Below are 55,903 nucleotides of genomic sequence, written 5' to 3' on the forward strand. Positions count from 1 at the left end.
GAACGGGCCGTTCGAATTGCGAATCTGTCCGGCCTCCAGCGCGCATCGTGGGTCGTCCACCAGCTCGCGCCCGGTGTTCAGAAGCACGACGCGAGGACGGCGCGCCACGTCGACCGCCGCGATGCCGACCGCGGCGCACAGCATGCGCAGGGCGGGATCGATGGGCGTGCCTGCCGATGCGAGCGTCGCGCCAACCGTCACGTCCTCGCCCGCGCGGCGCAGGTGTTGCGCGGGCGCAACGTTTGCCTGCAAGCGGATGCGATCGGGCCGGCCGTCTGCGTTTCGGCCCAGCGCTTCGACCTGCTCGATCGGAACAATTGCGTCGAGACCGTCGGGCATGCGCGCGCCGGTCATGATTTCCCACGCACCGGACGTGGCGCGCGCGACGCCGTCGCCGGCTGCGCGGCCGCCCCGCACGTCGAATTCCGCACCGGCGGCAATCGGCGTTCCGCCGGTGCACAACGCGAAGCCGTCCATCGCTGAATTGTCGAACGGTGGCAACGACTCGGCACTGACCAGCGGCGACGCTAGGATCCGGCCGATGGCGTCCGCGGCTTCGATGCGCTCGCTCGGCAAAGGCTTCGCGACATCGAGGAGACGTCGCAGCGCGTCGTCGTAGTCGATCACGCGTGCCCTGCCCCGCCGATCATCGCGAGCGCATGCGCGAGTACGGGCGCCAGCACGTCCAGCCCCTGTCGCGCTGCGCGCGGACTGCCGGGCAGCGCGATCACGAGCATTCCCTTCAGACGGATCGCACGCGCGCGACTCAGCCACGCGAGCGGCGTGAAATGACGGCTCTCGCTGCGGAACATCTCGGCGAGGCCGTCGACCTCGACGCCACCGGCCTGCAGCAGCGCTTCGGGTGTAGCGTCGCGCGGACCAAGACCGGTGCCGCCCGTGCACATGCACAGCCGCACGCCGCCGTCTGCGAGTGCTAGCAGGCGCGAACGCAGCGGTTCGATGCCGTCGGGCAGCACTTCAGTCCGCACGTCGGCGCCGAGTCGCGCAAGTCCGTTCGCGAGTTCGGGGCCGGACGCGTCCTCGGCCTCGCCGGCGCTGACACGATCGCTCAGGGTGATCACGGCGCAGGCAACGCCGTCGAGGCGCGCAACGTCGCGCGGGGCGTAGTGCGCGATCTCTTCATCGCTCATGCCCATCGGGTGTCGCCATAGTCCCTTCTTGCCGCCTTCCTTGAACAGCAGGCGCACCGCTTCGATCGACAACGCCGGCTCGACCGGCTTGGTGAGGTCGTACAGAGTGAGCAATGCCGCGCTCGCGCCGGCAAGCGCTTCCATTTCGACGCCGGTGCGCGCTTCGGTCGCGACTTCGCAGTAGACGCGGATCGCGCTGCGCTCCGGTACCGGCACGCATCGAACACGCACCAATTCGAGCAGCAACGGGTGGCACAACGGCATCAGGTTCGACGCCTGTTTCGCGCCCTGAAGCCCCGCGATTTCCGCCATCACCATCGCGTCGCCCTTCGGCAGACGGCGTTCGACGATCGCGGCGTAGGCGTCCGCGCCTGGATGCAACTCACCGACCGCGACGGCGCGACGATGCGTCGGCCGCTTGCCGCGCACGTCGGCCATATGGAACGACTCAACGGACACTCAGCCTCCGATCGATGCAAGGTGCGGCGTGATGCCGCTGTTACCGTCGTGCAGGCCGTGGCCCGCCGCCTTCAAGCGCAACTGGCTCGCGATGAGGTCGACAAGCGTGTCCCGGTCTTCATCGCGTTGAAGCAGCGGACGCAGCGGCACGCCGAAATCGCCGAACAGGCACAGGCGCAGGTCGCCACGCGCGGTGACGCGAAGACGATTGCAACCGCTGCAGAAGTCACGCGCATACGGCGTGATCAGGCCGATGCGGCCGGCGTAGTCCGGATGCACGTATTCGTTCGCGGGACCGGCGTCGGATGCGCGCACCATCCGCACCCAACCACTCTCGACGAGTTCACGCTCCATTCCCTCCGCGCGCACGTGGTGGCGCTCGAAATAGGCGACGTTGTCGTTGGTGCGCATCAGTTCGATGAAGCGCACGCTGACGCGGCGGTCGCGCAGGTAATCGAGCCATGCGGGCAGGGTTGCATCGTTGACGCCCCGCAAAAGGACGGCGTTGAGCTTCACTGCGTCGAAGCCGAGCGTCAGCGCGTCGTCGATACCTTCGAGGATCTCGGGCAGACGATCGTGCGCGGTGACCGCGTGGAACACGTCGCGATCGAGGCTGTCGACGCTCACGTTGAGCGACGTCAGCCCGGCGTCGCGCCATTCGCGCACATGCGTCGGCAGCCGCGTGCCGTTTGTGGTCAGCGCGATCTTCGACACGCCGGGAACCGATGCGATGTCGCCGATGATGTCGACGAGATCCTTGCGCAGCGTCGGCTCGCCGCCGGTCAGGCGGACCTTGCGCATGCCCACGCTGGCGAACGCTTCGATGAGCCGCCGCACTTCATCGCGCGCGAGGAACGTCGGCCGACCGTCCGCGACGTAGCCGTCCGGCAGGCAGTAGCCGCACCGGAAGTTGCAGGCCTCGGTCAGCGAGAGCCGCAGATAGGGAAACGTGCGACCGAACGGGTCGGACAGGACGGACATCGGACTCCTTCCCGCCGTCGGCACGCGCCGCCGGCATGACAGGGAACGCAGCTTACCGCCTTGCGGATGCAGCGGCCGAGACGCCGTGTCATCGAAACTTCAGCGCAGTCACACACGGGTGTCATCGGCGTTTCGAAAAATGGCCCGCGACCGACCGGAGCGCCTCCGATGACCGCCACGCCACGCCCCCTACGTCGCCTTCGCCGCGGCCTCGCCCTGCTCGCCGTACTCACCGCGATGCTGATCGCCGCCGCATGCCGCTTCGAGGCGGCCGGCCGTGCCGTCGCCGCCGTTGCGGCGGTCGGGTGCCTGGCGGCGTGGCTCGCGCTGCTCGAATTCGAGGGTCGCGCTGCGGAGCGGCTCGAGGCGCGATCGCACCGGCGCGGAATCGCGCATCGACACGGCCGCTCGAGTTCGCGCGCACGCCCGGCCAACGGGCCGCGCCGTCGCATCGCCTGAGCCACAAAAGCAAACGGCGCGATCCGAAGATCACGCCGTTCGACCACGTATGTGGTGGGCGGTACAGGGTTCGAACCTGTGACCCCTACCATGTCAAGGTAGTGCTCTACCGCTGAGCTAACCGCCCGCTGCCGGTGAACTGCCCCGGCGAGGGGCGCACAGTGTAGCCAGCCCTGCTGCCGCCGGCAAGGCGTTCAGGTGCCGAAACCCGCTTCCTTCAGTTTGCGCAGCTGGTCGCGGACATTCGCCGCAGCCTCGAACTCCAGGTCGCGGGCGTGCTGGTACATCTGCTGCTCCAGCGCCTTGATCCGCGACGACAGCTGCGCGGGACTGAGTGCGGCGTAGTTGGTCTCCGGCTCGGCGACGCGCCGGGCCTTGCTGCCCTTGCCCTTCCCGTCGCCGGCATCGCGACGCGCGCCCTCCAGGATGTCCTTGACCGGCCGCACCACCGACTGCGGCGTGATGCCGTGCTCTGCGTTGTACTCGACCTGCTTCTGCCGGCGGCGGTCGGTCTCGTCGATCGCGATCTTCATCGACCGAGTGACCACGTCCGCATACAGGATCGCCTTGCCGCGCACGTTTCGCGCAGCGCGGCCGATCGTCTGGATCAGCGAGCCCGCCGAACGCAGGAAGCCTTCCTTGTCGGCGTCCAGGATCGCGACCAGCGACACCTCCGGCATATCCAGGCCTTCGCGGAGCAGGTTGATTCCCACCAGAACATCGAACTTGCCAAGGCGCAGGTCGCGGATGATCTCGACGCGCTCGACCGTGTCGATGTCCGAGTGCAGGTAGCGCACCTTGATGCCGTGCTCGGTGAGGTATTCGGTGAGGTTCTCGGCCATGCGCTTGGTGAGCGTAGTGATCAGCACGCGATCGCCCATCGCGACACGCTTGTTGATCTCGCCGAGCACGTCGTCGACCTGCGTCGATACCGGCCGCACCTCGACTTCGGGGTCGATCAGGCCGGTGGGACGGACCACGAGTTCGACCACCTCGCCTGCCGATTTCTCGAGTTCGTACTTGCCCGGCGTCGCCGACACGTAGATGGCGCGCGGCGCGCGGCCTTCCCACTCCTCGAACTTCAGAGGGCGATTGTCGAGCGCCGACGGCAGGCGGAAACCGAACTCGACCAGCGTTTCCTTGCGTGACCGGTCGCCCTTGTACATCGCCCCGACCTGCGGAACGGTGACGTGCGATTCGTCGACCACCATCAGCGCATCCGCCGGCACGTAGTCGAACAGGCAAGGCGGCGGCTCGCCGGGCGCGGTGCCGGTCATGTGCCGCGAGTAGTTCTCGATGCCGTTGCAGAAGCCGACCTCGGCCAGCATTTCCAGGTCGAACTGGGTGCGTTGCTGCAGCCGCTGCGCCTCGACCAGCTTGTTTGCGGCGTAAAGCTGCTCGAGGCGCTCGCGCAGCTCGTCCTTGATCGTGTCGACGGCCTCAAGCACCGTCTTGCGGGTCGTCACGTAATGCGATTTCGGATAGATCGTGTAGCGCGGCAGCTTGCGGAAGACCTCGCCTGTCAGCGGATCGAACGCCGACAGCTGCTCGATCTCGCCGTCGAACAGCTCGACGCGCAACGCCTCGTTCTCGCTTTCCGCCGGATGCACATCGATGACTTCACCGCGCACGCGATACGTACCGCGACGCAGCTCCGTGTCGTTGCGCGAGTACTGCATCTCGGTGAGTTTCCGGATCAGCTCGCGCTGGTCGATGCGCTCGCCACGTACCATGTGCAACACCATCCGGTGGTACTCACCGGGGTCGCCGAGGCCGTAAATCGCCGACACCGTGCAGACGATCAGCGTGTCGCGACGCTCCAGCAGCGCCTTCGTCGCCGACAAACGCATCTGCTCGATGTGTTCGTTCACCGAACTGTCCTTCTCGATGAAGGTGTCCGACGACGGCACGTAGGCCTCCGGCTGGTAGTAGTCGTAGTAGCTGACGAAATATTCGACCGCGTTGTGCGGGAAGAACGCCTTGAACTCGCCGTACAGCTGCGCGGCGAGCGTCTTGTTAGGCGCCATCACGATGGTCGGCTTCTGGATCCGCTGCACGACGTTCGCGATCGTGTACGTCTTGCCCGACCCGGTCACGCCCAGCAGCGTCTGCGACGCGATGCCCGCCTCGAAACCGTTCGAAAGGCGATCGATCGCGAGCGGCTGGTCGCCGGCGGGGGAATAGGGAGAAACGAGCTCGAAGCGGTCCAAATCGCGTCCCGGATTTGATGAACAGGGCACTGCCCAGTCTACGCGTGCAGCGTGGACGGTCTGTCGGCCGAAATGCCGCGCGCCAGGGTACCGGCGCTCCGACTCAGGGGCTGAGACGCGGATTAATCCGACACGCCGACAGTGCGGCACCCGACGGTTCGGACGCAGGCGGCCGGGCACGATTGCCGCCGAATCGCACGGAGGCGAGATGAACAACGAGAAAGGATTCACGCTGATCGAACTGATGATCGGACTCGCGATCGCCGCGATTCTTTTCGCGGCGGCGGGGCCTGCGTTCGGCCGACTCATCGACGGCACGCGTTGCACCACGGCAGTGAGCCAACTCACGGGCAGTCTGGCGACCGCACGCATCGAAGCGATTCGTCGCAACCGTCCCGTGTCGGTCTGCCCGAGTCTCGATGGCCGCTCCTGTCGCGCAGATCGCCGCTGGGAGGGCGGCTGGATAGTCTTCGAGGACAGCGGTGCTGGCGAGCCCGACAGTGACCAGGCGCTCATCGACCGCGTGGATGCGGTGGGCGACGGGTTGACGATTTCCTCGACAACGGGGCGCCGTGAGGTGCGCTACCTGCCAGACGGATGGGCGTCTGGCACGAACAGCACCCTCCGCATCTGCGTGGCCCGTCGCCGCGAACTGGTCGCCACGGTGGTCGTCAACAACTCGGGGCGGGCGCGCAGTGAGCGCGTGACGAACACCCCGTGTCCGTTCGATTGAAAAACGAAAAGGCCTGCATTTCTGCAGGCCTTTCCTAATCTGGCGCCCGAAGTTGGACTCGAACCAACGACCCCCTGATTAACAGTCAAGTGCTCTAACCGGCTGAGCTATTCGGGCGGGGACCCGCATTTTAATCAGTTGTAGCGCCGGGTCAACAGCATGTCCGCCTCGTCGGGCGAATCACCAACAGGCCTGTGGGTCCGTGACGGTACCGCCCGAGACAGATTTGAGTCCGGCCTGATTAAGGCCGAGCGTGCCGCATTTGTCGTTTGCCTGGGCGTTGATCGGCGTCGCCTGAAGGGTGTAGGCAGTGGACGACGACACCGTCGGGGCCGGGAACTGGTAGAACGCCGCCAGGTCCGTCGTGCAGGGAATGTTCGCCATCGTCAACGCCGCACCGGTGTACGAAAAATTGTGCGTGCTGCGATAGCGTTCCATCGTCTGGGCGATGCTTTGCAGGCACCCGCCCGCCTGCACACGTCGTGCTTTCGCAGTGTGTTGCATGTAGGCCGGGTACGCGATCGCCGTCAGCACGACGATGATCACGAGCACGATCATGAGCTCGATGAGAGTGAAACCCTTCAGATTGCGCTTGTGCACGATGATCAATCCCTGTTGAAGATTTCACGCCAGCCGACGCGCTTGGCCTGACCGGAGATACCCGAGACTGCGACGCCCGCGTGACCGCCGGTCGAACCACCGACGACGACGAAGTTGTCGATCTGTGCTGACTCGGTCGGCATGCCGACGCCAAGGTCGACCGAACCGATCGGGAACTGCTGGCCACCCGACGTGATCGTGTCGTCGTTGCCGGAACCGCTGCCATTGAGGTCGAAGAAGGAACTGGAGCCACCTTCCGACTGCGGGCTTGTACCGGTAAACAGATCGAGCACATTGACGTAGCCCGTGCCGCCCGGATCGCAACTGGAGCCGCCGGACGCCGGGATGACGCTCGAGTAGAAGGCCGCGCGTCCTTTGATTCGCGGGCCGCTGATCACCCGCTCACCGGGCGTCGGCGTGCCGAGGTTGAGGTACCAGCCCTTGGAGGCGGCAGGCAACGTCGAATACATCTCGAACGCACGAACGCTCTTTCCGCTCACCTGTCCCGTCGCGGCGATCGTCCGCTGCGTGAGGTCGCTGCGCTGCACAATCGTTCCGTCGTCGATGATCGCGTACAACGCCTGTGTGTAGGTGGTGGTGAGGTCACCCTGCGAAATCATGCGACCGGTGCCGAACGTGATGAAGATGCGGCGCGTCCCCGGTTCGCGAGCAATCGCGAGCCCGCCGGTGATCGGCTGGTTCGACGCTGTCTGGAACATAGGCTGGCCGCTAAATGCAACGTTCCAGGAGGCAACGGTCGCGCCCGACAGATCGAACTTCCAGAGCTTGCCCTTGAGGTCGCCCGCGTACACGTAATCGATGTCACCGTCACCGTCAGTGTCCGCGCCACGGGGTGCCGACAGGCCATTGCTGCCGGTGTCAACGACGAACTTCTTCAGCAGCGTGCCACTCGAAATGTCGTACACGTAGAGCGTCGCCGATCCGTTGGTCGAATCGATGCCGTTGCTCACGATCGCAACCGCCGAACCGTTGTTGGCCTTGACAACCAGCGGAACGCCGAGCACGTAGCCCATGTCGTTGTCGATGGCGGCGGTCTTGTCCCACAGCACCGTGGGCGACGTCGTATTGCCCACGTCGAGCGCGAACACTCCCTTGCCGCCCCGCCCCAGCGTGCCTACCAGATAATTGCCGCCGACCGCGCTTTGGGCACTGACCGCCACGGGCCCGTCGACGAAATACGCGTGCTCGTAGTTGGGATCGCTGAACGTCGCGAGCTTGCTGAAATCGATGCCTGCCGGCACGTACGAGTAGCGAACATCGCCCGTCAGCGCATTGATGGCGTGCAGCATGCCGTCGTTGGCGCCAACGAAGATGGTCTCGTTGTCCTTCAGGTAGAAGGGCGAGGAATCAACAATGTCGCCGAGCAGATTGGTGCGGTTGCGCAGGCTACCGTTGTTCGAAATCTCGTTGGCGCGACTGCCCTTGATGTACGCAGCATTGACGGCGCCCGTGACGGCATCGGTGCCGGTACCGCGCGCAAGCGCAGCTGCCTGGGCGGTCGTCGGGAAGCTCGCCGATCGGTTGCCCGAGACGTCCCACGTAAGCACGGTGCGCGCGGTGAAGTCGTTGCTCGTATCGCCGTCGGTCAGGCTGGCGTTGATGCGTGCCGCGGTCTTCCAGGCCGCGTTCGCGGCGATGCCGCCGGCGGCCGTGACATCGTAGGCCTCGAGATCGCCCGTCCACTGACCGGACGTGAACTTCGCCTGGTACATGCGCGTGTCGGATTGGAACGACGTGCTGTTCGTCGCCACGTTCGAGCCGGATGCGAGGCGCTCCTGGATCTTCCCGAGCACATCGGACAACGCGTCCGCGAACATCGACGAGTTCGTCGCCGCGATGAATTCGCCGTGGCCATTGACCGACGCGTGCAACAGGTCGTCGATGTTCTCGCTGGTCTTGCCGCTACCGGCCACGGGCCACGGCACGTTGACGCCATTGATGCGCGGCGAGCCGTCGCGGATCACGTCCGCAACCGAGTCCTGGTCAAGTCCGCCCTTGTTGCCGATGGAGATGCCGAACGTGACCATGTGCTGCCAGAATGCAGGATCGGTCGTTGCCGTCGGCACCTTGTTCGCGAGATCGGTGCGGAGATCGTTCTTCCAGTACTTCATCGCGATGTCGCCCAGCGTATTGCTCGTCGGGGCGCTGTACGGGATACGCGCGGTGTAGCGAACGCTCGTAGTGTTATCGAGCGGGTTAAAAATCGCGCTGCCGTCGTTGCTGTCCTGCTCCCCCATCGTCCCCGAACTGAAGTTCGACGTATCGTTCCAGTAGCCGTCTGTGGTCAGGATCGTGAAGTTCTGCCGGCATTGGAACTGCGCAGTGCTCGCTTCCGGACCATAAGGACCCGACGCCGCTGTCTGCATGTAATAGTCGCCTGCCTTCTGCAGGGCACCCTGCAAAGGCGTGCCGTTGCTCGAGTCGGCGCCCGTTACGCGCGCGAACCATGTTGAACGCGAAGTCGTCGTTACGGGCGTGCGCGCGTCCTCGAACAGGCCGGAATTGCCGTCCTGCACGGGGATGTCGAAGTTGTTGCGGTTCCAGATCGTGCGGAAGCCGACTCGGACGTTGGAACCCAGCGTCGAGAACGCTTCCGTCGCGCCGGACTTCGCCATCTTCATGCGCGAACGCGAGTAGGAAAACCACGTCGCGAAGTTCGTGATTTCGTCGGCCTCGCTACGCCCGGGCGTCGCGAACGTGCAATTGCGCCAGCCGTTCTTGTTGTTGCCCGGGTCGGGGCATCCCATCGAACTGCTGGTGGTGCCGGTCTTGAGCCAGTCGCTGCGCACAACGCGGACCTGCCCGCTGACGGTCAGGATCTGGTAGCGGTAATAGCGCGTATTGTCGCTCGTGCTGGAGGTCTGCCCGCTCTTCAGTACGTAATAGGTCGCCTGCGTCGGCCCGCCGCAGACGCTGATGTTCGAACCGTTCTGCGAATAGCTCCGGCAGCTGCCCGAGTCCGCAAGATCGATCGTGTTGCCCGACGCTTGATCGTAGTCGCCGTAGACGGCGTTGAACGACGTGCCGCCAGTCATGCGCGCGCCGGTTGCCGTCATCCAAGGGCGGTAGGTCACCGCGGGATCGTAGTAAACGGTGTTGTTGTCGCTCGCCTTGGTCGCAAGCGAGTCCGACATCTCGCCGGAGGTGTCGGTCGGCATTCGAAGGAAGCCCATCGAGCCCGAGTCATCGAGGATGAACAGGATGTTCGGTGGTAGCGGCGAGCCCGTCTGCAGCGGATACGACGGGAAGCTGACGGCGCCCACCGATGCGGGCACAACCGCTAGGCCGGCGATCGCGGTCGCGAAAACCACACGACGTGCGGCGGCGAGTCCATTGAGACGAGTCGTGGCCATGAAGGTCACTCCACCTGATAGTTCGTTTGCAGGACCACTTCCGTTCCGTTGTTCATGTGGACGCGGGAAGTGATGCGATAACGCTTGATATTCGTCGCGCAGCCACCGCTCGACGGATCGATGGCCGTGGTGCAGCTGGATGACACATCCGAGCCGATGCCCATGTCTTCAATCACGAAGCCGGCATCCATCTCGCTGGTGTCCAGCGACGACGTGCGGTAATTCGCTGGTGTCTGCCACGCGCCGTCCGATGCGGCGCCGGGATTCGCGCACAGGCCATTCGAGCACCCGGTGCCCGTTATGGTCGGCGCACCGGCCGCGACCGATTCGCCCTCACGCAGCACTGCTTCGGCCAGCTGGAAGGCGCTGCCTCGCGCCACGGTATTGCCCGCCATCTGTTCCTGCAGCAGCGTGCCGCGCATCGCGGCAAGTCCGATCAGCGTGACGATGAGCAACAGCAGGAGCACGACGACCAGCGCGATACCTTCCTGGCGCCGGGGGTTGCTGGGTCCGGAACGCTTCATCACATCAGGCCCTCGCGGTTACGCAGCGTTACCACGTTGGTCATCGTGTTGCTGATCGCTGCGCCCGTCGTGCCGTTCGCGTTGGTTTCGCGCAGATAGTCACCGGTGACCGCACCAGTGACGCCACCGAAGGTCACGCTCACGCGGGCAGCAATCACCTGCCCCCATGCGTTGGCTGCAGTGATCGCCGCAGGTGCCTCGAAAGTGGCCTGCCCACGACGAAGGTAGGTAATCGTCATTGCCGTCGCGCCCTCCGCGATTTCTGTAGGCGTAGGCGTATTGGGCGTGGTCGTACCGGTGTTGTTCATGACAACGGCCCGATACAGAGACGTGCCACCGCGCGCATTGTTGCCGATGTACCACCGCGCCAGCGTCACCCGAGTGACGCGCGCGGGCGAGTTCCCGAAGTCGGAGCACGAACCCGGTGTGCCGCTGACGGCAAAGCAGTAGCTGGGTGCCCCGGGGCTGGGGACCGTGGCGCAGTTCCCCAACGCATCGAAGATCGCGAATCGCGCGTTGCAGTTCTCGGCGATACCGGCCGATGCGGTGTGCGCGATGCTCGATCCGGTGATGCCCGTGGCCTTGAAGATGATGCGCACGTCCATGTCGCAAACCATCAGGATCTGGCCAGCGGCGAATCCTGTGGCCGAGCTGACCTGCAGGGGTGCGCTCGAATCGTTGTGCGACGTCACCCGGACGTCGCCACCCTCGTTAGCCAGCGCGAGGTCGATCGCTTCCGTACCTGCAACTCGGCTAGTACTCGTCGTACCTGTGGACGTGCCCGTCGTCGTATCGGTCCCGGCGTAACCGTGGATGCCGTCGGTATAGCTCGACCACCACGCGTTGCCACTGGCGTTCAACATGTTCACGGGCTTCGCAGACGTCGAGCACGGGTTGCCTCCAGCCTCACGTACATCGCGCGACATGATCTCGAACGAGGCGCGCTCGTTCTCCTGAATACGGTTCAGCGTCTCGCTAGCGCCGAACGTGCGCTTGTTTGAGAGGAACACGGCGCCGGCCCCTGCAACGACCAGGACTCCGAGCACCAACGCGATCATCAGCTCGATCAGCGACACACCGCGCTGGCGTCGAGCTGCACCCTGATGGATGAGGAAATTCGTCATGTCAGAGCCTGCTCGTCGTCACAACCGGGTCGGGCGCGGGCTCGCCAGCGCTGCGGCTTTCGTCCCACTTCACGCTCACTTGGCACGACGTGGAACCGCATGCGATGCGCCCGCATGCCGTGTCACCCATCGATCCCTGCAGCTGCGTAATCCACGTCGAGATGTCGTTGGTAATGCGCGTGCCCCCGGCCGGCGCCTGGCAGAGCCACCCCTGGTTGTACTGACCGGCGCGCGCCGCAGCCGAGTTCGCGCGCATCAGGTCGAACATGGCGTACGACTGCATGATCGCGGCTGAGCGTTGCGCCGCGCTGCCGGTGTTTCGAAGGGTCACGACCTGCAAAGCCGCCATGCCCAGCATGCCAACCGCAAGAATGACTACCGCGATCAACACCTCGAGAAGGCTGCTGCCACGTTGCTCCCGATAACCCGTCATGTCGGCTCCCCGGGCTGCGCACATGCGGGGCGCGTATTGCGCTGCACTGCAACGCCACTGGTATTTATGATCACGTCGCGCGTGTTGGTGGTAGTGATCACGGTCGTGCAGATCCCGATCGTGCCCGCCCGGTTGGCCGTGGAGCCGACACGTGCATAGCCATCGGCCGCGAACCAGATGCGGTTACTGCTGACGACGTTTGGGCTACCGCCAATATTGAGATTGACTGCCGGTAGGTTCACGTCACGCACCACGTCGTTCGCAGAAGCAGGCACCACCGACGCGGGCGTCGCCGTGCTCACCGTCGGCGCGAGCCTGAAGACGATGAAGTGACTCCAATTCGTGCCGGAGCATGTGAGGCCATCGGTGCTCGGGCACAGCATCGTGCGTCCGTTCTGGCGCACCGCCTCGATTCGAGCGACCTGGAGGGCGGCGACTACGTCGTTCGCCGCCGCCGACATCCGGTTGGACGTCGTCAGCTGCCGGAACTTCGGCACGCCAATTCCGACGATGATCGCGAGGATGACCAGGGTCACCATCAGTTCGACCAACGTGAAGCCGCGCGATCGACATGGCGCCCCCGACGCGACGCGCTGACTTGGACTTTGCAGATCCAGCATTGGATTCCCCAAACTACCGTGATGGCAGGTTAAATACGGTTCCCGTCCCGTAGCCAGCAGGGACCGACGGACGGCCGCTGGGTCTGTCCGGACGGCCCGGCGACAGGGACACGGCGTCCGGAAGGGCCATGTCTTCGACTCGCAAGCTTGCGACACCAGCGACGCTGACGTTGCTGTGGCAACCCGAAACCTTGATCCGCATCACTCTCGTAGGCGAGGCCTTGGCGGCCGTGCTCGCGCTGGCGTGGAGCGGCGGGACGCCACGATGGACAGCTTTCGCGATCGCATCTCTCGCAACGCAATGGGTGCTGCTGCTCTCGCTCGGCGGCGTCTACCTGCTGCGAAGCGCGTTGTCGGGACGCAGTCACCGCGAGATCGCGTGGGCGCTTCTCGCGCTGATCGTCGCCAACAGCCTCGTCGTGCTGCTGCTCGCCCGGGCGACCCTCGGCGAAGGATGGCTCGGGTCCGGAATGACCTGGTCGTCGCTCGCAATCCGCGTGACGCTGATCGTGTCGATCGTCGGGTTGCTTGGGCTGTCCGTCTACGACGCCCACTGGAAGGCGCGTCTGGCCGCCGTGCGCGCCCAGGAAGCGGAACTCGAATCGCTGAAAGCCCGGGTCCATCCGCACTTCCTTTTCAATACGCTCAACACGGCGATCGCACTCGTTCACGAACATCCTGACCAGGCTGAGTCGGTGTTGCTCGGCCTGGCCGAACTCGTTCGCATGGCACTGGCAAAGCCGCAGGTGGTCGAACTGCGCGACGAGATCGAGGTGACACGCGCGTACCTGGACATCGAGTCGCTGCGCTTCGGCGATCGACTCCGTGTGCAGTGGACGCTTCCGCCCGATCTCCCAAGGGTGAAGGTTCCGGCGCTGTCGCTCCAACCGCTCGTTGAAAACGCGATCCACCACAGCATCGAACGCGTCGAGCGTGGCGGAACCGTCGACATCGCGCTCGAATCCGATCCGGACTGGATCGTCATCCGCGTGCGTAGCCCACTGGTCCTCGGGAAGGAGCGCGCGGCGCCAGGGCACGGCGTGGGCATGCGTGCGGCCCAGGCGCGCGTGGAGGCGCTCACGAATGGAACGGGCCGCATCGAGACGCAGACGGTCGGCGAGCATTACGTCGCGACCGTCCGCCTTCCCCGCCCCCGCCCCGCTAGCGCACGCTGATCAGGTCACCACGCGATAGCACGGGCGGTAATCCCCCGCGATCTTCATGCGGTGCTGCTGCACGAAGCCACGAAGCAGCTCGTCGAGCGCCTGCATGATGTCGACGTCGCCGTGGATCTCGAACGGGCCGTGCGCTTCCACGCGGCGGATGCCGTCTTCCTTGACGTTGCCGGCGACGATGCCGGAGAACGCGCGGCGCAGGTCCGCTGCGAGTTCGTGCGGCTTGCGGCCGTGGTGCAGGTCGAGCGCGGCCATCGCCTCGTGCGTCGGCACGAACGGCTGCTGGAACGCGAGCGGAATGCCGATCGACCAGTTGAAGAAGAACGAATCGCGATGGGCGATGCGGTGTTCGCGCACCTTGCGCAGCGCCTTGCTCATGCGCTTGCCGACTTCCGCGGGCTCGCCGACGATGATCTCGTAGCGCGACGTGGCCGCTTCGCCCAGCGTGAGCCGCAGGAACTGGTCGATCTGCTCGAAATACGGTGCGGATGCGGTCGGGCCGGTGAGGATCAGCGGGAACGGAACATCCTGGTTTTCCTCGCGCAGCAGGATGCCGAGGATGTACAGGATCTCTTCCGCGGTGCCCACGCCGCCCGGGAACACGATGATGCCGTGCGCCATGCGGACGAACGCCTCGAGGCGCTTCTCGATGTCCGGCATGATCACGAGGTGGTTGACGATCGGGTTCGGCGATTCGGCCGCGATGATGCCGGGCTCGGTGATCCCGATGTAGCGCATGCGACGACGACGCTGCTTCGCGTGCGCGATCGTCGCGCCCTTCATCGGTCCCTTCATCGCACCCGGGCCGCAGCCCGTGCAGATGTCGATGCCGCGCAGGCCAAGCTCGTAGCCGACCTGCTTGGTGTACAGGTACTCGTCGCGATTGATCGAGTGACCGCCCCAACACACGACGAGGTTCGGGTCGCCCGGGTGCAGTACGCGCGCGTTGCGCAGCAGCCCGAACACGGCATCGGTGATGCCTTCGCTGCTGTCGAGATCGCGATTGCAGTCCGGACCGAGCTCGATCGCGGTGTATGCGAGATCGCGGATCACCGCCGCGAGGAGTTCGGCGACGCCCTGGATGAGTTCGCCTTCCACGAACGCCATCGCTGGCGCCTTGATCAGGTCGATGCGGACGCCACGATCCTGTTGCTGCACCTGGATATCGAAATCCGGATAAAGCTCGCGCGCTGCGCGCGGATCATCGCTGGTACTGCCGCTCGTAAGCACCGCGAGAGCGCAGCGACGCAGCAGTTCGTGCATGCCGCCGCTGGAGGCGTCGCGAAGGCGCGCCACTTCGGCGCGGGAGAGGATGTCGAGACCGTTGCGCGGGTAGATCCGCGCGTCGACGGTCGGAAGGATGATGCTGGAAGGTACTTCGGTCACTGCGCTCATTCCGCTTGCTTTCTTTTCGTCTGATATGTGTCTGGCGACTCTAGCGCACGCGCGCTCCCCGCAAAAGAAAACGGCCGGGCAAGCCCGGCCGTTTCCAGGTGACGCGGGTGTCGCTTAGAACTTGTAACGCAGGGTCAGCAGGACCGACCAGCGCTGCGACGGGGTGATGCTCTCGTTCGGCTGGAGCGCGGCCGGCGCGTAGTTGCCGTTGGCGTCCTTGTACTTCGAGATGTCGTAGACGTACTTGCCGTTCCGCACACCCTGCTCGTCCGCAAGCACACGTTCCAGCGGGAAGGCAGCGCGGTACTCGACGCCCCACTTGTTGTTGAGCATGTTGAGGAAATTGAAGATGTCGAGGCGAACCTCGCCTTTGTGACCCTTCATGAAGCCCGGGACTTCCTGCGAGAACGACAGGTCGAGCTGATTCACCCACGGGGCGCGGGCTTCATTGCGCTGGAAGATCTGGCCTTGGTAGCGCGCCAGTTCCGGGTGCGAAGCGATGTACGCATAGAACGACTGGATGAGCTGCGGCGTCGTCGTGTTGGCCCAGACGATGTCATTGTTGCCCGTCGGGATGTACGCCAGGTCACGGAAGTACGAGTCGCCGTTGACGTCGTTGCCAAAGATCCAGGAGTACGGTGCACCGTTGTGGCCGTCATACAACGCCGAGAAGCTGGTGTTGTATTCGCCGAAGAAGCGGTGCTGCCAGGTCACCTGCCCAAGGACGCGGTTCGGGATCTCGTAGTTCGAGGTCGCGAGGTAGTCGTCGTTCGGGTTGATCCAGTCGCGATTCTGGAAGCTGCTGTTGGCAACGCTCGACGCGCCTGGGTTGACGTCCTTCGCCTGCGTATACGTGTAGGCGATCGACGCCGACCAGTCGTTCGCCATCGGCTTACGCAGCGAGAACGTCATGCTGTTCGAGAAGCCCTTGTCCGTGTTGGTCAGCAGGATCATCTGCTGGCCGAACGACGGGTTCGCGTTCACGCGGTTGGTATTGGTACCGCCGGGCGTCCCGATCGGGTTGAGGGCGTAGCTGAGGCGACCGTCCGGAAGCACGCCGGTCGGCGTACCGAGGTTGATGTTCTGGTACAGGATGCCCTTCATCGTATCGATGCGCTGGAACTCAGCCGTACCGACCGTGCCACCGAACCACGGGAAGGTGTGGTCCATGCCGATCGTGTACTTGGCGACCGTCGGGATCTGGAAGTCCGGATCGACGACCGAGAGGTTCATCTGCGACGTGCCATTGCCCGGCAGCGTGCGCACGCCGCCCGGGATCGGCTGGTTGTTGCCGTCCGGGCTGAACGCCGGGTCGGTCGGCAGAAGAACGGCACGGTTGACATCGTAGCCCGCCACAGCAACGCCGTTGTTCGAGTACGGATTCGCAACCCACACTGCCGGCGTGTTCGACACGAATACACCCGCGCCGCCACGCAGCTGCGTGTTGTCATCGATCTGGTAGTTGAACGATGCGCGCGGCTGGAACACGGCATTGCCGTCGATCGTGCCCTGATTGGAATAACCGTATCCGCCCTGCGCACCGCCCTGAGTGGCCGCGCGCGGGTTGGGGCGCAGACCACATACAGCCGGGTTGCCCTGGTTACCGAGCGTGTTCGGCGGGGCCGCAAAGCACGGGTTGAAGGTCGGATCGGGATCAATGTACGGAACGTCGTAGCGCACGCCGTACTGGACGGAAAGCTTGTCGGTCGCCTGCCACGTGTCCTGCAGGAACAGACCGTACTGCTTCATCTTGAACTCGGCGGCAACGTTGCTCAGGGTGTAACCCGGCGCCGGCTGATTCAACTGATAGCGACGGTAGACGCCGTTCTGGAACTTGCTGATCGAATTGAACGCGTACGAACCGTTGTAACCCTGCAGGAACAGGTTGTAGAAATCGTCCTGCTGGAAGTCCAAGCCGCCCTTGACCGTGTGGTCACCCGCGTACCAAGTGCCGGCGAAATACCCATTCCACGTCTTGACGGAAAGCTTGTTGGCCTGCGTCGAGAACTCGGTGCCGATTCGCACGGCCGGGCCAGTGTCGGCATCGTTGACGCGGATAGTGACTTCCGGCTGGTGGCCACCCACGAGCGGGTCACGATCCTGCGTGAACTCGTTGTAGCCGATCGACGCTTCCGTCGAGAAATTGCTGGTCCAGTCGTCATAGAGGCTGAGCGCGTAGCTCGTCGCCTTCTTGTCGAGAACGTACCAGTTGCTGGACAACGGCAGCAGGCCATTCGAGGACGTCGTCGCCGTCGTGATGATCGGCTCAACTTCCTTGGTCTGGCTGAGGCGCAGGCTGGCGCGGTGCTGCTCGTTGATGTTCCAGTCGAACTTGACGAGCGCGCGCTTGCTGTCAGTGTCGACATTCGACGCCGTGAGGTCGCCCGGCGTCATGCCCTTGGCCTTGGCCGCGGCGATGATCTGGTCGACCTGGGCCTGCGTGATGCCCGGAACCTTCAGCGTGGCGTTCGAGTCCGACGGGCCGTACGGCGCACCCGGGCTCGTTTTCTTGCCTTCTTCGTAGCTCGCGAAGAAGAACAGGGTGTCCTTGATGATCGGGCCGCCGAGGGTGGCGCCGATTGTCGTGTCCTTAGTAAAGCCCGTCCACTTCGCGCCCGACTGGTTCTCACCAATCATGTTGTCGGCGTTCTGGTAGACGTAATAGACCGAACCGTGGAAGTCGTTGGTGCCGCTCTTGGTGACGGCATTGACCCACGCGCCGACGCCGCGACGCGTCGCCACGTCGAAGTTGGCCGTCGAGATGTTGTAGCTCTCGATCGCGTCCTGCGAGATCGGCGTGCCCTTGGTCGGCAGGCCGTTGTCGTTCAGGCCGAACGGGTCGCCCGCCTGGATGGTGTCGATCGTGATGCTGTTGTAGCGGAAGTTCTGGCCGGCGGCCGAGAACGCGCCGCGGTCGCGGTCGGTGACGACGATGCGGGGATCGGCACGGACGACGTTCTGGATCGAACGGTCCGGCGCCGGCATGCGGTCGAGGTCGCGACGCGACAGGTTGGTGCTGATGCCCTTCATGTCGGCGCCGAAGTAGGCGGCCGTGGCCTTGCCCTTGACGACGACGGAACCGAGCTGGACGTCGCTCGAGGTCAGGTGCACGTCGACATCGGCCACCTGGTCGAGGCCGAGGTAGACGCCTTCCTGGTGGCCCGTGCCCGCGCCGTTGTTGATCGTGATCGTGTACGGACCGCCGACGCGCAGGCCGCGCGCGTTGTAGCGACCGTTCGCGTCCGTCGTGGTGTGGCTGACGGTGCCCGACTCGACGTGCACGATGGTGACGTCAGCGCCCTGGACGGGCTTGCCACCCGCATCGGTGACGACGCCGCCGACACCGGCGGACGTGCTCTGCGCGAACGCGTTGGCGGCGGCAAGGGCGGTGAACAGGCCAAGCGTCAGCTTGGACAGCCGGAGGCGGCTGGCATGGGTCATACGTGAAACCTCGATGGACACGGCAGACGGGAATGGCACGGCGCGGGACTCCCCGTCCCGACCGTGGTTAACAACAGGTTAACACGCTAGGCGCCTTTCGTGACAGGCACGTGACGAGACGCGGTGCTCAATGCCGACAGACGGCAAAACGTTGTTAACGGAGGTAAGCGGACAGGCCGTCGAGGAACATCTGCACCGAAATCGCGACCAGCAGCATGCCCATCAGCCGCTCGATCGCCATGAGCACCCGCTTGCCGAGGAAGCGGTAGAGCACGGTCGCGCAGAACAGGATGGCAGCGGTACCCGCCCAGGCGATCAGCAGGGCGATGCTCCAGTCGCTCAGGCGCCCCGGCTCGTTGCTGCCCATCAGCATCACGGCCGCCATGCCCGACGGACCCGCGATCAGCGGGATCGCCATGGGGACGATGAAGGGCTCGCCATCAGGGATCTCCCCCATGAGCCCTTCCGGCGGCGGGAAGATCATCCGGATGCCGATCAGGAACAGCACGATGCCACCGGCGATCGACACCGACTCCTGCCGCAGGTGCATGAGCTCGAGGCCGTACTTGCCGCCCCACAGGAATGCGAACAGCACGCCCAGCGCGATGACCAGCTCGCGCACCAGAACGATGCGCTGGCGGCGCGGCGGCAGTGCGCGCAGCAGGCTCAGGAACACCGGGATGTTCCCGAGCGGGTCGAGGATCAGGAACAGCAGCAGCGCGGCGGACGCGATCGTCATGCGGTCGCCAGCTCGCCGGGCGTCGGCGCCCAGATGGTGCCGCGATGCGCGCGACCGGCCGCGGACAACAGCTCGACCGCCGCCGGCGCATACGCGGACGGATCGACAGCCTGGCGATCGGTCTCCTCGACCCAGGCGCGCGCCCGCAGCGTCGTCCGCATCGGTCCGGGCATCAGGCCGGCCACGCGTACCGCACTGTTCGCCAGCTCGGCATGGAGGATGCGCACGGCACCCTGCAAGCCGAACTGCGACACGCCATAGCCGCCCCAGTACGCGGCGCCCACGCGGTCGGGCGAGTCGAGAGTGAAGACGACTGACGCGTCAGCGGATTTCGCGAGCAGCGGGAGCAGCGCCTGCGTCAGCCACCACGGGGCGGTCAGGCCGACGTGGACCGAGCGCGCGAAATCGGCAGGGTCGGCATGGACGACCGGCGTCAGGCCACGGAACTCGGCGGCGCAATGGACGATGCCATCCAGTCGACCGAAGCCGGACTCGAGGCGCTCGGCGAGCTGCGCATAGTCGTCGGGCGACGCGCCTTCGAGATCGAGCGGATAGATCGCGGGTTCGACGCCGAGTGCAGCAATACGGTCATAAAGCCGGTTGAGCCGCGGCACCTTGTGGCCGAGCAGCACGACCGTCGCTCCGGCCTGCGCGCAGGCGACGGCCACCGCGCTTCCGAAGCCGCCGTGCGCACCGGTGACGAGGACGACGCGCCCGTCCAGCGCGCGGGACGCCGCCTCGCTCACGAAACCTGCGTCTCGCTGACGATGCGCGCGAGTTCGCCGGATTCCAGCAGCTCGAGCGTGATGTCGCAGCCGCCGATCAATTCGCCGTTGATGAAGAGTTGCGGGAACGTCGGCCAGTTGGAAATACGCGGCAGGTTCGCGCGCACTTCGGGGTCTTCGAGCACGTTGACGGTGTGCAGTTCGTTCGCGCCGGCGGCGCGCAACGCCTGCACGGCCTGGCTGGAAAAACCGCACATCGGGAATTGCGGCGTGCCCTTCATGAAGAGGACGACGGGATGGCGGTCGATCTCCGCCTGGATGCGCTCCATGATCGTCATGGGCCGGCTCCTGTGCATTGCACCGCTGCGACGGATCGCAACGGCATCGTGGGGATAGAATGGGAAATTGTACGCCTCCCGTCCCCACAAGGAGTTGCCGAATGGCCATTGAACTGCCTCCCCTGCCCTACGACCGCGCCGCGCTCGAGCCGCACATGTCGGCCGAAACGCTCGACTTCCATTACGGCAAGCACCACAAGGCGTACGTCGACAACGCCAACAAGATGATCGAGGGCACCGAGTTCGCCGACATGCCGCTGGTGGACATCATCCGCAAGGCGCAGGGCGGACTGTTCAACAACGTCGCGCAGGTGTGGAACCACACGTTCTTCTGGAACTGCATGAAGCCCAACGGCGGCGGCGAGCCGACCGGCAAGCTGGCCGACGCGATCAACCTCGCGTTCGGCGACTTCGCGACCTTCAAGGAAGAATTCGCCAAGACCTGCGTGACCACGTTCGGTTCCGGCTGGGGCTGGCTGGTGCAGCGTCCGGACGGCTCGCTCGCGCTCGTCAGCACGTCGAACGCGAACACCCCGATCACCGGCGAAGACACCCCGCTGCTGACCTGCGACGTGTGGGAACACGCGTACTACATCGACTACCGCAACGCGCGTCCGAAGTTCGTCGAGGCGTTCTGGAACCTCGTCAACTGGGACTTCGTGGCATCGAACATGAAGTGATCCGTCGTACGACGGATGTGCACGAACGGCCGGGGCGACCCGGCCGTTCGCGTTTTCGCGACCTGCGCTAGGCTTGGCGGCAACAGGGGAGATTTTCGAATGACCGCGACCGCCATGCCGGGGTACGTGCCGTACCTCATCGCCGCCACCGTCGGCTTCAGCATCTATCGCCGCATCCGCAGCCACTTCGGCCGACAGCCGTGGCGCCCGAAGCGCACCATCGCGCGCGTCGTTCTGCTGTCCGTATTCCTGGCGCTGCTGGCGCTGCTCGCGGTATTTCGACCCGGGGAAAACTGGGGCATCGCCGCGGGCGCAGTGGTCGGCGCCGGGCTCGGGCTTCTCGCGCTGCGACTGATGCGGATCGACATGCAGGGCGGCCAGCCGGGATACACGCCCAATCCCTGGATCGGCGCCGCGCTGACCGGCCTGCTGATCGGTCGCATGGCGTGGCGCTTCGCATCCGGCGGCTTCGTCACCCCGCAGTCGTCCAGCCCGCTGACACTCGCGATCGCGGCGACCGTGCTGACGTTCTACGTCGTGCAGGGGCTCGGACTGATGCAGCGGATGAAACGACTGGCCGCGACCCCGGGAACCGTCGCGGCCGTCAGCTGACCGGACGGCTCAGCCGCCCGAAAGCCGTTCCACGACCGGCGCGACCTGCGCGTCGCGGCCGAGTCTGCGGCCCACGCGCGTCAGTGCATCCGCGAGCGACGCCGGGTCATCCGCACGCAGCGTCGCGTGTCCGACCTTGCGACCGGCGCGCGATTCCTTGCCGTAGTCGTGCCAGTGGCCACCGGCTTCGTCGAGCACCGCGGTCGCGTCGGGCATCTCGCCGATCCAGTTGAGCATGCAGGCGACGCCGACCATTCGCGTGTCGCCGAGCGGCAGCCCGAGCACAGCACGCAGATGGTTCTGGAATTGCGACGTCTCGCTGCCTTCGATCGTCCAGTGGCCGGAGTTGTGCACCCGCGGCGCGAGTTCGTTGGCGAGTAACGTTCCGCCCTGCGCGAACAGCTCGAGCGCGAACACGCCGACGTAGTCGAGCGCTTCGGCGAGGCGACGCGCGTGATCGCAGGCAAGCGCGTGCGTCGCGTCGTCGGCCATTGCTGGCGCGAGGCTCGCAGACAGCACGCCGTCGACGTGCCAGTTCTCGGTGAGCGGCCACGCGCGGAATTCGCCATCGCGACCGCGCGCGGCGACCACCGACAACTCGCGCTCGAAATGCACGAAGCCTTCGAGGATCAGCCCGACCTTGGACGCCTGCGCACCGAGCGCATTCCACGCGGCGTCGATGTCGTCGACGCTGCGGATGCGGAACTGGCCCTTGCCGTCGTAGCCCAGGCGACGCGTCTTGAGGATGCAGGGCGTACCAATGTCGGAGATCGCGGTGCGCAGCTCGTCGAGCGTGTCGATCGCGGCGAACGGCGGCACCGGGATGCCGAGTTCGCGGAACAGCGTCTTCTCGGCGAGTCGATCCTGCGCAATCGCGAGTGCTCGCGGGTTCGGGAATACATCGACGCGCTCGGCCAGCCAACGCGCCGATTCCGCCGGCACGTTCTCGAAGTCGAACGTCGCGACGTCCACGCGCGACGCGAATTCGGCGAGCGCCGCGTCGTCGCGATAATCGCCCACCACCATCGGCGCGAATTGCCCCGCGCAGGCGTCGGCCACATTGTCCATCACCAGGAAACGCAGGCCGAGCGGCGCGCCCGCGAGCGCGAGCATGCGCGCGAGCTGGCCACCACCGAGGATGCCGACGGTCGTCACTTGCGCGGATCGTCGTTGTGCATGACGTCGGCGGTCTGCTTCGCGCGGAACGCATCGAGCCTCGCGCCGACTTCGGGCAGTTCCGATGCGAGCATTGCGGCGGCGAACAGTGCAGCGTTCGAAGCGCCTGCATTGCCGATCGCGAATGTCGCGACTGGAATGCCCGCCGGCATCTGCACGATCGACAGCAGCGAATCCATCCCGTTCAACGCCTTCGACTGCACCGGCACCCCGAGCACCGGAACGGCCGTCTTCGACGCGAGCATGCCCGGCAGGTGCGCCGCACCACCGGCGCCGGCGATGATCGCGCGCAGGCCGCGGTCTCGCGCCGTCGCGGCGTAGTCGAACAGGACGTCCGGGGTGCGATGCGCGGACACGACGCGCACTTCGTGCGGCACGCCAAGCTCTTCGAGCTTCGCGGCCGCGTGCTGCATCGTCTCCCAGTCCGAACGCGACCCCATCACGATGCCGACCACGGCGGCGGGCGATTGCACGGCAGCCATACGTTCCCTTCCGGTCAAAGACGTATTCTAAACGGCCCACCCCGCGATTCCCCGCCATGGACCGCAAGCTGCTCGACCTGCTGGCCTGCCCGACCACCCGACAGCCGCTGCGCCCGGCGGACGCCCGCGTGCTGCACGACCTCAACGCCGCGATCGCCGGCGGCGGCGTGAAGCGCGGCGACGGCAGCCCGCAGTCGGCCGCGGTCGATGCCGCGCTGGTCACCGCCGATGGGCGCCTGGCCTATCGCATCGACGACGGCATCCCGGTGCTGCTCGCCGAGGAAGCGCTCGACCTCACGACCTGCGGCATCACCACCGCATGACTGCGGCGTTCGCGCCGCCCGGCGCGGCGATCGACGCCGATGTCCGCCGGGCACTTGAAGAGGACATCGGCAGCGGCGACGTCACCTCGGCCCTGCTTCCCGACATCGCGGATACCGCCTACCTCCTGTGCAAGGAGGACGCAGTCGTCTGCGGCCGGCCGTGGTTCGATGCCTGCCACCTTGCGATCGATCCGGGCGGCGCGATCGAGTGGCATGTCGCCGAAGGCGATCGCGTTCGCGCCGGCACGCTGCTCGCCACGCTGCAGGGTCGCGCACGCGCGCTGGTGACCGCGGAGCGCGCGTCGCTCAACTTCATGCAGACGCTGTCGGCGACCGCGACGGTCACCGCGACGTATGTCCACGCCGTCGCCGGCACGCGGGCGAAGATCCTCGACACGCGCAAGACGATTCCCGGGCTGCGGCTCGCGCAGAAATACGCCGTGCGCGTAGGAGGCGGCGTCAACCACCGCATGGGGCTCTACGACGCGGTGATGCTCAAGGAAAACCACATCCGCGCTGCGGGTTCGATCGACGGGGCGGTGCGCAACGCACGCGAGCGCTGGCCGGCACTGCCGGTGATCGTCGAAGTGGAATCACTCGACCAGTTGCATGAAGCGCTCGACAGCGCCTGCGACCGCATCCTCATCGACGACTTCGACGCGACGATGCGCCGCGAGGCCGTGCGCATCGCGAACGGCCGCATTCCGCTGGAAGTGTCGGGCGGCGTGGATCTCGCCGGCGTACGCGCGATCGCCGAGGACGGCGTCGACTGCATTTCGATCGGCGGACTGACCAAGCACGTCCGCGCGATCGACCTCTCGCTCAAGCTCGGCCGCAAGCCGGGCTGAGCGTTACGCGGTAAGGGCGACCACGATCGCCGCGGCAAGGAGCGCCATCCCGATCGCGAGGCCCCACAACAGGCGCGGGTCCAGGCGAGACGGCGCGTCGGCCTCGTGCGTTTCGTTCTCCGACGGTACCGTCGACAGCACGCGGAACCGCAGCGTGTCGAAGCCGATCTCGTCGCCGACCTTCGCTTCGCCGGTGAGGATGCGCTTGCCGTTGATGAACGTGCCGTTGGTCGAGCCGAGGTCTTCGATCTGGATGCTGTTGTCCGTCGGGACCAGGCGCGCATGCGAGCGCGAGATCCCGTTCTCGTCGAAGCGCAGCGTCGATTCCGGTGCGCGTCCGACGGTGTTGGTCGTCGCCAGCGCGAAGCTGCGGCCGAACAGGTGGCCCGACATGCCGCGCAGCACGAACTTCGGCAGCGCCGCACGCACGGTGGTGGCGAACAGATCGTCGTTCGCCGACGGCGCGCTCGCACCCGGGCGCGCGGCGGCCACGTTCTCCATGCCTGTCAGGCGCGCCTCGAAGCGATCGAACGAGACGCGGTCGCCATCGCGCAGGGCGATCAGCCCGCGCACCGGCGAGCCGTTGACCGTGACCGATGCATCGGTCGGCACATCGAGCATCACGCCGTTCGCCGTCACGTGGAGCTGGCAATGCCGCGGCTGCACGCCCGGCCGGTCGAGCACGATGTTGGCGTCCGGGGCCGAACCGACGCTGTTGACGCCCGGTTGCAGGACGACCTGCGGGTGTTCGCCACCCGGGAATACGAGTTTCATTGGTGATCGCCCCCTCGATCCATGGCGGCTCTTGCTCAGATCCGCTGCCGTCGCCACAGTAACAAAATGCCTTCACTTATCGTGATGATGATCTTCACGGCAGCCGCCGTCGCGTTCTGGAACGCGGGCCGCGCCGCCGCCGAGCGAGCGCGCGACCTCGGGCGCGACGCCTGCCGCTCCGCGCGCGTGCAATGGCTCGACGACTCCGTGCATGTCATCGGCCTGCGCCCGCGCCGGCTTGAGAGCGGAAAGCTCGGATGGGAACGCACGTTCCGTTTCGACTACTCGATCGACGGCGCCGACCGCCATCAGGGCCGACTGGTGCTTCGCGGCGATCGCCTGGTCAGCTTTGTCGGGCCGCCTACGCCTGAACCGATCGCGTTCCCGCAACGCACGCCGACGAACTGATCGATCGCCCTACTTGACGATGCGCAGGTGGCCCCGGCGGGGCGGCGTCGGCGGCTCGTGGTCACCGTCATCGCCCGGATCGTTCTGGTCGGCGTCGCCGCTGTCGGGCACTAGCTCCAGTGTCGGGCCGTTCTCGCCGAGCGAGCCGGCCGGAAGTCCGGTCGCAGCGCCTTCTTCGGTCTCGGGCGGAAGCGCCATGCCCTGCCCGTTCTCACGTGCATAGATCGCGAGTACCGCGCCGACCGGCACCGACACCGCGTGGCTGACGCCGCCGAAGCGCGCGCTGAAGCGGATGATCTCGTTGGTCATTTCGAGGCCCGCCACCGCGCGCTGCGCGACGTTGAGCACGATGCGGCCATCGTTGATCGCGTGCTTCGGGACCTGCACGCCCGGACGCGTCGCGTCCACCAGAAGATGCGGTGTCAGGCCGTTGTCGCCGATCCACTCGTACAACGCCCGCAGCAGGTACGGGCGATGGCTGGTCATCTCGAATTCGTCGCTCATGTGCGCAGTGTAAGCGAGGGCGCGCGACACCCGCCCGTGACTCGGTGACCTCCGAAACGACGAAGCCCGCCGGTGGGCGGGCTTCGTTTCGAACGGGATCGCGGATCAGGCCGGCATGTCGCGGAGCTTGCGCTCCTGCTCGGTAAGGCTTCGCGTAAAGCCCGGGTTGCGGAAGATGCGATTGCCGTAATCCTCGATCACCTTGCCGTCCTTCGGCAATGGAACGCCGAGCGCCGGCAGGCGCCAGATGATCGGCGCCATCGCGCAGTCGGCGAGGCTCATCTCCGGATTCAGGAAGAACTTGCTCGCCTTGAACAGCGGCACCGATGCGGTCAGCAATTCCTTAAGGCGCTTGCGACCGGCTTCCTGCTGCGCCTTATTGCCGAGCTGGATGGCCTGCACCTGCGGCACCCAGTCGTGCTCGAGACGCAGCATCGCCAAGCGCAGGCGTGCACGCGACAGCGGGTCGACCGGCATCAACGGCGGATGCGGATAACGCTCGTCGAGGTATTCGCTGACGACGCTCGCCGCGTACAGCACGAGGTCGCGCTCGACCAGCGTCGGAACGGACTGGTACGGGTTCAGGTCGACCAGATCCTCGGGAGGATTCTGCGGATCGACCGGAATCAGGTCGTACGTCACGCCCTTGGCCGCGAGCACAAGGCGCACGCGATGGCAGAGGACGCAATCGGTAGAGGAAAACAGGGTCAGGGTATTACGCATGCGTGGACTCGCCGCCATCGTCGACCTCGATCGACCGGAAACCGCCGGCCGTACGGCGCCGCCCACCCCGTGCGGGCGGTCGCCAACGGTCCCGAGTCACGGCGATGCAGTGTCTTGATCCCCGACACCGCAGCCGCGATCAGTGCTCGACGTCGCGCCAGTATTCCTTCTTCAACAACCAGGCGAGGAACGTCAGCATGGCCAGGAACAGGACCACCCAGACGCCCAGTGACTGGCGCTTGATGGCCGCAGGCTCGCCGGCGTACTCGAGAAAAGCTGTGATGTCGCGCGCCGCGCGGTCGAAGCCCTGGGCGTCGAGCGTACCCGGCTCGGTCACCTTCAGGCCGAGGACCGGGCGCTCGCCCGTCGCGTCGGGCTTGCCGAAGTCGGCGTGCTGCAGACCCTGCAGCTGCCAGAGCGGATTCGGCATCGACACGTTCGGGAACACGGTGTTGTTCCAACCCACCGGGCGCGACTCGTCCAGATAGAAGGACTTGAGGTACGTGTAGACCCAGTTCGGGCCGCGCACGCGCGCGATCAGCGAAAGATCCGGCGGCTGCTTGCCGAACCAGTCCTTCGACTCCGGCGGCATCGCGACGTCGATGGTCTCGCCGACCTTGGCGCCGGTGAAGTTGAGGTTCTTCTGGACCTCGTCCTCGGTCAGCCCGAGGTCTTCGGCCATGCGCGAGTAACGCAAGTACTTCAGCGAATGGCAGCCCGAGCAGTAGTTCATGAACAACTGGGCGCCGCGCTGCAGGGACGCGCGGTCGGTGATGTCCGTGCCCGCCGGCTTGAGGTTGCCCTCCTCTTCGGCGAACAGTGGCATCGACACCGCGAGGCCCAGCACGAGCGTCGCAAGCGATCGCAGAACTCGCATCTTCTTGGATCCGGGAGGCTGGAAGGAGGTGGACGGGCGGACGGACGTCTTAGTCATGCATCGTCACCCGCTCAGGCACCGGCTTCGTCTTGTCGATCCGGGTCCAGATCGGCATCGTGATGAAGAACATGAAGTAGAAGAACGTCAGCACTCGACCCATGTAGGTCTCGTTGATGTCCGTGCCGGGGCCGGAACCGATCTTGCCGAGCCAGAGGAAGCTGAAGGCGAACAGGCCCAGCATCACCTTGGCAAGCACGCCGCGGTAGCGGATCGACTTGACGCGGCTCTTGTCCAGCCACGGCACGAGGAACAGCATCACGATCGCGCCGAACATCACCATCACGCCCGCCAGCTTGTTGGGCACCACGCGGAGCATCGCGTAGTACGGCGTGAAGTACCACGTCGGCTTGATGTGGCTCGGCGTCACCAGGCGGTTCGCCTCGGTGAAGTTGTCATGTTCGAGGAACAGGCCGCCCACGGTCGGCTCGAAGAAGATGATGAACGCGGCGATCATCAGGAAGAACCCGACGCCGACCATGTCCTTGACCGTGTAGTACGGATGGAACGGGATACCGTCGGCCGGCGCCGTCGGCGACCAGCGATTGCCCTTCGGGCCGTACTTGATGTCGACGCCGTCCGGGTTGTTCGAGCCGACTTCATGCAGCGCGCCGAGGTGCAGCGCGACGAGCAGGAGCAGCACCAGCGGAAGCGCGATGACGTGCAGCGCGAAGAAGCGGTTGAGCGTGGCGTCGGACGGCAGGTAGTCGCCCATGATCCATTCGGTCAGGCCGTTGCCGATGACCGGGATCGCACCGAACAGCGAAATGATGACCTTCGCGCCCCAGAACGACATCTGGCCCCACGGCAGCACGTAGCCCATGAAGGCTTCGGCCATGAGCACGAGGTAGATCACCATGCCGAGCACCCACACCAGCTCGCGCGGCTTCTTGTACGAGCCGTACATGAGGCCGCGGAACATGTGGAGGTAGACGACGATGAAGAACAACGAGGCGCCGGTGCTGTGCATGTACCGGATCAGCCAACCCCACTCGACGTCGCGCATGATGTACTCGACCGACGCGAACGCCTGCGTGGCGTCTGTCTTGAAGTGCATCGTCAGGAAGATGCCGGTAACGATCTGGTTGACCAGCACCAGCATCGCCAGCGAACCGAAGTAGTACCAGACGTTGAAGTTCTTCGGAGCGTAGTACTCCGTCATGTGCTTCTTGTACGCCTCGCCCGCGCCCGGGGCGCGGTCGTGGAACCAGTTCATCAGGCCGGCGATCAGGCCGGTCGCCAGATCGTTCGGCGCCTGCTTGGTGTCGTTATTCGTCGCCATGTCAGGCGGCTCCCTTCGGATCGACGCCGATCACGATGCTGTTGTCGTTCTCGAAATAGTGCGGCGGCACCGCCAGGTTCTTCGGCGCCGGAACGCCCTGGAACACGCGGCCGGACATGTCGAAACGCGACTTGTGGCAAGGGCAGAAGTAGCCGCCCTTCCATTCCGGATCGAACGGCTCGGGCCGGATCTCCGCCTTCATCTCCGGCGAGCAGCCCAGGTGCGTGCAGAGGCCGACGAGCACGGAAATCTCCGGCTTGATCGAGCGGTAATGCACGTCGCCCTTGAGCACGTACTTCGGCTGCTGGTCGACGTCCTCGGACTTCGGGTCGCGCAGGCGGTTGTCGAGCGTCGGCAGCGCCTTGAGGATGTCCTGCGAGCGACGGACGATCCAGATCGGCTGGCCGCGCCACTCGATGATCATGCGCTGGCCCAACGGCAGGCCGCTGATATCTGCGGTGACCGGCGCGCCGGCGAGCTTCGCCCGCGCGCTCGGATTCCACGACTTGATGAACGGCACTGCGGCGAAGCCGGCACCGACCGCGCCGACGACTGCGGTCGTCGCGGTGAGGAACCGACGGCGGCCGAGGTTGACCGGCTCGTTCATGGGCTCGTTGACCCCTTCGTTGGCCATCCGGCACTCCGAAAACTGATTCGACGTGGGTCGACCCGCCAAGGATGCGGGACGACTGATAAAGACGCGGAAGTGTAACGGAACGGTGAACGGGCCGACAATCGGCTACGCGCGCTTCAGCCACCAGGGCTGACGGAGTTCGCAGTCCGCGAACGCCGGATACGAAAAAGGCCAGCCGGGTGACCGGCTGGCCTTCGTGTTGTCTGAACCGCCTCGACTCAGCGCAGGATCGGCGAGCTGCGATAACGGTCGGCCAGCAGGGCCACGCGCTGAACGTAGCGCTGGGTCTCGCTGTAGGGCGGCACGCCGCCGTACTTGTCGACCGCGCCCTCGCCCGCGTTGTAGCCGGCGGCCGCGAGGCGGACGTCGCCATTGAAGCGCTTGAGCAGGAACGCCAGGTACTGCACGCCGCCACGGATGTTCTGCGCCGGGTCGAAGGCGTTGCCGACGCCGAAGCGGCGGGCCGTGGCCGGCATCAGCTGCATCAGGCCCTGCGCGCCGACGCGGGACAGCGCGTTCGGGTTGAACGCCGACTCCGCGTGGATGATCGCGCGCACCACCGACTCCTCGACGCCGTACTGCAGGGCCGCCGCGGCGATCTCGCTGCGATAGGCATCCGGCTTCAGGCGCAGCGTGGAGAAGTTGACGCCGGGCTGCGCGCCGCAGGCGTAGCAGGTCTCCATGTAGCTGTAGCGGATCGTGCGGATCGCACCGGCATTGGCGACGCCGACCGGGCGGCGGCTGGAGTAATGCCGCACGCCGTCCTGCATGTAGGAGTAGACCTGACCCTGCACGAGGCGCGACGGCGCGGACGCCGGCATCGACGCGGCCGGCGCGGGAACGGTCAGTGTGGCCGGCGTCGAAGTGGCCGGAAGCGAGCCCGACGCAGGCGAACCGGCGACGAGGTTGACCGGCGTCACCGCGCCCTGCGCGGACGCGGGCGGCGTGTACGCGCGCTGCGTCTTGCGGCTCGTGTAGCGGCTCACGACCTGGCAATTGGCGCCGGAAAGTCGCTTGCTCGAGTAGCTACGGACACCGTCGACGTCGCAGCGGTAGACCGTGCCAGCCATGGCCGGGGCGGCGCCGACGAGGCCGGCGACGAGCAGAAGTGCGGTGAGCTTCTTCATGGGGCCATCATTCCGTGTTCCCGGAATTTTCACAAGCCTTTGATCGGATTGGAATTGTTGATCTGCGGATGCGGTCACTCGGCCTGTTGCGGCGCGGTAAACTACAGCGGCCGGCGCGGATTAACCGCCGCCTTTCCCGGACTGAAATGACCGACCTGACGCTCCCCCTCGCCGATCCGGCGACGCCCTCCGCTGCCCCGTCGCGCGGAAAGCTTTTCATCGAAACGCACGGTTGCCAGATGAACGAATACGATTCGGCGAAGATGGCCGACGTTCTCGCGGCGTCCGACGGTCTCGAAATCACTACCGACCCGGCCGAAGCGGACGTCATCCTGGTCAACACCTGCTCGATCCGCGAGAAGGCGCAGGAGAAGGTCTTCAGCCAGCTCGGCCGCTGGCGCGCGCTCAAGCAGGGTGGCAAGCCGGTGCTGATCGGCGTCGGCGGCTGCGTGGCGAGCCAGGAGGGCGAGGCGATCGTCAAGCGCGCGCCGTACGTCGACCTGGTGTTTGGCCCGCAGACCCTGCATCGCCTGCCCCAGCTGATCGAGGCGCGCCGCGAGTCCGGCAAGCCGCAGGTCGACATCAGCTTTCCCGAGATCGAGAAGTTCGACCGCCTGCCCGAGCCGCGCGCAGACGGGCCGAGCGCGTTCGTGTCGATCATGGAGGGCTGTTCGAAGTACTGCTCGTTCTGCGTGGTGCCGTACACCCGCGGCGAGGAAGTCAGCCGCCCGTTCGAAGACGTGCTGGTCGAGGTCGCGCAGCTGGCCGCGCAGGGCGTTCGCGAGATCAACCTCCTCGGGCAGAACGTCAACGCCTACCGCGGGCCGATGGGCGACGGCGACGTTGCCGACCTCGGCCTGCTGATCCGCACGATCGCCCAGATCGACGGCGTCGACCGCATTCGCTTCACGACCTCGCACCCGCTCGAGTTCTCGGACTCGCTGGTCGAGGCCTACCGCGACGTTCCGCAGCTGGCGAATTACCTGCACCTGCCGGTGCAATCCGGTTCCGACCGGATCCTCGCGGCGATGAAGCGCGGCTACATGGCGCTCGAGTTCAAGCAGAAGCTGCGCAAGCTGCGCGCGGTGCGCCCGGACATCTCGATCTCGTCCGACTTTATCGTCGGCTTCCCCGGCGAGACCGATGCGGACTTCGAGAAGACGATGAAGCTGATCGAGGACGTCGGCTTCGACCAGTCGTTCTCCTTCATCTACTCGCGTCGTCCCGGTACGCCAGCGGCGAACCTCGAGGACGACGTGTCGAGCGAGGTCAAGCACGCGCGACTATCCCGCCTGCAGGCGACGATCAATGCGAACGCAAAGCGGATTTCCGATTCGATGGTCGGCAGCGTGCAGCGCATCCTCGTCGAAGGCCCGTCGCGCAAGGATCCGAACGAACTGACCGGCAAGACCGAGAACATGCGCTCGGTGAATTTCGCCGCGCCACCGCGCCTGGTTGGCCAGTTCGTCGACGTGCTGATCACCGAAGCGCTCAGCAATTCGCTGCGCGGACGCGTGGTGACGCAGGACGAAGCCGTTCCCGCGTAAGCGGCGACGTTACTGAGACGCGCGCATCGCCGCGTCGGGGAAGCGCTCCGACCATCGCTCCAGCGTGCGGGCGCAGTGCGAAGCAATGATCCACGCGGCGGGCTGTTCGTCGCGGAAACGACGCAGTCGCGAAAGCGTGGTGGCGTAGTCCATCGAATGGTGCGTCGCCAAGCGGCGCGCCAGCCACGACAGCGGTGACGAGGTGTCGAGCTGCGCGTGCTGCCAGAACGCGTCGGCGACGAGCAGCACGCGCGTTCCCTCGTGATGTGTCGCCAGGCCGATCTGGCCGCGCGCATGGCCGGGCAGATCGACGAGCGCGATGCTGCCGTCGTCGAACAGGTCGACACCAGTTCCGAGCGACGCGAGGTCACCGTCGAGCGCGGCGAACCGGCCCGCGTCGACGAGCTGCAAGCGTGACTCGAAATCGTCCGGCAGAAGCTCGCGCCAGACCTGCGCGTGCAGGCGCGCGAGCGGGCCGGCCTGCATGGTCGCCCATGCGTCCGCGTGCGCGACGAAACGCGCCGAGGGAAACGCGCGCAGGCCGCCGATGTGGTCGGGATGGAAATGGCTGATGACGATCCAGCGCACGTCGTCCGGCGCGATGCCGCGTCGTGCGAGCAACGTCGCGGCATCGCCCTCGGCCGGGCAGCAGACGCCCAGCACGTTCCGGTAGACGCGACGCAGGCCACGCTGCATCGCGGTGCGCGCGGGCTCGCCGTAGCCGCAGTCGAACAGCACGGGGCCATGTCGCGGGTGTTCGACCAGCGCCCAGCCAGCGGGAAACGCATGGCGTCCCGCGCGTCGCTCGGGCAACGCAGCCAGGCGCGGATCGACATGGCTGTGCCCGGAGACGCCGAGCAGGACGCGCGTTTCGGCGCTCATGCGCGTGGTTCCGCGGACAGCGCGTCGAACGTGCGGGCGAGCCCTTCGTCGATACCGATGCGCGCCGCATAACCGAGCTCGTCGCGGGCGCGCGAAATGTCGAGCGTCATGTCGACGCTGAGCAGTTCCACGCCGTAGCGCAGCAATTTCGGTTCGCGATGCGGCATCGATGCGCGATGCACGAACTCGAGCGCGGCGGCGATGGCGCGCAACGCGGTAGCCGAAACGTGGCGGCGCGGTGCGGGTGCGCCGATGGCGACAGCCAGCCGATCAATCACATCCCAGATGCGCACCGGCTCGCCGTTGCTGATGTTGTAGGCGCGGCTGTCCAGCGTCGGGGACGCATCCAGCGCCAGCAGCACGGCGTCGACGGCGTTGTCGATGTAGGTGAGGTCCACCACGCAGCGGCCGTCGCCGATGCGCGGCAGGCGACGGCGTCGCAATGCGTCCGCAATGCGCGGCAGCAGCGATGTATCGCCGGGACCGAAGATCGCGCGCGGCCGGAGGATGAGCACCGACACATCACTGTCGCGCGTCAGCTCGCGCACGCGTTGCTCGGCCACCAGCTTCGTCGCGGCGTAGTCGTTCACTGCGCGCGCGGGCAGCGCGTCGTCCTCGCGGATGCGGTGGTGCGGGCGACCGTCGTGATAGATGCCGGGCGTGGAGATGTGGACGAGCCGTCGCACGCCGTTGTCGACGCAACTGCGGGCGACGTTCGCGGTCGCGTCGACATTCGCGGCGACGAACGCTGCGCGCGGACCCCATGGGCTCGACAGCGCGGCGGCATGGACAACGGCGTCCGCACCTTCGAGCGCGTGTCGGACTGCGCTCGCATCGCACAGGTCCGTCGGCACGAAATCGATGCCGTCGCGGGCGAGCAGCGCGCCGCGCGCTTGATCGCGCCCGAGCGCGCGTACGCGCACATCCGGCCGCGCCTCGTGCAGGCGTCGCGCGACGGCGCCACCGAGGAAGCCGGTCGCGCCGGTGACGACGATGCGTTGTGCGCGCGCTGCCATCAGTACGTCAGCACGATGCCGGCCGCCGACAACCCCGCGCCGGTGCCGATCAACATGCCGCGATCGCCGCGGCGGATGCGACCGTCGTCGATACCGCGCGCGAGCGCCATCGGAATGGACGCGGCGATGCAGTTGCCCGTCTGTTCGAGAATGTCGATGACTGCGGCGTCGCCGAAACCCATCGCCGCCACGTATTCCATGCCTGCGCGACTGGTCTGGTGCGGCACGACCCAGCGCAGCGCGCGGCGTGCATCGCGGTCGAGACGCAGGCGTTCGAGCAGTTCGGGCGCGAGTCGCGCGGCGCGACGCAACGTCGCCCTGCCCTGCATCTGGAACAGCGCGTCGAGTGGATCGGCGTCGGGCGCGTTCGGGTGGCGATGCGTGCCGCAGCCGCGCACGGTCGTCAGTTCGTGGTCGGCGCCGTGCGTGATCCATTCGACGCGATGCACGCGCCCGGTGTCGTCGCCGACGCTGCGTTCGAGCACGCAGGCCGCGGCGCCGTCGCCGAACAGCGTGCAGGCTTCCGGCGCCGCGAAATCCAGCGCAACCGACGCGATCTCGCTGCTCACGATCAACGCGCGATCGATCCGTCCGCCATGGATGCGTTCGGCGGCCACTTCGAATGCTGCGAGAAAGCTCAGGCACGTGGCGTGGACGGAAAAACTCGGGATGCCCGAACGCCCGAGCCCCATGGCGTGCTGCAGCAACGGGCCGCCGTCGGGAATCGCGCGTTCCACCGAACCCGACGCGCCAAGAATCAGGTCGATCGACTGCGGGTCGACACCAGCCGCCTCACATGCACGCAGCGCGGCCTGCGCGCCCATCCAGCTCGCGCGCTCGTCCGGTGCGGACCAGTGACGCGCGGCGACGCCGCTGTTCTCCCGCGCCCAGCCCGACGGCAGCCCGACGCGCGCTTCGATCTCGGCACTCTCCACGCGACGTCGCGGCAGATAGGTTCCGGTGCCGGCGATGCGCACCCGCCAGTCGAGGTCGGTGGACGGCCGCTGCAATCCGGCGGCCGCGGGGTCGTGCAACGGCTGGCTCATGGTCGAGGCCGGTTGAAGTCGCGGCCAGTATGCGCGACCGGCTGCTGGCAGACTGGCCCGGTGACCGCCTTTTCCGCGCCTTCGTCGTTCATCAAGTTCAGCCGTCGTGCCGGCATCGTGGCGACCGCCGTGGCCGTGAACGGCGCCGTCTATCTCGCCATCAACAACCGGCAACCGCCGGACAGCGTGGTCGTGACACCGTCGACGCTCGATTCCGCGTTGGGCCTGCACGCATGGACGATCTGGCCGTACTGGCTCCTGCTGGCACTCGCGCCGGCGATGGCGCTTTCGATCCGCGATCGCCGGATCTTCGTCGCGACGATGCGTTCGTACGTCGTCGCGCTCGCACTCAACGTCGCGCTGTGGCTCGCGATTCCGACGCGACTGCCGCGCGCGGCGCTGCCGGATGGACTCGACGCCGCCACCGCCGCGGCATGGCGATTGCTGCTGGCGCTCGACGCACCCGGCAACTGCTTCCCCTCGGGCCACGTCACGCTGCCGATCGTCATCGCCGCCGGTTTCGCGACGCAGTACCCACGCCTCGCACCTTTCGCATGGTTCGCAATCGCCGCGCTTGTGCCCACGGTGATCACGACCGGCCAGCATGTCGCCATCGACATCCTCGGTGGCATTGCGACTGCGCTGATCGGCCTGGTGCTGACGCGTCATCCGTTCCTGCGTCGCGGGGGCGTCGACGCCGCATTGCTCGCGAATCAACGCAACGCGACCGACGCGCGGCCACAGGCGCCGTAAACATGGCGTTGCCGTCGGCGTGGCGAAACGCGCGGCGTCCCGGTCATGCCCCTCGTCCCACCACAACTCCCACAACGCGCCGGCCGACCACGGGGCTGCGACAATGCGCGGCACCACTACCGGTGCACCTCCGCCGACCCACGCAGAATCACGCGCCGCTGCGGGCGACCGGTGCATCGTCCGCCCGACTCCACGAGCCCTCCCCCGCATGGCTGAGCTGATCCACCGCGACTTCGTCCTCGACCCGCCGGACCCCGAGCGCCTGGCGAATCTTTCCGGCCCGTTCGACGCGCACCTGCGCCTCGTCGAACTGCGGCTCGGCGTGCAGGTCGCCAACCGCGGCAACGTGTTCCGCGTGACCGGCACGCCGGCCGCCGCCCAGCAGGCCGACCGCCTGATCCACGAGCTGTGGGACGACACCGCCAGCGAGACGCTGAGCGAGCATGCAATCCACCTGCGCCTGTCCGACGCCGGCATGCAGCAACGCATGGCGGACGACATCGAGCCGCAGGAAGTGGTGATCCGCGTCAAGCGCGGCACGCTGCGCGCACGCGGCGAAAACCAGGCGCGTTACCTGCATGCGATCGCCACGCACGACATCAACTTCGGCATCGGCCCTGCCGGTACCGGCAAGACGTTCCTTGCGGTGGCGAGCGCGGTGGAAGCGCTGAACTCGTCGCGCGTGCAGCGCATCATCCTCGTGCGACCCGCGGTGGAAGCCGGCGAGAAACTCGGCTTCCTGCCGGGCGATCTCACCCAGAAGGTCGATCCCTACCTGCGCCCCCTGTACGACGCGCTATACGAGATGCTCGGCGTCGAGAAGGTCGCGAAGCTGCTGGAACGCAATGTCATCGAGATCGCGCCACTGGCCTACATGCGCGGCCGCACGCTGAACGACGCCTACGTGATCCTCGACGAAGCGCAGAACACCACCGTCGAGCAGATGAAGATGTTCCTGACGCGCATCGGTTTCGGCAGCACCGCGGTGGTGACGGGCGACATGACCCAGATCGACCTGCCGAAATCGCAGAAGTCCGGGCTGAAGGATGCGATCGAGGTGCTGCGCGGCGTCGACGGCATCAGCTTCACCTTCTTCGAATCGCGCGACGTGGTGCGGCATCCGCTGGTCGCCAAGATCGTCAATGCGTACGACGCGCGGGATGCGGCGGACACCGCCACCGGGCGGTCGTAAGCTCGCACTTATGACCTCGAAGACAACCCAGCGCTTCCGCGCGTGCGTGCAGGCCGGTCACAAGGAACACGCGGTCGCCGTGCCCTTCGATCCAGCGGCGCGGTTCGGCCCCGCGGTCGCGTTGTGGCCGGGCCGTCGCGGCCAGCGCGTGCGGGCCACGGTGGCCGGCGAAGCATTCGACACCGCCATCGTCGCCCGCCGCGGCCAGCACTGGCTGCTGCTCGACGACGCGCTACGCGAGCGCCACGGCTGGAAGGCGGACGACATGCTCGAGGTGTCGGTCGACGCGCCACCGGCTGCCGCGCCGGTCGATGTCCACGTGAGCTACGCGACGGCGCGCAAGGGCGTGCCGTCGTCCGCCAGCTTCGTGAAGTGGGCGTCAGCCGCGCTGGAAGGGCGCGATGCACCGGCATCGATCGCGATCCGCATCGTCGCGCCGGACGAAGGCCGCGAACTCAACCGCACTTACCGCGGCAAGGATTACGCGACCAACGTGCTGAGCTTCCCGGCCGAGCGGCCGGAAGGCCTGCCGGATGACGTCGAACTGCCGGATCTTGGCGACCTGGTGATCTGCGCCGACGTGGTGGCCCGCGAGGCCGCGGAACAGGGCAAGCGTCCGGTCGACCACTACGCGCACCTGACGGTTCACGGCGTGCTGCACCTGCTGGGCTGGGACCATGTCGAGGACGACCAGGCCGAGGCCATGGAGTCGCGCGAAAGCACGATCCTCGCCGGCCTCGGCATCGCCGACCCGTACTGACCGACGACCGGCCGTTGAAACCGCCGCTTGCCCGCCCCATCTCCACGGGCCCGGCGCACCGACCGGCTAGACTGGCGCCGCCGCCCCGAGCGGCGTACCGACGCGAAGACATGTCCGAGGACGACAGTAGTACCCACCACCACGAACGCGGCACCGACCGCCGCTCCTGGTTCGAACGGATCAGCTCCGTTCTGTCCGGCGAGCCCTCCACCCGCGAGGATCTCGTCGAACTGCTGCGCGACGCGCAGAACGATGGCCTGATCGAGGCCGACACGCTGCGCATGATGGAAGGCGCGATCGCGGTGTCGGACATGACCGTCGGCGACGTGATGATTCCGCGCTCGCAGATGGTTTCGCTGCCGGCGGACACCCGTTTCCTCGACCTGATGCGGATGGTCGTCGAGTCCGGGCATTCGCGTTTTCCCGTGCACGGCGAAGACCGCGACGAAGTGCTGGGCGTGCTGCTCGCCAAGGACCTGCTGCGCGGCGTGGTCGCCGACCACGGCCCTGCCACCATCCACGAGCTGCTGCGCCCGGCGCTGCTGATTCCCGAATCCAAGCGCCTCGACCTGCTGCTGCGCGAGTTCCGCCATTCGCGCAACCACATGGCGATCGTGATCGACGAGCACGGCGGCGTCGCCGGCCTGATCACCATCGAGGACGTGCTGGAGCAGATCGTCGGCGAGATCGACGACGAGCATGACGAAGCGGTGGATCCGAACGCCCTCATCGCCGCGCAGACCGACGGCCAGTTCGTCGTCGACGCGCTGACGCCCATCTGCGACTTCAACGAACGCTTCGGCGCCGACTTCGACGAAGACGAATACGACACCATCGGCGGGCTGGTCACCGCGGCGATCGGCCATCTGCCGGAAGCCGGCGAAGAGCTGTCGCTGGGCCGCTTCGTGTTCCGCGTCGCCGGCGCCGACGCACGCCGCGTGCACGCCTTCCACGTGGGCGTGCATGGCGAGGCCTGATCGCCGCGCCGACGGCTTGATCCGCGCGCTATTCGTCCTGCTGATGCTGCTGGTGCCGTTCGCGGCGCCCGCCGCACCACGCATCGGCATCGCGACGATGCAGCCCGGTGAAGTCTTCTGGGAGCGCTTCGGCCACGACGCGATCGTGGTCGTCGACCCGGCGACCGGCGCGTCGACCTCGTACAACTTCGGCTTCTTCGACCCGTCCGAGCCCGGCTTTGTCGGCAATTTCGTGCACGGCAAGATGCGCTACCAGTTGGCCGCCCTGCCCTTCGAGCAGGACATGCTGATGTACCGCGACGAAGGCCGCGGCGTCGCCATCCAGTGGCTGCACCTGACCGATGCGCAGGCCACGCAGCTGGCCGACGCGCTGGCGACGAATGCGCGTCCCGAGAACGCCGTCTACGACTACGACTATTTCCGCGACAACTGCGCCACGCGCGTTCGCGACGCGATCGACCGCGTGCTGGGCGGCGAACTGCACCGTCAGCTGTCGGGCCGCTCGCACGGCACGACGTATCGCAGCGAAGCGGTGCGGCTGGCGTCGCCGGCGACGTGGATGTGGCTGGGCTTCGACGTCGGCCTTGGGCCGCGTTCGGATCGCCCGCTGTCGCTGTGGGAGGAGGCCTTCGTGCCGATGCGGCTGGCCGCGTCGCTGCGCGAGGTCGAGATCGACGGGCATCCGCTGGTGGAAGGCGACACACCGGTGCTGCCGCATCGCATCGCACCGGAGCCGACGGACGCGCCGCGCGCGACGTGGCCATGGCTCGCGATCGGGCTGGTGGTCGGCGTGCTGCTGGGCACCGCGGGCGCGCATCGGCCGCGGCCGGTCGCGGCGTTCGCGTTCGCGTTCTGGCTGCTCGCGGGAATCGTCGGCGCGCTGATGCTGTTCCTGTGGCTGGACACCGTGCACGAGTTCGCCTGGGCCAACCGCAACCTGCTGCTGCTCAATCCGCTCGCGTGGCTGGGCCTGCCGGGCGCCTGGCGCGTGCTGCGGGGGCGTGGTTCGGGCGCACTGATGCAGCGCATGCTGCCGGTGCTCGCCGGGCTTGCCTTGATCGCCATGTTCTCGCTGTGGCTGGAATCGGGTCCGCAGGACAACGTGCGCTGGATCGCGCTGCTGCTGCCGATCCACCTCGGCCTGTGGGCCGGCCTTCGCACCACGCGGCACCCGCCGGCCGCTAGCATCGGCGCATGATCGAGCCCGCCTACGCCCGGTGCGTCATCAATTGCGCCGCCTACTCGCGCGACGGCGAGCGGCGCGACATCGGCATCGAACAGATCAGCGACGTGCTGGGCGTCGATGACGGCAGCTGGGTGTGGGTCGGCCTGTACGAACCGGGCGCCAGCGTGCTGGAGAAGCTGCAGGAAGAATTCGGCCTGCATCCGCTCGCGGTCGAGGACGCGCAGAACGCGCACCAGCGCCCGAAGTTCGAAACCTACGGCGATTCGATGTTCATCGCCGTGCACACCGCGCAGACCACCGACGGCGCCATCCGCTTCGGCGAGACGCACATCTTCGTCGGCCCGCGCTACATCGTCACGGTGCGCCACGGCGCATCGAGCAGCTACGCGCCGGCACGCGCGCGCATGGAGCGCGAACGCGCGCTGCTGGTCCACGGCCCGGGCGCGGCGCTGTACGCGGTGCTGGACCTGATCGTCGACAACTTCATGCCGATCGTCGACGAATACGGCCGGCTTCTGGGCGAGCTCGAGAAAGACATCTTCGCCGAGGATTTCCGCAAGGAAACCGTGCAGCGCCTGTACTGGCTCAAGCGCGACCTCACCGAGCTGCGCATGGCGGCCGAGCCGCTACAGGACATCGTCAACCACCTGACCCGCGCGCCCGGCGGGCTGATCGACGACGCCGTACAGCCCTACCTGCGCGACGTGCTCGATCACGCCATCCGCATCCAGTCGTCCACCGAAACGCTGCGCGAGATGCTGACCGCGGCGGTCGGCGTGAACCTGTCGCTGGTGACGGCGCAGCAGGGCGAGATCGTGAAGCGGCTCGGTGCGTGGGCGTCGCTGCTGGCGGCGCCGACGCTGGTGGCGAGCTGGTACGGCATGAATTTCCAGTACATGCCGGAGCTGCACGGTCGCTGGAGCTACTACATCCTCATCGCCTTCATGGCGCTGGTCACGCTCGGCCTGTACTGGAAGTTCAAGAAGGCGCGCTGGCTGTAGCCGCCACGCCGCGCGCCATTCGCGCTACGGATTACCGCATCGCACATTGACCCGCGCCGCCGCGCGCGAGACGCTCGCCGCCTCACGGGAGGGTGTGCGATGCGGGGACTGGCGGGACTTTTCTGGGCGGCGCTCGGCGTGCTGGCGGTGGCGGCGCTGTCGGTACTCGCCCTGCATCGCGGCGAGACCGTGAGCGCGATGTGGCTGGTCGCGGCATCGGCCAGCACCTTCTTCATCGCATACCGGTTCTATGCGCGATATGTCGCGCGCGCGGTCGGCGTGGATCCGTCGCGCCTCACGCCGGCACACCGTCGCAACGACGGCCTCGATTACGTGCCGACCGAACGCAGCGTGTTGTTCGGCCACCACTTCGCGGCGATCGCGGGCGCGGGTCCGCTGGTCGGCCCCGTCCTTGCCGCGCAGATGGGCTACCTGCCCGGCACGCTGTGGATCCTGTTCGGCGTGGTGTTCGCGGGCGCGGTGCAGGACATGCTGGTGCTCTTCTTTTCGACGCGTCGCGACGGCCGGTCGCTCGGCGAGATGATCCGCAGCGAGATGGGCAACGCGGCGGGCGCGATCGCGATGCTCGGCATCGCCGCGATCATGCTGATCCTGCTCGCGGTGCTCGCGCTGGTCGTGGTCAAGGCGCTCGCGCAGAGCCCGTGGGGCACGTTCACCGTCGCGATGACCATCCCGATCGCGTTGCTGATGGGCGTCTACCTGCGCTGGGTGCGGCCCGGTCGCATCCTCGAGGTGTCGATCATCGGCCTCGTGCTGTTGCTCGCGTCCATCGCGATCGGCGGACACGTCGCCGCGGACCCGCAATGGAGCGCGCTGTTCCGGCTGCAGGGCACGACGCTCGCGTGGCTGCTGATCGGCTACGGCTTCATCGCGTCGGTACTGCCGGTGTGGCTGCTGCTCGCGCCGCGCGACTACCTGTCGACGTTCCTCAAGATCGGCACGATCGTTGGCCTCGCACTCGCTATCCTCATCGCCATGCCCGGCCTGCGCATGCCCGCGATGACGCAGTTCGTCGACGGTACCGGTCCGGTGTTCGCCGGCACCCTGTTCCCGTTCCTGTTCATCACGATCGCCTGCGGTTCGGTGTCCGGTTTCCATGCGCTGATCAGCTCGGGCACGACGCCGAAAATGCTCGGCAACGAGCGCGACATTCCGCTGATCGGCTACGGCGCGATGCTGATGGAAGCCTTCGTCGCGGTGATGGCGCTGGTCGCTGCCTGCGTGTTGCAACCCGGCCTGTATTTCGCGATGAACGCGCCCGCCGCGGCGCTCGGTACGACGCTCGATTCCGCGTCCGCCGCGATCAACGGTTGGGGGTTCGCGATTACGCCCGACGCGCTCGCCGCGGCGGCGAAATCCATCGGCGAGGAAACGGTGCTGTCGCGCACGGGCGGCGCGCCCACGCTGGCGGTCGGCATGGCGCAGATCCTTGCGCAACTCGGCGGTGGCGAACGCATGATGGCGTTCTGGTACCACTACGCGATCCTGTTCGAAGCGCTCTTCATCCTGACGACGATCGACGCCGGCACGCGCGTCGCACGCTTCATGTTCCAGGAGATCGCCGGGCTCGCCTACGCGCCGCTGCGCAAGACCGATAGCTGGGCCGGCAACCTGCTGTGCACGGCGCTCGCCGTCAGCGGTTGGGGCTGGTTCCTGTACCAGGGCGTGGTCGATCCGCTAGGCGGCATCAACACGCTGTGGCCGCTGTTCGGCATCGCCAACCAGATGCTCGCCGGCATCGCGCTGGTGTTCTGCTGCGTGGTGCTGGTGCGCATGAAGCGCGAGCGCCACCTGTGGATCCCCGGCATCGCGACGCTGTGGCTGCTGGTGTGCACACTCACGGCCGGCGCGGAGAAGCTGCTGCATCCGGACCCGAAGATCGGTTTCCTCGCTGCGGCGCACAAGTTCTCCGACGCGGCGGCGCGCGGCGAAATCATCGCGCCGGCGAAATCACTCGCCGACATGCAGCGCGTCGCGTTCAACAACATGCTCGACGCCGGCCTCTGCGTGCTGTTCGTCGGCGTGCTGCTTGCGACGACGTTCTTCGGCGTGCGCGCGATGCTGGCCGCGCGTCGGGAAACGCATCCGAGTGCGCGGGAGACGGACTATGTCGCGGTCGGCTGATACCTCGCGGCGTTCGCCGCTGTCGCGCACGTGGGGACGCCTCGTCCACGCGGCGCGCCTCGCGGTCGGCATTCCCGACTACGGCGCGTACCTCGAACACATGCGGCGATCGCATCCGGCCACCGCGCCGATGGATGAAACCGCGTTCTTCCGCGACCGCCTGCAGGCGCGTTACGGGCGCGGTCGATCGCGATGCTGCTGATGAGGGCAGTCGCGCTGGTGCTGGCGCTTGCTCCGCTCGCCGCGCGGGCCGGTTGCCTGCGGTACGAACCCGACGTGGTCACACTGTCGGGCACGTTGCTGACGCGCACGTTCTACGGCCCGCCGAACTTCGGCGAAGACCCGGCGACCGATTCCAAGGAACGGCAGGTGCTGCTTCGCCTCGACGCCCCGATCTGCACGATCACCTCCGCGGACCGTGAGGACGTCGCCGAAGCCGACCAGCGCGACGTCACGCTGGTTCAGACGGACCTCGACCTACGTCCTTACATCGGCAAGCACGTCCGCGTCCAAGGCACGCTCTTCCACGCGATCACCGCGCACCACCACACGTCCGTGCTGATCGAAACGCGAACGCTGCCAACGCTGACAGCCGGACCGTCATCGAAGACGAAGCATCACGCAAGCAAGTAACGGCTCAGCGCTTCGCCTTGCGGCGCGACGGTTGCACGGCGCTCGACTGCATCACCCCGGGAATCGCATCGAGCAGTTCGCGTGCGAGGAACCCCAGTGGCCCGCCCTGTTCGCGCGCCAGCGCGTCGCCGGCGGCGGCGTGCAGGTAGACGCCCCACGCGGTCGCGCGAAACGGGTCCGCGCCGCGTGCGGCAAGCCCGCCGATGATCCCCGACAGCGTGTCGCCGGAACCCGACGTCGCCAGGCCGACGTTGCCGTAGCGGTTCGATACGACCGCACCGGTGCGACCCGCGACCAGCGCCGGACCGTCGATGACGTAGCTCGTCGCGCCTTTCATCACGCAGACAGCGCTGAACCGCCGTGCCATCTCGATGCCGAGTTCGAGCGGACGCGCTTCGACCTCGCCGCGGGCGCAACCAAGCAGGCGCGCCGCCTCGCCTGCATGCGGCGTAAGGATGCGCAGCGCACGGCCGCGGGCGACCGTTTCGGCGTCGCGTTCGAACGCGCGAAGGGCTGCGGCGTCGACTACCACCGGTACTTCGTGGACCGCGGCGAGCCAAGCGGCGAACATGCGCGCCGTGGCGTCGGATTCGAGCAGGCCGGGGCCGACGACGATCGCGTCGGCGTGTTCGGACATCGCATCGATCTGCGCGCGCGCAGCGGTGGCGAGAGCGCCGGCTTTCGTTTCCGGCAACGCGACGACGCGTGCTTCCGGCACTGCGGCCGCAACCAGCGGTGCGGCGCTCGCACATGTCGCCACCTGCAATTTGCCGGCGCCCGCACGCAGCGCCGCGACCGCCGACAACAGCGCCGCACCCGGCATCTCGCCCGCGCCCGCAATGACAAGAATGCGACCGCGCGCATCCTTGTCGCCTTCGTGCGACGGCTCCGGCAGCGGATGCCGCTTCAACCATGCAGGCGAGATGGCGGTGACGCGCGGCGACTTCACTTCGGGCCTGCCGGAACGTCCGGTTCAGTCGTTACCGGCGCGCCCGCCGCCACCAGCGGCGCGACGAAGTTGTAGCGCTCCAGCACCAGCTTGCCGGACTTGCCGCGCGCGGGATCGAACTCGTAGCCGGTGATCGCGCAGTTCGCGACGTCCTTCTGCCGGTCGATCTCCAGCACCTGTGCTTCCGTCATGCGCTCGAGTAGGTAGCGGAAGCAGAGCACCGTCACCTGGTGCGCGACGATCAGCACGCGGTCGCAGCGGTATTCGCGGGTGATCGTGTCGACGACGCTGCGCAGGCGCAGGATCACGTCGCACCAGCTCTCGCCGCCGGGCGGCCGGTGATAGAACTTGCCGATCATGTCGAGCGCTTGCGCCTGCTCGGGGTAGCGGTCGCGCACGCCGAGCCGCGTAAGTCCGTCGAAAATGCCGAACTCGCGCTCGCGCAGGCGCTCGTCCATGCGGATTCGATCGCAGTCGATGTCGCATTGCTCGAGCACGCGGGTCAGCGTCTGCCGTGCACGCACGTACGGCGAGCACAGGAAGACATCCGGACGCTCACTCTCGGGCAGCGCGGCGAACCAACGGCCCAGCGCGTCCGCCTGGCGTTCGCCGAGCGCCGACAGCGGAACATCCGCGTCACGCGTACCGAAGTCGTAGGTGAGCGCGTCGGTCGCACGCGCGCGGTCGCGGGCGACGTTACCCGCCGATTCGCCATGCCGCACGATCCACAGGCGGTCGGGCCACTTCTGCGATTCGTTCATGCGCGTCAGACTGCGCGACGCGGCGGCTACGGGCCGTCAACGCGCGGGAGCAATGAAAACGCCCGGCACCTTGCGATGCCGGGCGTCGTCGTTACCGGAGTGCGGTGATTACTGGCCGATGTGCTGACGCAGCCAGTCGTTGACCGTCTCGTGCCACTTCACGCTGTTCTGCGGCTTGAGCACCCAGTGGTTCTCATCGGGGAAGTACAGGAACTTCGACTCGATGCCCTTGCGCTGCAGCGCCGTGAATGCCGCGATGCCCTGCTCGACCGGGATGCGGAAGTCCTGCTGGCTGTGCACGACCAGCATCGGCACGCGCCAGTTCTTCACGTAATTGACCGGGTTGAACTTCTCGTAGGCCTGCGGGTTTTCCCACGGCGTGCCGCCGTTCTCCCACTCGCTGAACCAGAGTTCCTCGGTGCTGTACCCCATCATGCGCGCGTCGAACACGCCGTCGTGGTCGACCAGGCACTTCCACGGCTGGTTCCAGTTACCGGCCATCCAATAGACCATGTAGCCGCCGTAGCTCGCACCGAGCGCGCAGGCCTTGTTGCCGTCGAGGAAGCCGTACTGCTTCTGCGCCGCGGCCCAGCCCTTCTGCAGGTCTTCCAGCGGGCGATCGCCCCAGTGCTGGCTGATCGCATCGGTGAATGCCTGGCCGTAGCCGGTCGAGCCGTGGAAGTCGATCATCACCACCGCGTAGCCCTGCCCCGCGTACGTCTGCGGGTTCCAGCGATAGCTCCAGCCGTTGCCGAAGCTGCCCTGCGGGCCGCCGTGCACGAGGAATGCAACGGGATACGTCTTGCCTTCCTGGTAGTTCCACGGCTTCACGACGTAGCCGTGCACCGTGTCGTTGTTCCAGCCCTTGAAACTGAACTGCTCGTAGTCGCCGAAGCGCACGTCGCCGAGCATCTCACCCGCGCTCTGCGACAGCGCGCGCACACCCTTGCCATTGAGGCCACCGGCGAAGAGCTGGTCACCCGACTTCAGCGAGTTGCGCGAGAACGCGAGCACGCCGTTCTCGACGTCGAACGCCGACACCGTGCCCTCGCCGACCAGCTTGGTAACGCCACCCGACGCGATGTCGACCGCCCACAGCGGGTGCTCGCCCATGTCTTCGGCGGTGGTGTAGATCGTCTTGCCGTCGCTCGACAGCGTGATGCCGTCGGCCGAGCGATCCCACTTCGGATCGATCTCGTGCGTGGCGCCGGTTGCGAGGTCCATCGCCATCAGCGCGAAACGGTCGGCCTCGAAACCCGGGCGCTTCATCGCGCGGTAGTACAGCGTCTTGCCGTCGGCACCGAAGGTGCCGCCGGTGTCCCACGCCTTGTTGTCGGCGGTGAGGTTGCGCGTTTCGCCGACGCCATCGGCCGATGCGAGGTAGAGGTCGAAGTTGGTCGACCACGGCTCCTGCGCATCGGCATTGCGCGCGCTGAAGACCAGCGACTGGCCGTCCGGCGACCAGCCGAACTCGCTCGCATCACCGAACGGACGCGACGGCACGTCGCCGACGATGTTGCCGCTCACCAGCTTCGCGCTGTCGACCGTCTTGCCCGCGGCGGGCAGGTCGGCGACGAACAGGCGATTGAGCTTGCCCTCGTTCCACGCATCCCAGTGCCGGATGAACAGGCGGTCGAACTCGACGCCGGTGGTCTTCGGCGTATCGGTCTTCGGTGCGTGCTTGGCCGTGCATGCGAGGTCGGCGGCGCAGTCGGGGAAGGTCTCCATCGACACCGCCACGCGATCGCCCTTCGGCGACAGCGCGAACGCGTTGACGTCGAGGGCGAGCGCGGTGACCTGCACCGGCGTGCCGCCGCCGACCGGCACGTAATAGAGCTGCGACGAGCCGCCCTTCGAACTCAGGAAGTAGACGCGCTTGCCGTCGGCTGAGACATCCGGCGAGTTCACGTTCCAGCCTTCCGGCGTCAGGCGATGGCGCGACTTCGCGGCGCCGTCCGTGCCCTGCGACCACAGCGCGGTCGACGACTTATTAGCGTCGAAGTCGACGACGCGGCGCGCGTAGACCAGCGTCTTGCCGTCGGGGGTGAGCGCGGGCGACGAGAAGCGATCGAGCGTGGCGAGTTCCTTCGGCTGCAGGCCGTGCGGCGCGGCGCTCGCGGCAAGGGGCAGCGCGGCGGCGACCAACAGGGGCAGCAAGGCGGGACGGGGCATCGGAACTCCACGATCGGGGCAAGGGCGCCGATGGTAGGGGCACGGCCGGTGGTGGCAAAGCGAACGCGAGGCGCGGCTGCACCGTTCGGTCGCGTATCGGTGAGCGATGTCCGCGCGACCGTGCGGGCGGGCGCGGTGCGGCGTTCCGTCTTCGTGCAGTGCAGCACGCAGCTGCGGCGCGGGCGGTCACTGAACGACGCGGTCGCCCCGCCGGCGTGCGCGCAGCCCGTAGCTATACTCGGGCACCTTTTGCACGCCGGAGTGGTGCGTGACGCAAGCCTCGAATGCCGCCGCGATCGTCGCGGATCCCCGTCGCGACCTGTTCGGCCATCCAAAGGGCGTCTACGTCTGCTTCTTCACCGAAATGTGGGAGCGCTTCTCGTTCTACGGAATGAAGGCGCTGCTCCTGCTGTTCCTGCTCAAGCACCACCTGTTCAAGGACGCCGCCGGCTACGACGTGCTGGGCGCGTACGGCGGCCTCGTCTACTGCATTCCGGTGTTCGGCGGCATGCTTGCCGACCGCTACCTCGGCACGCGCAAGGCGGTGATCTTCGGCGGCATCCTGCTGGTGCTCGGCCACATGGGCATGACCATCGAAGGCCACGACGCGCATGTGCTGTCCGGCGAAGTGGTGCGCGACGAATCGGCACTGCGCGCGTTCTACCTCTCGCTCGCGTTGATCATCATGGGTGTCGGCTTCCTCAAGCCCAACATCTCGACCATCGTCGGCCGCCTGTACGCGGAAGACGACCCGCGTCGCGATTCGGGCTTCTCGCTGTTCTATGCGGGCATTAACCTCGGTGCGCTGTTCGCGTCGATCGTCTGCGGCTACCTCGGGCAGACGCTGGGCTGGAAGTACGGCTTCGGTGCCGCCGGCATCGGCATGGCGCTGGGCCTCGGGCAGTTCCTTTGGGGCCAGAAATACCTCGAAGGCCACGCCGAACCGCCACAGCCGTCGCTGCTGCGCGAACGCGTGTTCGGGCTGCCGCGCGAGCTTGCGATCTATCTTGGCGCGATTCTGGGGCTCGTTCCGGTGGCGGGTCTGATGTACGCGGTCGCCAATGGCGTGTTCCGCCTGCCCGGCGGCATTTCGCTGGCGCTCGGCCTGATGATCCTGGTGATGGTCGGCGTGCTGGCGTGGTTCTTCTGGTTCACCGCGACGCGCTGTACGCCCGTTCAGCGCCAGCAGATGTACGCGCTCATCCTGCTGATCGCGATGTGCCTTGTGTTCTTCACCCTGTACGAGCAGACATACGGGTCGTGGGTCACGTTCACCGACCGCATGCTCACCAAGGACATCGTGCCCTCGCTGGTACAGCAGCTGCCAGACGTGCAAGCCGCCGGGGCGCCCGCGGTGACGTTCGCGCAGTTCATGCATTCCGCGCCGTGGTCGATCGTGTCGCTGCTGCTGGCGCCGCTGGCGTTCGTCGCGTCGGCGTCGCTGTCGGACCGCAACCCGCAGTCATCCGCGCCGAAGATGCTGTTCGGCCTCGCGGTCGTCGCGATGCTGGTGTTCCTGGTTCGTGATGCGTTGGTGCTGCCGCAGACCGCCGGCTCGCTGACCTACCTCGGTGCGATGTTCATCGTGCTGCTCGCACCGACGTTCGGCGCGATCTGGGCGTATCTGGGGCGCCGTGGGCTCGACCCGTCCAAGCCCACCAAGTCCGCGCTCGGCCTGCTGTTCGGCGGCCTGAGCTTCATCCCGCTCGCATGGGCTGCGCAGCACGCCGGCGCAACCGGCGCGATGGCCAGCGTGTGGTGGCTGGTGATCGCCTACTTCGTGCTCGAAGTCGGCGAGATGTGCCTTGCACCGGTTGGCCTGTCCGCGGTCACGCAGCTGTCGGTGCGCAGCGTTGTCAGCCTGATGATGGGCACGTGGTTCCTCGCGACCGCGTTCTCCGAAACGCTCGCCGCGCTGTTCGGCAAGCTGGCGTCGCTCGACATCCCGGAAGGGGCAACCATCAACATGGCCGAAGCCGGCGCGAAGTACGCGCACCTGTTCTGGTTGATGATGTGGATCGGCGTGGGCTGCGCCGTCGTCGCATTCGCCATGTCGCCGCTGCTGCGGAAGTGGATGCACGGCGTGCGGTGATGCATCGTCGATGCGGATGCAAAACGAGAAGGGCGCCCAAGGGCGCCCTTCCTGTTACTGCAGCTCCGACTGCGCTTCCCATTGCGATCATTACTTCGCGTTGGAAGCGCTACCCGCCGACGTCGTCGCCACTTCGCCACCGATGTTCTTGGCAAGGAACGCCAGCAGCTTCGTATAGAACTCGCGACGATGTTCTTCGGTGTAGAAGCCGTGCCCCTCGGTCGACACATACAACGTTTCGACCGGAACGCCGGCGCTGATCAGCGAACGTTCCATCATCTTGGTGTGGGCGATGGGTGCCGTCTCATCCTCACCGCCGGCTGCAAGGAAGACCGGCACCTTGATTCGGTCACCCAAGCGTGAGGGCGACACGGCGGCGATGTCCTCGCGCGGCCCGACCCAGTCTGCGAGGAAATTCTTGGTGTATGCACTCTTGTGGCCTTCGCCATCGGTGTACAGCGCCGGCAGGTCGTACACACCGACGTAGCCGGCCGCGCAGCGGTAGAGGTCGGGCTCCTTCGCCGCGCCCATCAGCGCCGCGTAGCCCCCGTAGCTCGCGCCGTAGATGCAGATGCGCTTGGCGTCGGCGTGTCCCTGGGCGATCGCCCACCGCGTCGCGTCGGTCAGATCGTCCTGCATCGACTTGCCCCACTGTTTGCGGCCTGCTTCCTGGAAGTCGCGGCCATAACCTGACGACCCGCGGTAGTTGACCTGGAATACGGCGTACCCGGCAGCCGCGAGCATCTGGACATCCTTGTCGAACGTCCCGTCGTCCTGCACACCGAACGGTCCGCCGTGCGGGTAGACCACCATCGGCAAACGCCTGCCTTCACTCCCCTTCGGTCGCGTCAGAAAGCCGTGCACCTGCAGACCGTCGCGGGCTGCGAACACGACCGGCAGCGTCGGATTCATGCGATCGGGATCGAACCAGTCCCCGTTGCTGAGCAGGTAATCGGCTTTGTTCCGGATGGTGTCGAAGAGATAGTAGTCGCCCGGGTTCTGGTCACTGCTGACGTAGACGAGCGCGGTGGCACCGTCTTTGGTCTCGGAGGTGACGAAAACGTCCTGGCCCGCGAATGCCTGCTCCAGACCGCGCTGCAACTTGTAGGCACGGCTGCCCGTATCGAAGAACTTCGACGTCAGGCGACCATTGCGGTAATACGCGCCGACCGGCACCGATGATCCGACCTCGACGATGACGTTTACCGGGTCGACGGAGTCGTCGGACAACAATTCGGTTACTCGGTCCGTCGCCGGGTTCCAGCTGACGATGCGGTTCGGGCCGTGCGCCGACTCCACCTCGAGATAGGCGATCTTGTTGTCCGCCGAGAAGCCGACGGGCCAACGATCCAGGCCTGTCTTGCCCTCATCGTTGACCAGGCGCCATTCGCTGTCATCGCCTTCACGGTAGTACAGCTTCCCCTCGCGATCGTACTCGGCGCCGTGCGCGAAGCGCACCACGCCGGCATTGTCCGTCGCGAATGACGACGAGCGCACTGGCGCGTTGGCCACGCGTATGCGCCGGCCCGAGTAGACATCCATCTCCTCGACGCGAGGAAACTCGGAGTCGAACGTGGAGACCTGGATCAGTACGTTCCTGTCGTCGTCCGGGAGATCGTCCAGAAGGTACGCGGCGACGTTCTGCGCCTGGTTGTGCGAGCCATTGCCGGCAAAGGCGCCGTTGGCAACTCCGTATCCAACCAGGACCTGCGCGGTCGCGCCTTCCTTTGCGCTGATCGCGTAAAGCTCGCCCGTTCCGGACGGCCGGTCCAGCGCGCCGAACTTTTCGCCGGCAGAGAAGATGACGCGTTCGGGATTCACCCAGTGGAACGCGCCTATGACGGTGTTCTCGCCCTTTCCGAATCGGCTCACCACCTTGTTGTCGGAGCGCCGAATGATGACGAGGATGGTCTGCTTCTCCAACGGCACGGTCGCCGCGAAGTAGTCGCCGTTCGGCGATATCTCGATGCTTTGGAACTTGTCCTTGCGGATGAACGGTTCGACGTCCACAGCGCCCGCTCTCGGCGCGGCAACGACGAGCGCTGCAAGCAGCACGGCCTTGAGATGCTTCATTGTTTTCCCCCTTGATTCGACGTCACCAGGACGCGAGTCCCGTCGCCCGCTTCCCGAGCGGGCGCAGCGCTATGTTCGCCAGTGCGGCGCCCACACTATCGCATGCGCGATGCGATCGCCTTCGCGCACGGGCTTCGCGATTCCCTGATGGCGACCATCGCCGCTGGCCGTCAATCCCGCGATCACGGAACGTGTTTTGGCAGACATCCGCGCCGATGGCTGCTGATCGGGGTTCGTGACCGGTATCCGATGTCGACCACGCAAAATGATCCAAGCGCTTGGGGCAAAACGTTTGACCCTGAGTTCGCGTGACCGATTGCGCCGAGCTGCCGATCACCCCCAATACGAAACGCAAATCTCGCTCGGCTGGGCCAGCGAACGGACGCGACGGAACCAGAATTCATCGCGTGCCGAATCCTGCATTCGTGCCTTGTGCCGGCTCAAAAAAATGGGCGCCCGAAGGCGCCCATCGTGTTCCTACTCGTCGACTCGCCCGCGCTTATTTCGCGGTTGCGCTGCTTCCGGTCGACGTGGTCGCCACCTCACCACCGATGTTCTTGGCGAGGAACGCCAGCAGCTTCGTATAGAACTCGCGCTGGTGCTCGAGCTTGTAGAAGCCGTGACCTTCGGTGTCGTAGTACAGCGTCTCCACGGGCACGCCCGCCTGGCGCAGCGCCTGCTCCATCATCTTGCTGTGCTGGATTGGCGCGCGCTCGTCTTCTCCGCCGGCAGCGAGGAAGACCGGGACCTTGATGCGGTTCGCCATGCGCGTCGGCGATACCGCGGCGACGGCGTTCCGGTCACCGACCCAGTCCGCCAAATAGTTCTTGCCATTGGCGCGCTCGTGGATATCGCCGTCGGTGTACATCGTCGGCAGGTCGTAGACGCCGGCGTAGCCGACCGCGCACTTGTACAGCGTCGGCTCCTTGGCGACGCCCATCAGCGACGCGTAGCCGCCGTAGCTGCCGCCGAACAGGCAGACGCGCGCACCGTCCGCATGCCCCTGCGCGATGGCCCAGCGGGTCGCGTCGGTGAGGTCGTCCTGCATCGTCCCGCCCCACTGCTTGCGGCCGGCCTCATGGAACGCCCTGCCGAACCCGCCGGAGCCGCGATAGTTGACCTGCAGCACCGCGTAGCCCGCGCTGGCCAGCAACTGCACCTGATGGTCGAAACCCCAGGTGTCCTGGATACCGAACGGGCCGCCATGCGGCAGCACGACCATCGGCAGGCGCTTGCCTTCGGCGCCGTTCGGCGTCGTCAGCAGGCCATGGATCGGCAGGCCGTCACGAGCGTTGAACGCGATCATCTTCGTCGGATTCATATGATCCGGGTCGAACCAGTCGCCGTTGCTCAGCAGGTAATTCGCCTTCTGCGTACGGGTGTCGAAAAGATAGTAGTCACCCGGATTACGGTCGCTGCCCACGAGCACGAGCGCGATGCTGCCGTCGTCCGTCTGCGACGTCACGAGCACGTCCTGGCCTTGGAACGCGGCTTCGAGATTCGCCTGCAGGGTCGCGCGACGGCTCGCCTTGTCGAAGAAGCGGGAAACCGCCGGGCCTTTGTCGAACATCGCGCCCACGGGGATGTCGGTGCCCACCTCATGAAGGATGCCTGCCGGGTCGACCGTGTCGTCCGCGAGCAGATCGTGCGATTCGCCGCTCGCAGCATCCCACTCGATGATGTGGTTCGGACCGCTTGCCTGCTCCGTTTCGAGGTAGGCCTTCTTGTTGTCCGCCGAGAAGCCTACCGGCCAACGATCGAGCCCGGTCTTGGCCTCGTCGTTGATCAGGCGCCAATCGCTGCCATCACCATCGCGGTAATAAAGCTTGTGCGAGTTGTCGAACTCCTCGCCGCGCGCGAAGCGGACGACGCCTGCATTGTCGGTGAGGAACTCCGCGTTGCGGACCGGCGACGTAGCGACGCGAAGCCGATGCCCGGAGTAAACGTCCATGCGTTCGACGTGCGGGAAGTCCGCGCCGAACGTGCCCACCTCGATGAGCACGGTCTTGTCGTCGCCGCGGAGGTCGTCGATGAGCTCCGCCCAGACCGATTCGACCTTCTTCGTCTGGATGTGGGAACCCGCGCCCGAACCGATGTTGGTCGCAACGCGCTGGCCGACCATCAGCTCACCGGTGCTGCCTTCCTTCGCGTCGAGGGCGTAGAGCTCGCCCGTACTCGCGGGTTGGTCGAGCGCACCGAATTTCTCGCCCATGGAGAACAACACGCGTTCCGGGTTCACCCAGTGGACGCTCTGGACGACGGTGTTTTCGCCCATGCCGAACTTGCTGAGCACCTTGTTGTCCGACCGGCGAATGATCGCCAGGATCGTCTGCTTCTCGAGCGGCACCGTCGCGGCGAAGTATTCGCCCTTGGGCGAAATCTTGATCTGCTCGAACTTGTCCTTGCGGATGAACGATTCAACATCGACTGCGCCCGCCCTGGGCACCGCAACGACCAGAGCCGCGAGCATCGCGGCCTTGAGATATTTCATTGTCTTCCCCTTTGATTCGGTGTCGGCACGACACGAGTCCCTTCGCCCGCTTCCCCAGCGGTCGCAACGCCCAGCCACCGGCGCCGCGGCGCCTAGCCTATCGCATCCCCGCCGCGGGATCTCTGAGCCGCGACAACTCGGCCACCAATCCATTCCGCCAATCGGGCGGGTCGATACCGAACGAACGCAGGCGGGCGGTGTCCAGAACGGAGTACGCGGGTCGTTGCGCCGGTGTCGGGTAGCCGCTTGTTGGAATTGGCACAACGCGCGGTGCACGGTCGAGAAGGCCGAGTCGCAACGACTCGTCGAAGATCGCATTCGCGAAGCCGCACCAAGTCGTCTGCCCGGCGGCGACGACGTTCACGATTCCAGACGCACGGGCGCCGTGCTGCACCAGCGCCGCGGTCGTTTCGGCGATCCATCGCGCCGGCGTCGGACAGCCGCGCTGATCGTCAACGATGCGTAGCTCCTCTCGATCGGCAGCGAGGCGCAGCATCGTGAGCAGGAAGTTCTGACCGTGCGTCGCGTAGACCCACGCTGTTCGAAGGATCAGGTGGTCCACGCCGGACGCAAGCACCGCTTCTTCGCCAGCGAGCTTGCTCATGCCGTACACGCCGAGCGGCCTGGTCGGCGCGCTCTCCGTATATGGAGCACGCGACGATCCGTCGAACACATAATCCGTAGAGAAATGGACAAAGCGCGCGCCGGACGCGCGACACGCCTCCGCCATCGCGCCTACCGCCTCGGCGTTGACGCGAAACGCGAGCTCCGGCTCCGACTCCGCGCGATCGACCGCGGTGTACGCGCTCGCGTTGATGACGATGTCGGCGCCGACCGAATCGATCGTGTGCCGAACGTCGGGCAGATTGGACACATCGAGTGGAAGGCACGTCACCGTGCCGTCGAACGCCCCCGAGCGGGTCGTCAGGACGAAATCGTCGCCCGCAAGCGCGGTAGCAAGTTCGCGCCCGACCTGTCCCGTCGCGCCAATGATCAGCAGCTTCATGCGAAGGTGGGCAACTGGTCCGGCGCGATGTCGGCGAACAACGGCGCCGCGGCGTCCTTCGGCGACAGCGACGGCGTAGATACGGGCCAGTCGATCGCGAGCGATGGATCATCCCAGCGGATCGAGGTGTCCGCGACCGGGTCGTACGTCGCGGTGCAGAGATACGAAAAGAGTGCGGTTTCGCTGGTCACGACAAAACCGTGCGCGAAGCCTTCCGGTATCCAGAAGTGCCG

The 55,903-nt window shown here is 66.5% G+C and carries 53 protein-coding genes, 2 tRNA genes and 1 pseudogene (2 of these 56 only partly in view); 20 read left to right on the top strand and 36 right to left on the bottom strand.

Annotation, left to right across the window (positions count from 1 at the left end):
- The 3 genes in view from ACKTTN_RS10470 to moaA are tightly spaced (at most 21 nt apart) and all read right to left on the bottom strand, a layout consistent with a single transcriptional unit that may run on beyond the window.
- On the bottom strand, positions 1–627 hold the 5' portion of the coding sequence (locus ACKTTN_RS10470) for a molybdopterin molybdotransferase MoeA (RefSeq protein ID WP_407909781.1). Its footprint begins 615 nt before the window's first position; 627 of the gene's 1,242 nt are visible here — the first part of the coding sequence; it begins with the start codon at positions 625–627; its stop codon lies off the left edge, out of view.
- On the bottom strand, positions 624–1,589 hold the full coding sequence (gene moaCB, locus ACKTTN_RS10475) for a bifunctional molybdenum cofactor biosynthesis protein MoaC/MoaB (RefSeq protein WP_407910067.1): 966 nt from the start codon (positions 1,587–1,589) through the stop codon (positions 624–626). The genes ACKTTN_RS10470 and moaCB overlap by 4 nt, the downstream gene beginning before the upstream one ends.
- Before the next feature lie 21 nt (positions 1,590–1,610).
- Positions 1,611–2,591, bottom strand: coding sequence for a GTP 3',8-cyclase MoaA (gene moaA / locus ACKTTN_RS10480; protein ID WP_407909782.1), 981 nt, complete (start codon positions 2,589–2,591; stop codon positions 1,611–1,613).
- Between the two features lie 168 nt (positions 2,592–2,759).
- On the opposite strand from moaA, the gene ACKTTN_RS10485 reads away from it, so the two are divergent.
- On the top strand, positions 2,760–3,050 hold the full coding sequence (locus ACKTTN_RS10485) for a hypothetical protein (RefSeq protein WP_407909783.1): 291 nt from the start codon (positions 2,760–2,762) through the stop codon (positions 3,048–3,050).
- 52 nt (positions 3,051–3,102) lie between these two features.
- Here the strand turns inward: ACKTTN_RS10485 and ACKTTN_RS10490 are convergent.
- Both ACKTTN_RS10490 and uvrB read right to left on the bottom strand, forming a co-directional pair.
- Positions 3,103–3,177, bottom strand: a tRNA-Val gene (locus ACKTTN_RS10490).
- Positions 3,178–3,244: 67 nt separating this feature from the next.
- Positions 3,245–5,260 carry an excinuclease ABC subunit UvrB gene (uvrB, locus tag ACKTTN_RS10495; protein WP_407909784.1) on the bottom strand — a complete coding sequence of 672 codons (2,016 nt, stop codon included), beginning with the start codon at positions 5,258–5,260 and terminating at the stop codon, positions 3,245–3,247.
- Positions 5,261–5,468: 208 nt separating this feature from the next.
- Between uvrB and ACKTTN_RS10500 the strand changes: the two genes are divergently transcribed.
- On the top strand, positions 5,469–5,993 hold the full coding sequence (locus ACKTTN_RS10500) for a GspH/FimT family pseudopilin (protein WP_407909785.1): 525 nt from the start codon (positions 5,469–5,471) through the stop codon (positions 5,991–5,993).
- A gap of 40 nt (positions 5,994–6,033) precedes the next feature.
- Here ACKTTN_RS10500 and ACKTTN_RS10505 read toward each other — a convergent pair.
- From ACKTTN_RS10505 to ACKTTN_RS10535, 7 genes are all read right to left on the bottom strand, one after another.
- Positions 6,034–6,110 (bottom strand) — tRNA-Asn (locus ACKTTN_RS10505).
- 63 nt (positions 6,111–6,173) lie between these two features.
- Positions 6,174–6,593, bottom strand: a complete 420-nt coding sequence (locus tag ACKTTN_RS10510) for a type IV pilin protein (protein ID WP_407909786.1) — start codon at positions 6,591–6,593, stop codon at positions 6,174–6,176.
- A gap of 5 nt (positions 6,594–6,598) precedes the next feature.
- Positions 6,599–9,967, bottom strand: a complete 3,369-nt coding sequence (locus ACKTTN_RS10515; RefSeq protein ID WP_407909787.1) for a pilus assembly protein — start codon at positions 9,965–9,967, stop codon at positions 6,599–6,601.
- Positions 9,968–9,972: 5 nt separating this feature from the next.
- The gene (locus ACKTTN_RS10520; protein WP_407909788.1) at positions 9,973–10,491 is read right to left on the bottom strand and encodes a pilus assembly PilX family protein; all 519 of its coding nucleotides are present in this window, start codon (positions 10,489–10,491) and stop codon (positions 9,973–9,975) included.
- A complete protein-coding gene (locus ACKTTN_RS10525) occupies positions 10,491–11,615 on the bottom strand; it encodes a PilW family protein (protein ID WP_407909789.1) in 1,125 nt (374 codons plus the stop codon). The genes ACKTTN_RS10520 and ACKTTN_RS10525 overlap by 1 nt, the downstream gene beginning before the upstream one ends.
- A 1-nt stretch (position 11,616) precedes the next feature.
- Complete coding sequence (gene pilV, locus ACKTTN_RS10530) at positions 11,617–12,048, bottom strand: type IV pilus modification protein PilV (protein ID WP_407909790.1); 432 nt, start codon at positions 12,046–12,048, stop codon at positions 11,617–11,619.
- Positions 12,045–12,668 carry a GspH/FimT family pseudopilin gene (locus ACKTTN_RS10535; RefSeq protein WP_407909791.1) on the bottom strand — a complete coding sequence of 208 codons (624 nt, stop codon included), beginning with the start codon at positions 12,666–12,668 and terminating at the stop codon, positions 12,045–12,047. Before ACKTTN_RS10535 ends, pilV begins: the two co-directional genes overlap by 4 nt.
- Before the next feature lie 128 nt (positions 12,669–12,796).
- Between ACKTTN_RS10535 and ACKTTN_RS10540 the strand changes: the two genes are divergently transcribed.
- A complete protein-coding gene (locus tag ACKTTN_RS10540) occupies positions 12,797–13,843 on the top strand; it encodes a sensor histidine kinase (protein WP_407909792.1) in 1,047 nt (348 codons plus the stop codon).
- On the opposite strand, the gene ppnN is transcribed toward ACKTTN_RS10540, so the two are convergent.
- The 5 genes from ppnN to grxD form a co-directional block, all read right to left on the bottom strand.
- A complete protein-coding gene (gene ppnN, locus ACKTTN_RS10545) occupies positions 13,844–15,238 on the bottom strand; it encodes a nucleotide 5'-monophosphate nucleosidase PpnN (RefSeq protein ID WP_407909793.1) in 1,395 nt (464 codons plus the stop codon).
- 114 nt (positions 15,239–15,352) lie between these two features.
- Positions 15,353–18,679, bottom strand: coding sequence for a TonB-dependent receptor (locus ACKTTN_RS10550; protein WP_407909794.1), 3,327 nt, complete (start codon positions 18,677–18,679; stop codon positions 15,353–15,355).
- A 154-nt stretch (positions 18,680–18,833) separates the two neighbouring features.
- Positions 18,834–19,418, bottom strand: a complete 585-nt coding sequence (locus ACKTTN_RS10555; protein ID WP_407909795.1) for a YhgN family NAAT transporter — start codon at positions 19,416–19,418, stop codon at positions 18,834–18,836.
- The gene (locus ACKTTN_RS10560) at positions 19,415–20,164 is read right to left on the bottom strand and encodes an SDR family NAD(P)-dependent oxidoreductase (RefSeq protein WP_407909796.1); all 750 of its coding nucleotides are present in this window, start codon (positions 20,162–20,164) and stop codon (positions 19,415–19,417) included. The genes ACKTTN_RS10555 and ACKTTN_RS10560 overlap by 4 nt, the downstream gene beginning before the upstream one ends.
- Positions 20,161–20,481, bottom strand: coding sequence for a Grx4 family monothiol glutaredoxin (grxD, locus tag ACKTTN_RS10565; RefSeq protein ID WP_407909797.1), 321 nt, complete (start codon positions 20,479–20,481; stop codon positions 20,161–20,163). Before grxD ends, ACKTTN_RS10560 begins: the two co-directional genes overlap by 4 nt.
- Positions 20,482–20,582: 101 nt before the next feature.
- Between grxD and ACKTTN_RS10570 the strand changes: the two genes are divergently transcribed.
- Together ACKTTN_RS10570 and ACKTTN_RS10575 are read left to right on the top strand one after the other, a co-directional pair.
- The gene (locus ACKTTN_RS10570; protein ID WP_407909798.1) at positions 20,583–21,161 is read left to right on the top strand and encodes a superoxide dismutase; all 579 of its coding nucleotides are present in this window, start codon (positions 20,583–20,585) and stop codon (positions 21,159–21,161) included.
- A 99-nt stretch (positions 21,162–21,260) separates the two neighbouring features.
- On the top strand, positions 21,261–21,773 hold the full coding sequence (locus tag ACKTTN_RS10575; RefSeq protein WP_407909799.1) for a hypothetical protein: 513 nt from the start codon (positions 21,261–21,263) through the stop codon (positions 21,771–21,773).
- Between the two features lie 9 nt (positions 21,774–21,782).
- On the opposite strand, the gene ACKTTN_RS10580 is transcribed toward ACKTTN_RS10575, so the two are convergent.
- Entirely contained in the window at positions 21,783–22,928 is a 1,146-nt protein-coding gene (locus tag ACKTTN_RS10580; RefSeq protein WP_407909800.1) for a 5-(carboxyamino)imidazole ribonucleotide synthase, read from the bottom strand.
- Complete coding sequence (purE, locus tag ACKTTN_RS10585; protein ID WP_407909801.1) at positions 22,925–23,431, bottom strand: 5-(carboxyamino)imidazole ribonucleotide mutase; 507 nt, start codon at positions 23,429–23,431, stop codon at positions 22,925–22,927. Before purE ends, ACKTTN_RS10580 begins: the two co-directional genes overlap by 4 nt.
- A gap of 56 nt (positions 23,432–23,487) precedes the next feature.
- Between purE and ACKTTN_RS10590 the strand changes: the two genes are divergently transcribed.
- Entirely contained in the window at positions 23,488–23,754 is a 267-nt protein-coding gene (locus ACKTTN_RS10590; RefSeq protein WP_407909802.1) for a Trm112 family protein, read from the top strand.
- A complete protein-coding gene (gene nadC / locus ACKTTN_RS10595; protein WP_407909803.1) occupies positions 23,751–24,602 on the top strand; it encodes a carboxylating nicotinate-nucleotide diphosphorylase in 852 nt (283 codons plus the stop codon). Before ACKTTN_RS10590 ends, nadC begins: the two co-directional genes overlap by 4 nt.
- A 3-nt stretch (positions 24,603–24,605) precedes the next feature.
- Here the strand turns inward: nadC and ACKTTN_RS10600 are convergent, their stop codons facing one another.
- On the bottom strand, positions 24,606–25,376 hold the full coding sequence (locus ACKTTN_RS10600; RefSeq protein WP_407909804.1) for an FHA domain-containing protein: 771 nt from the start codon (positions 25,374–25,376) through the stop codon (positions 24,606–24,608).
- Between the two features lie 66 nt (positions 25,377–25,442).
- On the opposite strand from ACKTTN_RS10600, the gene ACKTTN_RS10605 reads away from it, so the two are divergent.
- Complete coding sequence (locus tag ACKTTN_RS10605; RefSeq protein WP_407909805.1) at positions 25,443–25,784, top strand: DUF3301 domain-containing protein; 342 nt, start codon at positions 25,443–25,445, stop codon at positions 25,782–25,784.
- Positions 25,785–25,793: 9 nt separating this feature from the next.
- On the opposite strand, the gene ACKTTN_RS10610 is transcribed toward ACKTTN_RS10605, so the two are convergent.
- The 6 genes from ACKTTN_RS10610 to ACKTTN_RS10635 all read right to left on the bottom strand — a co-directional run bounded on the left by ACKTTN_RS10610 (position 25,794) and on the right by ACKTTN_RS10635 (position 30,988).
- Positions 25,794–26,288, bottom strand: coding sequence for a ClpXP protease specificity-enhancing factor (locus ACKTTN_RS10610; protein ID WP_407909806.1), 495 nt, complete (start codon positions 26,286–26,288; stop codon positions 25,794–25,796).
- Between the two features lie 105 nt (positions 26,289–26,393).
- Positions 26,394–27,029, bottom strand: coding sequence for a glutathione S-transferase N-terminal domain-containing protein (locus ACKTTN_RS10615; RefSeq protein WP_027083433.1), 636 nt, complete (start codon positions 27,027–27,029; stop codon positions 26,394–26,396).
- A gap of 121 nt (positions 27,030–27,150) precedes the next feature.
- Complete coding sequence (locus tag ACKTTN_RS10620) at positions 27,151–27,837, bottom strand: cytochrome c1 (protein WP_407910068.1); 687 nt, start codon at positions 27,835–27,837, stop codon at positions 27,151–27,153.
- A gap of 100 nt (positions 27,838–27,937) precedes the next feature.
- A complete protein-coding gene (locus ACKTTN_RS10625) occupies positions 27,938–29,161 on the bottom strand; it encodes a cytochrome b (RefSeq protein WP_407910069.1) in 1,224 nt (407 codons plus the stop codon).
- 67 nt (positions 29,162–29,228) lie between these two features.
- Positions 29,229–29,861 (bottom strand): ubiquinol-cytochrome c reductase iron-sulfur subunit, encoded by a 633-nt coding sequence (gene petA / locus ACKTTN_RS10630; RefSeq protein ID WP_407909807.1) that lies wholly within the window; start codon positions 29,859–29,861, stop codon positions 29,229–29,231.
- 218 nt (positions 29,862–30,079) lie between these two features.
- On the bottom strand, positions 30,080–30,988 hold the full coding sequence (locus ACKTTN_RS10635; protein WP_407909808.1) for a lytic transglycosylase domain-containing protein: 909 nt from the start codon (positions 30,986–30,988) through the stop codon (positions 30,080–30,082).
- A gap of 146 nt (positions 30,989–31,134) precedes the next feature.
- Between ACKTTN_RS10635 and miaB the strand changes: the two genes are divergently transcribed.
- Positions 31,135–32,535, top strand: a complete 1,401-nt coding sequence (miaB, locus tag ACKTTN_RS10640) for a tRNA (N6-isopentenyl adenosine(37)-C2)-methylthiotransferase MiaB (RefSeq protein ID WP_407909809.1) — start codon at positions 31,135–31,137, stop codon at positions 32,533–32,535.
- Positions 32,536–32,544: 9 nt separating this feature from the next.
- On the opposite strand, the gene ACKTTN_RS10645 is transcribed toward miaB, so the two are convergent.
- The 3 genes from ACKTTN_RS10645 to ACKTTN_RS10655 are packed head-to-tail and all read right to left on the bottom strand — an operon-like array spanning position 32,545 to position 35,479.
- Positions 32,545–33,417 carry an MBL fold metallo-hydrolase gene (locus ACKTTN_RS10645; protein WP_407909810.1) on the bottom strand — a complete coding sequence of 291 codons (873 nt, stop codon included), beginning with the start codon at positions 33,415–33,417 and terminating at the stop codon, positions 32,545–32,547.
- On the bottom strand, positions 33,414–34,433 hold the full coding sequence (locus ACKTTN_RS10650; RefSeq protein ID WP_407909811.1) for an NAD-dependent epimerase/dehydratase family protein: 1,020 nt from the start codon (positions 34,431–34,433) through the stop codon (positions 33,414–33,416). The genes ACKTTN_RS10645 and ACKTTN_RS10650 overlap by 4 nt, the downstream gene beginning before the upstream one ends.
- Positions 34,433–35,479, bottom strand: coding sequence for a 3-oxoacyl-[acyl-carrier-protein] synthase III C-terminal domain-containing protein (locus tag ACKTTN_RS10655; protein ID WP_407909812.1), 1,047 nt, complete (start codon positions 35,477–35,479; stop codon positions 34,433–34,435). Before ACKTTN_RS10655 ends, ACKTTN_RS10650 begins: the two co-directional genes overlap by 1 nt.
- Positions 35,480–35,539: 60 nt before the next feature.
- On the opposite strand from ACKTTN_RS10655, the gene ACKTTN_RS10660 reads away from it, so the two are divergent.
- From ACKTTN_RS10660 to ACKTTN_RS10705, 10 genes and pseudogenes are all read left to right on the top strand, one after another.
- The gene (locus ACKTTN_RS10660) at positions 35,540–36,232 is read left to right on the top strand and encodes a phosphatase PAP2 family protein (RefSeq protein ID WP_407909813.1); all 693 of its coding nucleotides are present in this window, start codon (positions 35,540–35,542) and stop codon (positions 36,230–36,232) included.
- A gap of 208 nt (positions 36,233–36,440) precedes the next feature.
- Positions 36,441–37,424 (top strand): PhoH family protein, encoded by a 984-nt coding sequence (locus tag ACKTTN_RS10665; protein ID WP_407909814.1) that lies wholly within the window; start codon positions 36,441–36,443, stop codon positions 37,422–37,424.
- Between the two features lie 10 nt (positions 37,425–37,434).
- A pseudogene (locus ACKTTN_RS10670) lies at positions 37,435–37,692 on the top strand (DUF1905 domain-containing protein); the annotation flags it as partial.
- Complete coding sequence (gene ybeY, locus ACKTTN_RS10675; RefSeq protein ID WP_407910070.1) at positions 37,690–38,184, top strand: rRNA maturation RNase YbeY; 495 nt, start codon at positions 37,690–37,692, stop codon at positions 38,182–38,184. The pseudogene ACKTTN_RS10670 and the gene ybeY, both read left to right, overlap by 3 nt.
- A 110-nt stretch (positions 38,185–38,294) precedes the next feature.
- Positions 38,295–39,161: an HlyC/CorC family transporter gene (locus ACKTTN_RS10680; RefSeq protein WP_407909815.1), complete on the top strand. Its 867-nt coding sequence runs from the start codon at positions 38,295–38,297 to the stop codon at positions 39,159–39,161.
- Positions 39,148–40,359, top strand: coding sequence for a lipoprotein N-acyltransferase Lnb domain-containing protein (locus ACKTTN_RS10685; RefSeq protein WP_407909816.1), 1,212 nt, complete (start codon positions 39,148–39,150; stop codon positions 40,357–40,359). Before ACKTTN_RS10680 ends, ACKTTN_RS10685 begins: the two co-directional genes overlap by 14 nt.
- Positions 40,356–41,348 (top strand): magnesium/cobalt transporter CorA, encoded by a 993-nt coding sequence (gene corA / locus ACKTTN_RS10690; protein ID WP_407909817.1) that lies wholly within the window; start codon positions 40,356–40,358, stop codon positions 41,346–41,348. The genes ACKTTN_RS10685 and corA overlap by 4 nt, the downstream gene beginning before the upstream one ends.
- A 99-nt stretch (positions 41,349–41,447) precedes the next feature.
- Entirely contained in the window at positions 41,448–43,493 is a 2,046-nt protein-coding gene (locus ACKTTN_RS10695) for a carbon starvation CstA family protein (RefSeq protein WP_407909818.1), read from the top strand.
- On the top strand, positions 43,477–43,695 hold the full coding sequence (locus ACKTTN_RS10700; protein WP_407909819.1) for a YbdD/YjiX family protein: 219 nt from the start codon (positions 43,477–43,479) through the stop codon (positions 43,693–43,695). Before ACKTTN_RS10695 ends, ACKTTN_RS10700 begins: the two co-directional genes overlap by 17 nt.
- Positions 43,686–44,126, top strand: coding sequence for a DUF4431 domain-containing protein (locus ACKTTN_RS10705; RefSeq protein WP_407909820.1), 441 nt, complete (start codon positions 43,686–43,688; stop codon positions 44,124–44,126). Before ACKTTN_RS10700 ends, ACKTTN_RS10705 begins: the two co-directional genes overlap by 10 nt.
- A gap of 4 nt (positions 44,127–44,130) precedes the next feature.
- On the opposite strand, the gene ACKTTN_RS10710 is transcribed toward ACKTTN_RS10705, so the two are convergent.
- The 3 genes from ACKTTN_RS10710 to ACKTTN_RS10720 form a co-directional block, all read right to left on the bottom strand.
- Positions 44,131–45,075, bottom strand: a complete 945-nt coding sequence (locus ACKTTN_RS10710) for an NAD(P)H-hydrate dehydratase (protein ID WP_407909821.1) — start codon at positions 45,073–45,075, stop codon at positions 44,131–44,133.
- Entirely contained in the window at positions 45,072–45,836 is a 765-nt protein-coding gene (locus tag ACKTTN_RS10715) for a histidine phosphatase family protein (RefSeq protein WP_407909822.1), read from the bottom strand. The genes ACKTTN_RS10710 and ACKTTN_RS10715 overlap by 4 nt, the downstream gene beginning before the upstream one ends.
- A 108-nt stretch (positions 45,837–45,944) precedes the next feature.
- Complete coding sequence (locus tag ACKTTN_RS10720) at positions 45,945–48,008, bottom strand: S9 family peptidase (RefSeq protein WP_407909823.1); 2,064 nt, start codon at positions 48,006–48,008, stop codon at positions 45,945–45,947.
- A 268-nt stretch (positions 48,009–48,276) separates the two neighbouring features.
- On the opposite strand from ACKTTN_RS10720, the gene ACKTTN_RS10725 reads away from it, so the two are divergent.
- Complete coding sequence (locus ACKTTN_RS10725; RefSeq protein WP_407909824.1) at positions 48,277–50,100, top strand: peptide MFS transporter; 1,824 nt, start codon at positions 48,277–48,279, stop codon at positions 50,098–50,100.
- Positions 50,101–50,190: 90 nt separating this feature from the next.
- Here the strand turns inward: ACKTTN_RS10725 and ACKTTN_RS10730 are convergent, their stop codons facing one another.
- The 4 genes from ACKTTN_RS10730 to rfbC form a co-directional block, all read right to left on the bottom strand.
- Positions 50,191–52,173, bottom strand: coding sequence for an alpha/beta hydrolase family protein (locus ACKTTN_RS10730; RefSeq protein WP_407909825.1), 1,983 nt, complete (start codon positions 52,171–52,173; stop codon positions 50,191–50,193).
- Between the two features lie 499 nt (positions 52,174–52,672).
- Positions 52,673–54,664, bottom strand: a complete 1,992-nt coding sequence (locus ACKTTN_RS10735; RefSeq protein ID WP_407909826.1) for an alpha/beta hydrolase family protein — start codon at positions 54,662–54,664, stop codon at positions 52,673–52,675.
- A gap of 97 nt (positions 54,665–54,761) precedes the next feature.
- Entirely contained in the window at positions 54,762–55,670 is a 909-nt protein-coding gene (rfbD, locus tag ACKTTN_RS10740; protein ID WP_407909827.1) for a dTDP-4-dehydrorhamnose reductase, read from the bottom strand.
- Positions 55,667–55,903, bottom strand: partial view of a dTDP-4-dehydrorhamnose 3,5-epimerase gene (rfbC, locus tag ACKTTN_RS10745; RefSeq protein WP_407909828.1) — the 3' end only. 318 nt of this gene lie beyond the right edge of the window; the window shows 237 of its 555 coding nt (coding positions 319–555); its start codon lies beyond the right edge, outside the window — the gene reads right to left on this strand; it ends in the stop codon at positions 55,667–55,669. The genes rfbD and rfbC overlap by 4 nt, the downstream gene beginning before the upstream one ends.

Source organism: Lysobacter claricitrinus, assembly GCF_045866565.1.
In the GTDB taxonomy this organism is placed as follows: domain Bacteria; phylum Pseudomonadota; class Gammaproteobacteria; order Xanthomonadales; family Xanthomonadaceae; genus Cognatilysobacter; species Cognatilysobacter claricitrinus.

What these genes read in the sequence shown, in the direction of transcription:
- ACKTTN_RS10570 (WP_407909798.1), top strand. Translation starts at nt 20,583, where the DNA reads ATGGCCATTGAACTGCCTCCCCTGCCCTACGACCGCGCCGCGCTCGAG.
- ACKTTN_RS10520 (WP_407909788.1), bottom strand. Translation starts at nt 10,491, where the DNA reads ATGAAGCGTTCCGGACCCAGCAACCCCCGGCGCCAGGAAGGTATCGCG.
- ACKTTN_RS10535 (WP_407909791.1), bottom strand. Translation starts at nt 12,668, where the DNA reads ATGCTGGATCTGCAAAGTCCAAGTCAGCGCGTCGCGTCGGGGGCGCCA.
- nadC (WP_407909803.1), top strand. Translation starts at nt 23,751, where the DNA reads ATGACTGCGGCGTTCGCGCCGCCCGGCGCGGCGATCGACGCCGATGTC.
- ACKTTN_RS10575 (WP_407909799.1), top strand. Translation starts at nt 21,261, where the DNA reads ATGACCGCGACCGCCATGCCGGGGTACGTGCCGTACCTCATCGCCGCC.
- ACKTTN_RS10605 (WP_407909805.1), top strand. Translation starts at nt 25,443, where the DNA reads ATGCCTTCACTTATCGTGATGATGATCTTCACGGCAGCCGCCGTCGCG.
- petA (WP_407909807.1), bottom strand. Translation starts at nt 29,861, where the DNA reads ATGGCCAACGAAGGGGTCAACGAGCCCATGAACGAGCCGGTCAACCTC.
- ACKTTN_RS10540 (WP_407909792.1), top strand. Translation starts at nt 12,797, where the DNA reads ATGTCTTCGACTCGCAAGCTTGCGACACCAGCGACGCTGACGTTGCTG.
- ACKTTN_RS10485 (WP_407909783.1), top strand. Translation starts at nt 2,760, where the DNA reads ATGACCGCCACGCCACGCCCCCTACGTCGCCTTCGCCGCGGCCTCGCC.
- ACKTTN_RS10685 (WP_407909816.1), top strand. Translation starts at nt 39,148, where the DNA reads ATGGCGAGGCCTGATCGCCGCGCCGACGGCTTGATCCGCGCGCTATTC.
- corA (WP_407909817.1), top strand. Translation starts at nt 40,356, where the DNA reads ATGATCGAGCCCGCCTACGCCCGGTGCGTCATCAATTGCGCCGCCTAC.
- ybeY (WP_407910070.1), top strand. Translation starts at nt 37,690, where the DNA reads ATGCTCGAGGTGTCGGTCGACGCGCCACCGGCTGCCGCGCCGGTCGAT.
- ACKTTN_RS10645 (WP_407909810.1), bottom strand. Translation starts at nt 33,417, where the DNA reads ATGAGCGCCGAAACGCGCGTCCTGCTCGGCGTCTCCGGGCACAGCCAT.
- ppnN (WP_407909793.1), bottom strand. Translation starts at nt 15,238, where the DNA reads ATGAGCGCAGTGACCGAAGTACCTTCCAGCATCATCCTTCCGACCGTC.
- ACKTTN_RS10705 (WP_407909820.1), top strand. Translation starts at nt 43,686, where the DNA reads ATGCTGCTGATGAGGGCAGTCGCGCTGGTGCTGGCGCTTGCTCCGCTC.
- ACKTTN_RS10590 (WP_407909802.1), top strand. Translation starts at nt 23,488, where the DNA reads ATGGACCGCAAGCTGCTCGACCTGCTGGCCTGCCCGACCACCCGACAG.
- grxD (WP_407909797.1), bottom strand. Translation starts at nt 20,481, where the DNA reads ATGACGATCATGGAGCGCATCCAGGCGGAGATCGACCGCCATCCCGTC.
- moaA (WP_407909782.1), bottom strand. Translation starts at nt 2,591, where the DNA reads ATGTCCGTCCTGTCCGACCCGTTCGGTCGCACGTTTCCCTATCTGCGG.
- ACKTTN_RS10555 (WP_407909795.1), bottom strand. Translation starts at nt 19,418, where the DNA reads ATGACGATCGCGTCCGCCGCGCTGCTGCTGTTCCTGATCCTCGACCCG.
- ACKTTN_RS10500 (WP_407909785.1), top strand. Translation starts at nt 5,469, where the DNA reads ATGAACAACGAGAAAGGATTCACGCTGATCGAACTGATGATCGGACTC.
- ACKTTN_RS10665 (WP_407909814.1), top strand. Translation starts at nt 36,441, where the DNA reads ATGGCTGAGCTGATCCACCGCGACTTCGTCCTCGACCCGCCGGACCCC.
- ACKTTN_RS10655 (WP_407909812.1), bottom strand. Translation starts at nt 35,479, where the DNA reads ATGAGCCAGCCGTTGCACGACCCCGCGGCCGCCGGATTGCAGCGGCCG.
- purE (WP_407909801.1), bottom strand. Translation starts at nt 23,431, where the DNA reads ATGGCTGCCGTGCAATCGCCCGCCGCCGTGGTCGGCATCGTGATGGGG.
- ACKTTN_RS10550 (WP_407909794.1), bottom strand. Translation starts at nt 18,679, where the DNA reads ATGACCCATGCCAGCCGCCTCCGGCTGTCCAAGCTGACGCTTGGCCTG.
- ACKTTN_RS10695 (WP_407909818.1), top strand. Translation starts at nt 41,448, where the DNA reads ATGCGGGGACTGGCGGGACTTTTCTGGGCGGCGCTCGGCGTGCTGGCG.
- miaB (WP_407909809.1), top strand. Translation starts at nt 31,135, where the DNA reads ATGACCGACCTGACGCTCCCCCTCGCCGATCCGGCGACGCCCTCCGCT.
- ACKTTN_RS10610 (WP_407909806.1), bottom strand. Translation starts at nt 26,288, where the DNA reads ATGAGCGACGAATTCGAGATGACCAGCCATCGCCCGTACCTGCTGCGG.
- ACKTTN_RS10615 (WP_027083433.1), bottom strand. Translation starts at nt 27,029, where the DNA reads ATGGCGGCGAGTCCACGCATGCGTAATACCCTGACCCTGTTTTCCTCT.
- ACKTTN_RS10650 (WP_407909811.1), bottom strand. Translation starts at nt 34,433, where the DNA reads ATGGCAGCGCGCGCACAACGCATCGTCGTCACCGGCGCGACCGGCTTC.
- ACKTTN_RS10680 (WP_407909815.1), top strand. Translation starts at nt 38,295, where the DNA reads ATGTCCGAGGACGACAGTAGTACCCACCACCACGAACGCGGCACCGAC.
- moaCB (WP_407910067.1), bottom strand. Translation starts at nt 1,589, where the DNA reads ATGGCCGACGTGCGCGGCAAGCGGCCGACGCATCGTCGCGCCGTCGCG.
- rfbD (WP_407909827.1), bottom strand. Translation starts at nt 55,670, where the DNA reads ATGAAGCTGCTGATCATTGGCGCGACGGGACAGGTCGGGCGCGAACTT.
- ACKTTN_RS10600 (WP_407909804.1), bottom strand. Translation starts at nt 25,376, where the DNA reads ATGAAACTCGTATTCCCGGGTGGCGAACACCCGCAGGTCGTCCTGCAA.
- ACKTTN_RS10720 (WP_407909823.1), bottom strand. Translation starts at nt 48,008, where the DNA reads ATGCCCCGTCCCGCCTTGCTGCCCCTGTTGGTCGCCGCCGCGCTGCCC.
- ACKTTN_RS10625 (WP_407910069.1), bottom strand. Translation starts at nt 29,161, where the DNA reads ATGAACTGGTTCCACGACCGCGCCCCGGGCGCGGGCGAGGCGTACAAG.
- ACKTTN_RS10635 (WP_407909808.1), bottom strand. Translation starts at nt 30,988, where the DNA reads ATGAAGAAGCTCACCGCACTTCTGCTCGTCGCCGGCCTCGTCGGCGCC.
- ACKTTN_RS10515 (WP_407909787.1), bottom strand. Translation starts at nt 9,967, where the DNA reads ATGGCCACGACTCGTCTCAATGGACTCGCCGCCGCACGTCGTGTGGTT.
- ACKTTN_RS10730 (WP_407909825.1), bottom strand. Translation starts at nt 52,173, where the DNA reads ATGAAGCATCTCAAGGCCGTGCTGCTTGCAGCGCTCGTCGTTGCCGCG.
- ACKTTN_RS10700 (WP_407909819.1), top strand. Translation starts at nt 43,477, where the DNA reads ATGTCGCGGTCGGCTGATACCTCGCGGCGTTCGCCGCTGTCGCGCACG.
- ACKTTN_RS10715 (WP_407909822.1), bottom strand. Translation starts at nt 45,836, where the DNA reads ATGAACGAATCGCAGAAGTGGCCCGACCGCCTGTGGATCGTGCGGCAT.
- ACKTTN_RS10735 (WP_407909826.1), bottom strand. Translation starts at nt 54,664, where the DNA reads ATGAAATATCTCAAGGCCGCGATGCTCGCGGCTCTGGTCGTTGCGGTG.
- ACKTTN_RS10620 (WP_407910068.1), bottom strand. Translation starts at nt 27,837, where the DNA reads ATGCCACTGTTCGCCGAAGAGGAGGGCAACCTCAAGCCGGCGGGCACG.
- ACKTTN_RS10525 (WP_407909789.1), bottom strand. Translation starts at nt 11,615, where the DNA reads ATGACGAATTTCCTCATCCATCAGGGTGCAGCTCGACGCCAGCGCGGT.
- pilV (WP_407909790.1), bottom strand. Translation starts at nt 12,048, where the DNA reads ATGACGGGTTATCGGGAGCAACGTGGCAGCAGCCTTCTCGAGGTGTTG.